We start from the raw sequence: 57,671 nt of genomic DNA, 5'->3' as shown, positions 1-57,671 counted from the left end.
AGTTCAACGGTTTTGGTATAAAGGTTTCCTGTATGATCAATTAACTCATTGATTCGATCGAATGTAGTGCTTGGGGTGTTCAAAGTGTAAATATTTTAGGTGTCCCAAGATAGGATAAAATTCCCATATTTTATTTCGTAAAAATGATTTGGATTTTTTTTAAAAACTTAATGAATCCAAGTTAATGCATTTTAATTTTACAATCGTTAGTTTATTTATAACATTCAATATATTACATATTATTAAAATATTATATATTTGCATTGATTTTTGTTTGAGTTTTAATGGTACCGAATAAAATATTGAAATTTGAATAATTTAGTTATAAAATATTAAATTATTGTTAATAAGCTCTGTCTAACCAAACATAATTTGTTTACTTTCGTTAACCTAATGCGATACAAAATATGAAAAAATCTACTTCAACTGTAATCATAAGCTTTGGTATTATTCAATGCCTTGCTGTAATTGGATGCATGACTTTCATGCAATGCAAGAAAACGGAGCCAAAGCCAATTAAAGATATAGGAAAGGCCCTTAATGCAAATGACAGTATTTATTTGCAAAAAACCGCATTGACTCCTGAAACTAAAGCCGCATTGGATTTATTAGCAAAACAACCCATGGCCGAAGGTAGTTTGGGAGAGCAATTGGTAACCTTTATAGGGGCTGGTATTTATGATTTTGGAGAAATGTTTAAATTCATGGATTTGAAATTTCATGAAAGGGATGCTGTAGTGATTGAAAAAACCAGACATGAAATCGATGATCTGGGAAGAATTATGTTAGCTTTTCCTCAGATGAAGATTAGATTGGAAGCTTACACTGACAATACTGGTTCGGCAAAAAAGAATGAACAAGTAACCATAGACAGGGTCAATTATATAAAAAGTCAATTATTGTCCTTTGGTATAACTGAAGATAGGGTAGAAGCCAAAGGTTTTGGACCCAAATATCCTGTTGGAGACAACAAAACTCCTGTTGGTCAAATGATCAACAATCGAATTGAACTCGTTCTAGTTAAGTTATTCTAGATAAAAAATATATTTACCTACTACTAAAAACATAAGCTGAGAATAAACGTATTCTCAGCTTATCGGAGATGATTTAGCTTAGGTCTCCTTTTTATCAAATGTATTTCTCTGTTGCATACCCAATCCAAAAAGTTATTCCCTCCTCCTTCCTTAAGTTCACTTTGATTATTCTAGACCATTCATTTATTCGTCACAAACGCATTTATTAGGCATCCGATCAACAATCAGCAAATCACATTAGTCAAGTTAGTTGTTTTTCAAGGCATTAAAGTGGCCATTCAAGAATCTATACATCGTTTTTTTACTATGTATTAAGACATAAATGCCTGAATAGGGTAGTAAATTTTCCAAGTTAATACTTTAAAAGAATCCATTTCAAATGAACCTATATAATTAAGGTGTTATGGTTCAATTTTTAAGAAGAGGGCTTAAATTAGCTTAAATTCAACAGAGCTTAAATAGTGTTGCTACTTTTACAATGATTTATAAAAGTAGCAACAAATATCAATTATTATATTAAATTTTACCTTGGATCAAAACGAAGTTTAAGAACCAAATTGGGTCATTTATTTACAACCCATATCCTTCTTAGATTGCGGGTCATTGTTTGGAAAGCAAAATCCTGATTGAGTAAAATACGGCTTGTATCGCACCAAATTATCATCATAAAGACCATTTTCAAGAAATTCTAACAAATCGTCTATTTCAGTATTTGTCAAATTAAGTGGTTTGAACTGTGGATCCAATCTCTCTGCAGGAACATCAGGATTCTCACCTTTGGCTTCATTGAAATATTCAATAACTTCTCTCAGTGAATTTTTGCTTGCACCATGGAAGTAAAATCCGATTCCTTTTAGATTATATAATTGAGGTACTTTGAACTTATATAAATCTTCATCGCGAAGCGTAAAGCCACCTCGACCTTTGTTTCTGGCATCATTAACATCTGTCCTGAATATTTCGTGTCCGCTTTGGAATAAATTCTTAACTCCAACTGCTGCAAATCTTTGATTGTTGAATGATGGACTGTTGTGACAATTGATACATGCTGCTTTTCCAAAAAATAATTCTGCACCACGTTTTTGTTGTAAGGTCATGGCCTTTTTATTACCCTTTAACCATTCTTGAAAAGGAGCTTCGTTGGTTAAAACAGTTCTAAAATAAGCTGCTATTGCATTGCTCGCCATTTGAGGGACATATCGCTCACTTTCAGGAACATCAGGAAATGCACTATCAAATTTATCTTTTAAGCCCAACTTAGTCATTAAATCCTTATTGATAACCTGACGATGTACAAATAATGCTCTGGTATTGTTTGCTTCTAGACCTTCAAAACCTTTGTGATTGATGCTTGTTAATGAATCTACGATACCCCACGCACTTTCAGTACCGACATTCATGCCTCTTGCACCAAATGCACCACTCCAAAGCGCATTACGAACGTAGGTTAAATTTATTGTTGGAAGTGGCCGAGCACCTTGAGCATCTACTTCTGACCCCTGATAATTTACATTTTTTGATCTTCCTTCGCCCAAAAATCCGAAACCAACTCCACCATCAGCTATACCTTGAAAACGACCTGCAGTAAAACTTTTCTCAGGTACATGGCATGAACTACAAGAATAGGTATTTAATGAAACGGACTGCTTAGCATCTTGTGCGAGTCCGGTTTCAAAAAATAGTAATTTACCTAATGCAACTTTTTCTGCAGTAACTGGATTATTTGGATCCTGATTGGGTAATGACTTATAATCAATACTTGAAGGCATTATATAATCACTTAAAGATCCGGTTTTACTATGTTTGATTATGGCACTTTCTAAATTGGAATCAATGGTTAGTTCAGTTACATCCTCCTTACAAGCTAGAAAATAAGCAATAGAACAAACGAGAATAATTAAATAAACCTTTTTCATAGGATATGAATTATTATTATGGAATTAGTTCAGCAAAAATAGACATTTTAAATTTTTAAGTCTTTTATAATTAATTAGAAATCTCTAATTAGTAAGTTCTTTTTAATTTATAAAATTGGCAAGACAAAAATAAGGTAAATTTAATAGTAAAAGACTAATTTGTCCATTATTTTTTAGTTGAAGTAAGTTTACCTAAATGTGGTTATTATACAAAAATAAATTTTTTAAATATAAAAAGCCGGAATATGGGTACTTTAAGATTCATTTGATCGCTTTAATTAAGAAACCCTAAAATACCATGTCAGATGTTAGCATTTAAGGATGAATAATAATTAAATCCAATCTACTAGCTATAATTCACTTTAAAAAAATGTTTGAATTACTTGCTGTATTTCTCATTCAAAGCCTGAACCATTATGGGTGTAATGTCTAATGCTGAATCGGCATAAAAGATATTGCCTTCTCGCGATACAGAAAATATAAATTTGTATCTATTGTCTGTATTAAGTTCTTTGAGATAGGAAGTAATTTTCTGATGTAGCTTTTCATTAAATTCTGCAGTTTCTTCTGCAAACTGGTTGGCCATATTCTCCTTTCGCGCCATTAATTCTTGTTCCATTTTAGCGAGCTTCATTTGACCATTTTCTAATTCATTCCGGGTCATATTCGGAGCACTTTCCTGAAGTTTTACAGCTTCTTTTTGTAATGATGTTTCTCGATTTTTTAATTCGTTCATCATGCTTTCTTGCTTCTTTTTAAAACCACTTTCGCTTTCTTTAAAAAAACCAAGTTGTGTTAATAGAGAATCAGAACTAAAGTAAGCAATTGGATATTGGGTTGATGTTGATTGATTTTCATTGCTAATGGAAGAAGAGGGATTATCATGTACCGCTAAACTCTTTTTTAATCCATTATTTTGCATCCACAGCAAAATGATTCCTATAATTGATAATCCGTGAAGCACCCAAGAAATATTTTTCATCATATATTTTTATTTAATTTATTAAAATTCAACGTTTCCTGGAAATCTAGGAAAAGGTATCACATCCCTAATATTTGTCATCCCAGTAATAAACAAAACCAACCGCTCGAATCCTAATCCAAATCCTGCATGTGGACATGAACCAAAACGACGTGTATCTAAATACCATGACATTTCTTCAGTAGGAATATGCATTTCCGTCATTCTTGATTCCAATTTAGTTAAACGTTCTTCTCGTTGAGACCCACCAATAATTTCACCTATACCCGGAAATAGAATATCCATCGCAGCGACTGTTTTGTCGTCATCATTCTGTCGCATATAGAATGCTTTAATGCCTTTTGGATAATTGGTTAGAATAACTGGTTTTTTAAAGTGCTTTTCGACCAGATATCGTTCATGCTCTGATTGTAAATCAATGCCCCATTCCTGAACTGGAAATTGAAATTTTCCTTTCTTGTTTGGTGTCGAATTCTTCAATATTTCAACTGCTTCAGTATAAGTAATTCGTTCGAAATCATGTTCAATACAAAACATCAATCGATCTTTCAACGGCATTTCATTTCGATCTGCCTGTGGTTTTGATTTATCTTCTTCTGCTTCTCTATCTTGAAGAAATTGTAAATCTTCGGAACATTTTTCAATAATCGCCCGAATAACATACTTTAATAAATCTTCTGCCAAATTCATATTATCAACCAAATCAGCAAAAGCTACTTCAGGCTCAATCATCCAAAATTCTGCCAGGTGTCTGGGTGTATTCGAATTTTCAGCTCTAAAAGTTGGGCCAAAGGTATAGACCTGACCCAAACCCATTGCTGCTAATTCAGCCTCTAACTGACCCGATACGGTCAAATTTGATGCACGCCCAAAAAAGTCCTCTTTAAAGTTAATTTCATGGGTTTCAGTTCTTGGTAAATGGTCCAGATCAAGAGTCGTTACTTTGAACATTTCTCCTGCTCCTTCAGCATCAGATGCGGTTATTATAGGAGTATGTATATAATAAAAACCACGATCATTAAAGAATTGATGTATGGAATACGCTATCTGATGGCGGATTCTAAATATAGCTCCAAATGTATTGGTTCTAAATCTTAAATGTGCGATTTGTCTTAAGAATTCGAGGCTGTGTTTTTTAGGTTGTAAAGGAAACACCCCAGGATCTGAATCCCCAAGGATACTTATTTCAGTAGCTATCAACTCAACCGCCTGTCCTGATCCTTGAGATGGTGTGAGTGTTCCAATTGCTTTAATTGATGCTCCTACCGTAATTCGTTTGAGCAATTCAGGATCCATAGCCTCAAAATCTACAACTACTTGGAGATTAGATAATCCGGAACCATCGTTTAGTGCAATAAACCTGTTGCTTCGAAATGTTCGAACCCAACCCATTACCAAAATGCTTTGATCTAATTTTGGTGATAATAATAAATCCTTGATTTTAATCCGATCCATGATTTCTAATTCTTCCCACAAAAGTAAGTTATATAAAAATATAATTCTATAAATTGTTTAATTATAAAGAAAGAATGAAAACCTAGCTTGATAATTCAAAAAGTCAAATTACTTGTAAATTTCAAATGAAGCTAAATGATGTCTTTGCAAAAAATGTCTTACCGATACCAATAAAACGCCAAATCCATATATCATGGATCGCCTGAAATTAATGGATGATGCCTCCGCAAAATATTTTGTAGGGCAACTCAATTCTGCAATATCAAATTTTTTGTAAATGATTTGTGATAACATTTGATTATCAAAAACAAAGTCATCAGAATTAGTTTCAAATGCTATGGATTCTAATACGGTTCTGTTAAACGCCCTATATCCAGTATGGTATTCAGATAATTTATAATTTACCAAAAGATTTTGAGTCATCGTTAATAAGCGATTAAAGACATATTTATAATAGGGCATTCCACCCTTCAATGCACCTTTTCCAAGAATTCTAGATGCTAAAACAACAGGATATAAATCATCTCCAATAAGATTAACCATCGCAGGTATTAATTTTGGAGTATATTGATAATCTGGATGCAGCATTATAATAATATCTGCTCCAATATCTAAAGCTTTTTTATATAATGTTTTTTGATTTCCTCCATAACCCTTATTCTCTTCGTGTCTCAAACAATGATGAATATTCAATTTTTTTGCCAATTCAAAAGTAGCATCGTGACTGGCATCATCGCAAAGAATTAGTTCATCTACAATATCAAATGGAATTTCATTGTAAGTCTGTTCTAAAGTTTTTTCTGCATTATAAGCCGGAAGTACTACTACAACTTTTTTCCCTTTATACATTCTTGACTATTCTTTTACTTCATTGAAATATCCCAACTGATTCAATTGGTGATACCATTTTAAGCATTTTTTCATATCCTTTACATGAACCTTATAGGGATCATATTGTGGTAATACCTGTTCAAAATAAGATTTAATTTCAGGGTCTGGTATATTGTGTAAAGGAATCGGATTTGTTTCGTTTTTAGAGATAAAAATTTCATACACTTCCTTTAATGGTATGGTGTCGGTTAAGGTATAAATTCCAATCGATTCCAAAGGAGAGAATTGGTAAATTCTAGACGAAAAAAAATTTTGTTTCTTATTGGAAAGATCTTCCAATATGAGTCCGTTTGATCTTGAAGCCACTAATGAAAACAAACTACTTTGAGTGCTAACGGCTATTATTTTATCTAAGTTTATCATATCAATTTTAATATTGGAGCAAATATCTAAGTTTTTCTTGTAATTTATCTTTGGCTAAATAAATATCTTCCAATCTCTTGGCAAATGGGATTGGGGTATTTTCCGAGGCACAGCGAACAACCGGTGCATCAAGATGGATGAATAAGTGTTCATTAATGTAAGCACTAAGCTCACCTCCCAATCCTCCAAATAAATTGTCTTCATGTAAAATACACACCCGACCAGTCTTCATTACAGTAGCATGAATAGCTTCATAATCTAATGGAGTTAATGTTCTTAGATCCAATACATCTGCATTGATTTGCATTAATTCACAAGCTTCCATGGCCCAATGGACACCTAGACCATAGGTAATAATACTCAAATCATCACCTGATCGAATCAATTGAGCCTTACCAAAAGGAATATTATAGTATTCTTCAGGTACAATACCTTCAATAGATCTGTATAAAGCTTTGTGTTCAAAAAACAATACTGGATTAGGATCTTCGAAGGCGGTTAATAAAAGACCTTTGGCATCATAAGGATTCGATGGATATACTATTTTTAAACCAGGAACATGCGTAAACCAAGCTTCATTCGTTTGGGAATGAAATGGACCTGCCTGAGTCCCTGCACCAGCAGGTAATCGTATGACCATATCTGCTTTTTCCCCCCAACGATAATGCAATTTGGCTAAATTATTAACTATTTGGTTAAAACCACAACTCACGAAATCGGCAAATTGCATTTCTACCATTGATTTAAATCCTCCTAAACTAAGACCTAAACCAGCTCCAATAATTGCTGATTCACAAATCGGTGTATTCCGTACGCGAGACGAGCCATATTTATCCATGAGTCCTTCCGTGATCTTAAATACACCACCATATTTAGCTATATCTTGACCAATTAATACTAAATTGTTATGCTTTTCCATGGCTTGATCCAGACCTTCTTTAATGGAATCAATAAAGCGGATCTGTCTCGTTGAATTTGGCTTAGCTTGTTGTTTAATGAATTGAAAAGGAGCAAAAACATCCGTTAATTCATTTTTTATAGAAGCATCTCCTTCTTCCCAATCAAAAACTTGTTCTACATCTTTTTGAATTTGCTCTTTAAAATGTGAACGAATTTCATGGCACTGATCTTGAGTCATTATTTCTTCATCAACTAACCATAATTCATAATTTTCAATGGGGTCTTTGGTGGCCCATTCAGATATTAATTCTTTTGGTACATACTTTATTCCAGATGCTTCCTCATGTCCACGCATTCTAAAGGTCATGCATTCTATTAAAACGGGTCTGGGATTTATTCTTATTTCTTCAGCTATTTCTTTTATCGTTGAATAAACTTCAAGAATATTGTTGCCATCTATTATCCGGGATTCCATGCCATATCCGATCGCCCTATCTGCTAAATGCTTACAGGCATATTGCTCGTTGGTAGGTGTTGATAATCCGTAACCGTTATTCTCAATAATAAATATAACAGGTAGTCGCCAAACAGAAGCCAAATTTAATGCTTCGTGAAAATCCCCTTCACTAGTGCCTCCTTCTCCAGTAAATGCAACAGAAACTTTTTTTTCTTTTTTTAAAACTGAAGCTAGTGCGGTGCCATTGGCCAAAGTTAATTGCGGTCCAAGATGGGAAATCATACCTACTATATGATAATCCATATTACCAAAATGAAAAGAACGGTCTCTACCTTTGCTATAGCCGGCTATCTTTCCTTGCCATTGGGCAAATAACCTATCCAATGGCATGTCCCTAGTTGTAAATACTCCTAAATTTCGGTGCAATGGAAAAATAAATTCATCAGAATGTAACGCAGCAGTAACACCTACGGAAATAGCTTCCTGACCAATACCTGAAAACCATTTTGTAATTCTTCCCTGTCTAAGTAAATTCAACATTTTTTCCTCTACTAGCCTTGGAAAGACTAAACGTTTATACAAGTTCTGTAATAGCGCTCCAGTATGGTCAGCTCGCTGGTAAGAAATGTTAGATTTTTTATTCATTTAAACATAAATGGGCGCACAAATATCGCAAGATAAAATTTGGGAAACATTCCTAGTTTAATATTTCTTTTTCCCGGATCAACAGATTGTTGAAATAAATATAAAATATTGTAAATGAGTGATATATATAGAAAATAAAAAAAATTATAAAAAAAATGATTCAATAAATGAATTAAATCTACAAATATTCCGTTCTTTGTGCTTTAGGGTGTTCTCATAGTGTTATTAAGAGGGGACGAAACCGCTCGGTTTCGGCCCCTTTTTTCTTTTTAACAGTTTGATTTAATGATTTATAAACATTTGAGACTCTGGATTTTTTTAAGAAAATAATCTTATTCTAAGTTTTGGTTTTTCTAACAAAGTAAAATTTTATCCATTAATGCTTTGCTTAAGCTGCTATTGTGTTTTTAATAAATTCTTGCGATTCTGAAATTATTTTTAAATGGACTGTTTGAAGTTTTATTTAGAACAACTGGAATGCATTATTCTATTGTTGTATAATCTGGTAATTCAATCTCTTCAATAAATTTTCATAAATATTAGATTGAAAACTTAAATTTATATTAAATGCTTATTCGTATTTTTCAGTAATTAAAATTTTTGTTCTTTTATAAAGTTGTTTGCGCCCTTCCTTGAGATTTACAATTTATTTTTTAAAGTGTAGCTAACAATAATGGTCATTCAATCATATCTGCTGATCTCTTCTAAAAAAATCTGCTGATTTAAAGTCTTAAATCTTGATTGGAAAGTTCTAATATTTTTGAACTAATAAATAGTAGAAGATTGAACCCAGTCCAATACAATGCATAAGTTAATTAAATAATTAATAACAAAATCAGATTATTATTCAAACTAAAATCTGGTGTCTGAATGAATCAACTAAAAATTAAATAAACACTGCTTAATTACATTTAGATTATTGCAACACCACTGCACCTTCTTCCATCATTTTTCGTATATTGATTAGGGCATAACGCATCCGACCGAGAGCTGTGTTGATACTAACCCGGGTTAAAGAAGCAATTTCCTTAAAACTCATATCTGCATAATGTCTAAGAATCACAACTTCTTTTTGTTCTGTAGGTAACATGTCCACGAGTTGTTTAAGTCGATCATGGGTCTCACTTATAATGAGTTGATCTTCTCGATTATCATCCGGTAAAACCAATACATCAAAGATATCAAAGTCATCTGTATTATTCACCTTGGTTCTTCTTTTGCCCCGACGAAAATGATCAACACACATATTGTATGCGATTCGGGCAGCCCATTGAGAGAATTTACCTTCATGATTGTAACCACCACGTCTTAATGTGTCAATAATTTTAATAAAGACCTCTTGAAATAAATCTTCAGCAAGATCACGATCTTTGACAAAAAGATAAATGGCTGTGTAAATTTTTTGCTGATGTCTAGAAAGTAATTCTTGAAAGGCTCTTTCACTACCGTCCAAATAAGCTGTGATCAATTCATGATCAGTTAGATTAATAACTTGCATACCCATTTAATTTAAGAAAATAATTAAAAATAAGTGTAGAAGTTAGAATCTATAGGCGAATTATATTTGGATTAAAAAAAGTTTGATGATATAAAGATACGTTAATAATAACTTTCGTTGCATCTAATGGGTCTTTTTAACATAATTTTAACCCAAAGACAAACTCGATATTAGTGTGGCAAATATAATACCATTCTTATTATTTTCAAATTATTTATTAAAATCTAGTACCTAGTATAGATAAAATATAAAGACTAGGCTTAATTCATCCAAGGGTTTATTTGTGATTGTCATAAAAATTGCGTCTTTTTGCGAGTTATTTTAAACTATGGCTAAGGCTAAAACTAAAACACCGACCAGACCAACTCAATATATTGAGATTAAAGGCGCACGCTCCAATAACTTAAGAAATATTGATGTTAGCATTCCCAAAAATCAACTGATAGTAGTAACTGGTGTCTCAGGTTCCGGAAAATCTTCTTTAATTGTTGATACCTTATATGCAGAAGGTCAACGCAGGTATGTGGAGAGTTTATCTGCATATGCAAGGCAATTTTTAAATCGAATGAAAAAGCCTGAAGTTGATTATATCAAAGGACTTTGTCCTGCAATTGCTATTGAACAAAAAGTAATTTCTACAAATGCACGATCTACAGTAGGGTCCTTGACGGAAATTTATGATTATTTGAGGTTGTTGTTTGCCAGGATAGGAAGAACCTATTCACCCATTTCTGGTCAAGAGGTTAAAAAAAATGAGGTTCATGATATTCTTCAATTTATTTTATCACTCAAGCCCAATGATAGAGTTTACTTAGTTTTTCCGATTCAAAAAGTGTATCCCGATCGTACACTTAAACAAGAATTTGAATTTTTAGGACAAAAAGGATACACCCGAGCTCTGATAGACCATCAATTTGTTGAGATCCAAGATCTTATTGAATCTGATAAAAAAATAGCTAAGATAAAAGTGATCGATCCGGCTTCAGAAAAATACAGAATAGTCGTTGATCGATTTATAATTCAAGAATTCGATGAAGAATTTAATAAACGGATTGCGGATTCCATACAAACGGTATTAGGTGAAGGATATGGACAATGTAGGATTATTGTCAATGATGACACAGAGAAAGTCTTTTCTGTTAGAATGGAATTGGATGGTATGACCTTTCATGAGCCCAGTGCAGCCTTATTTAATTATAATAATTCATTTGGTGCTTGCCCTAAATGTGAAGGTTATGGTCGAATTATTGGACTGGATGAGAATAAGGTTATCGTCAATCCAACAAAATCAGTTTATGAAGGTGTCATTTCATGTTGGCAGGGAGAACGATCGGATGAATGGTTGGGTCCATTACTAAAGATAGCACATAAAATAGATTTTCCACTGCACAAGCCATACAAAAATTTATCTCCTGAACAAGTTGATATACTTTGGAATGGACATGAACAGTATTTAGGTATCAACGCTTTTTTCAAAGAACTTGAATCCAAGACTTACAAAATTCAAAACCGTATTTTATTAGCCAGGTATCGGGGTCGTACACGCTGTACCAGTTGCTTGGGAGGACGCTTAAGACCGGAGGCTTTGTATATAAAAATTAATGATAAAAATTTTAGAGATTTAATGTTTGTTCCTGTTGAAGAACTCATTGAATTTTTTGAATCCATACAATTAACAGAAAATGAACAAATCATTTCTGTTCGTATTTTGACAGAAATAAAAAATAGACTTGGGGTTTTAAATAAAATTGGACTTGGGTATTTAACTTTAGATCGATTAGCGAATTCGCTCAGCGGAGGAGAATCTCAACGTATTCATCTCACCAGGACGCTAGGGTCTAATCTAACTTCTTCTTTATATATACTTGATGAACCCAGTATCGGACTTCACCCAAAAGACACAACTAAACTGATCGAAGTCTTATTTCACTTGCGTAATTTAGGAAACACAGTTATTGTTATTGAACACGAAGAAGAAATAATTCATCAAGCTGATACCATCATAGATATTGGACCAAAAGCAGGAATACATGGAGGCTTGTTAGAATTTATCGGACCTATTAAAGAATTTAAAAAACTGGGTTCAAAAAATCTAACAGCAAGTTATTTAACAGGTATCAACGAAATAGAAATTCCAAAAATAAGAAGGCAATCTATAGATTTTTTAACCTTAAGCAATGCACAATTACACAACTTAAAACAAATATCCGTTCGAATTCCGCTTAATAACTTGGTTTGTGTTACAGGTGTTTCAGGCTCTGGCAAAACGACTTTGATTAAACAATTACTATACCCACTCCTAAGATCAAAATTGGAAGATGCAGCACCTGAAGATGTATTACTTGGTGCAGAGTTGGAAGGATCATTTAAAAGATTGGCACAAGTTGAGATGGTCAATCAACAAGGAATTGGAAGATCATCAAGATCCAATCCGGCAACTTATGTCAAAGCCTATGATGAAATCAGAGATTTGTTTAGAAATCAACAATTGGCTAAAATGAGAGCATATCAAGCAAAACATTTTTCATTCAATGTAGAAGGTGGAAGATGTGAAGCTTGCAAAGGTGATGGTGAAATTGTTGTTGAAATGCAATTTTTAGCAGATGTAACATTGTTATGTGAAGATTGCCTTGGAAAACGATTCAAAAATGAAATACTGGAAGTATTATATAAAGGAAAGAACATTAATGATGTTTTAAATTTAAGTATAGAAGAGGCATTGGATTTTTTTAGAGACCGAAGAGAAATCGTAAAAAAATTAAAGCCATTGGATGATGTAGGTTTGGGATATCTTAAATTAGGACAATCATCTTCTACGCTTTCAGGAGGAGAAGCACAACGACTTAAACTTGCGTTTTATTTAGGTCAAGAAGACCAAACCAAACATATATTTTTTATTTTTGATGAACCCACAACGGGATTGCATTTTGATGATATTAAAAAACTATTATTTGCACTGCATGGGCTTGTTGAAAAAGGACATTCTGTATTGGTTATTGAACATAATATTGAAGTCATCAAAACAGCAGATTGGATTATCGATCTGGGTCCTGAAGGTGGAAAAAAAGGTGGTTTCTTACTTTATGAAGGACCACCGGAAGGGCTAGTTCATGTATCAAATTCAGTAACGGCTCCTTATCTCAAAAATAAATTAGTAGGAAATTCTTAATGGATGTGTCACATCACTACAAAGTGAATTGATTAGAGTAACAATGATGCTAAATACTACTGTTGTAGTATTCTCAAACCAATAATAAATCACATGCAAAAAGGTTTGGTTTGCAATTTATTTTTTATGAATAAAATGCAAACCAATGATAGGCAATTTAACTAATGATATTAGTCTCTAAAAAATGATTTACCAACGATGGTTGTATCATGAACTACATTAAGGAAATAGACCCCAGGCATAAATACTAAACCCTCATGAATGATATTCTCTTTGGTTGACCATTTATTAAAGTGTCCAGTGATTATTATTTTACCGGTTACATCAAAAACAGTGTATTGAGCTACTCCTTTCCAATCTGATTCAATTGTAAATTGTAATGTGTTGCATTGATTGGATGCCATAATCACTAGAGAATTATTTATTTCCAGGTCACGGTTTGGTACTGGAGCTCCAAACTCATGGCAACCTTTATCTGGTGAGTTATCCCTAATTCTATTCTCAATATCTAAGGACAAAACTTCTGCAGTTTTAATGCCTTTGTTAATACAAGGACTGCCAGATTTTAGGTGATAATCTTCTAAGCCTGCATTAACAAAAAGTGGATCTGTATTTATAATATCATTAGTACCTGAAATGGTTAAACTTTTGTCTGATGACAGGTTTCCACCTAAACTTAATATGACCTGAGGACCCGATTCTACTTGATAATTTGTGCCATCTGGTTGGTAAAGAATAGTATTTAATAATTCAATTTTTAATAAGTTTGCTGCATTTGTAAAAGTAGAAATTCCAAATCCGCTTTTAGCTTTATTTGTAGCAATGGTTGTGTTAATAAATTTTACTGCCACAGATGGACTCTTAGCTTGTACTATGGATAAACCACCACCAAATCCTTTTCCTTCTTCGCATGAATTATTTCCAATAATGCAATTATTCACATCTGTTTTGGTATTGTATAAATATAAACCACCACCATAATCTTTAGCTTGGTTAAATTCGATTTTTGAATTCAGGATTCTCAAACTTCCAACTAAGTCAATGGTGTCTTCAATAAAACTTATCGCACCACCATTTACAGCATCGTTACCTTCAAAATTGCATTTTTCTATATTAATTTTAGCACCATTGATAGCACTTAAGGCTCCACCATTTTTTAGGGCACTGTTGAGTTCAAATTGTGAGCGGAATATGCTAACTGAAGTAGAATCATTTTGACTAAAAATGGCACCGCCAAAACCACCACTACTTAAACCAGCCATGTTAACCTTGAATGAGCAATCATTAAATATAGTATTGGCTTTAAATCCGGATAAAGTTGCACCTCCTGAAAGGGATGCTGTATTATTTTCAAATTGACAAAAATTGAATGTTACTTTTAAGGCTTGAGCTGTGTTTTTACTACCATTAAACATGGCTACAGCTCCACCAAAACCCGATTCGTTATCTGTAAACATACAAGAATCAACAATGGATGGATATCCTTCTCCATTAATATTTATAGCTCCCCCTGAAGTTGTAGCCATATTTCCAGCGAATTCACAATTGGAATAATTGGATCCTGGAATACTTGAAAAAACAGCACCACCGCGTGCACCCGTACCTGAAGCTGTATTGAATAAAAATTTACAATTTCTAAAATTTGGTTTTGAGATTTGAACATTCAAAGCTCCGCCACTACCAGAGCTTTTATTTAATTCAAAGGTACAATTGGTAATGGTTCCTATACCATCTGGGCTAACAACATATAAAGCTCCTCCACCTCCAGCATCGGCAGTGTTATTAGTAAAAGTACAATTTTCTAAAGTATAATTCAACTTTTGTGCTCTTGGATAAAAGGCACCACCGAAATAGCCATAATTGTTTCTAAAAATACAATTTTTAATTTTGACCTCACCATAACATAAAAAACCACCTCCTCTACGTTCATCATTAGCACCTCCTGCACCTGCTGTATTACCTCCGGATATTACCAAGCCATCTAAAATAAAATTCAACACACTGGTATCTGCATATATTACATGTTGCGCATTATCACTTCTTCTTAGCGTATTATCAATAGGGTCATCATTATCTGCGTGATCACCACTCAATATCGCTAGATTGGTCTTAAAATCTCTTTGGGCAAACTGCGTTTCAGTACCTTTAAAACCACCAAAAATGGCAATATCACTTTTAGCAACAAAGGATTGGGTAATGCTACCAGAGCCTTTGCCTGGTTTATAAGTTCCTTTGGCTACCCAAAGTATGTTGTTCTTTTTTGCAGCATCAATAGCTACTTGTAAGTCTTTGTACGCATTTTGCCAAGAAGTTCCATTATTGGCTCCGGTAGCGGCTATATTAACAAAAATAATAGTTTGACTCCAGGAAGTATGGCTTAAGATAAATATACAAAGAGCAGTAAGTAGTGATGATTTCATGATAACATTGTTTAAAAGATAAATTTATGGAATTGCAAATTTACTCAATTTATTACAAGACCTCGAAGGGAATGACGCCAAGTACAATGAATACGCTGCTTGTCATGCCGGAAAATCAATTCAAATATTGGATTATCTCCTTGAATAATTTGGTGATTCTTTGGTAATGGTAATGTTATGAGGATGGGATTCTGTGATTCCGCTATTTGATATTCTAACCATTTTTGCTTTTTGAAGATCAGAAATGGTTTTTGCTCCTACATATCCCATACTAGCTCTTAATCCGCCGATATATTGTACCATGACTTCGGAAACTTTGCCTTTATAAGGTAATCGACCTTCAATGCCTTCTGGAACTAACTTTTTGATGTCGTCTTCAACATCCTGAAAATACCGATCTTTTGAACCTTGTTGCATAGCTCCGATGGAACCCATACCACGATACACCTTAAATTTTCGACCTTCAAAGATTATGGTTTCACCTGGAGCTTCTTCTGTACCGGCAAATAACGAACCTCCCATAACGGAATAGGCTCCTGCTGCGATAGCCTTCGGAATATCTCCGGTATACCTAATTCCGCCATCACCAATCACAGGAATTCCTTTTTTTGCCAAAGCATGAGCTGCTAGAGAAATAGCTGTTAGTTGAGGCACTCCAACTCCTGCAACTACCCGTGTAGTGCATATACTGCCAGGACCTACGCCAACTTTAACAGCATTAGCTCCTGCATTGGCTAGTGCTAATGCACCTTCACCAGTGGCCACATTTCCAGCAATTATTTGAATATGCTTGAAAGTCTTACGAACATTTTTTACCATATCTAAAACACCTTTGGAATGTCCATGAGCGGTATCAATACAAATTACATCGACATCCATATTTAAAAGGGCTTCCACACGATCCATGGTGTCTGAGGCAATACCTACAGCAGCCCCAACAACGAGTCTGCCTAAACTATCCTTGCATGAGAGTGGATAACTCTCTAGTTTCATTATATCTTTATAAGTGATTAAACCGGCCAGGGTTCCATCTTTTTTTGTTACCGGTAATTTTTCAATTTTATATCTTTGAAGAATTTCCTTAGCTTGTTCTAAAGTTGTACCGATAGGAGCTGTTATAAGGTTTTCGGTTGTCATAATCTCACTAATAGATCTTTTTGGATGCGCTTCGAATCTTAGATCTCTATTGGTAAGGATACCCACGAGTTTATTTTTTTTATCCACAACAGGAATGCCTCCAATTCGATGTAGGGTCATTAATTCAATGGCTTGTTTGACTTTTGCAGAAGCTTCTAAAGTTACTGGATCTATGATCATTCCGCTTTCAGATCTTTTGACACTCCTTACTTGATCTGCCTGGGCTTCAATTGGCATGTTTTTATGGATAATTCCTATGCCTCCTCCCCTGGCCATTGCAATAGCGAGATCTTTTTCTGTAACCGTATCCATGGCCGCAGAAATGATGGGAACATTAAGTCTTAAATCAGTTGTCAGTAAAGTGCTGATATCTGCATCCCGGGGTAAAACCTCTGAATAAGCGGGAACAAGAAGTACATCATCAAAGGTCAGGGCTTCCTGAGAAGGAAAGTAATGTGCAAAGAAGTTTGATTCCATGTGCAAAGATATATCTTTACGGATTCTTAAACACAAAAATCGATCCATATCGTGTTAAGTATTTTTAGTGATGCACATTTTATGAAATTGGCACTTGCTGAAGCTAAAATTGCAGCTTTAGCGGGGGAAATACCTATTGGGGCCGTTTTGGTTTATAAAAATCAAATTTTAGCCAAAACACATAATCAAACCGAATTGCTTAATGATGTAACGGCTCATGCAGAAATGCTGGCTATTACGGCTGGAGCGGAATTTCTAGGAAGTAAATATCTGAAAGGCTGTACTTTATATGTTACTTTAGAGCCTTGTGTAATGTGTGCAGGAGCACTTCGGTGGTCACAAATTGGCAAAGTGATATATGCTGCTGAAGATCAAAAACAAGGCTTCATGAGATATGGAAAAGATCTTCTACATCCAAAAACCAATATCCAATTTGGCTTGGAAAGTGAGCAAAGTGAAGCACTTTTAAGTCAATTTTTTACGACCTTAAGACAGAAATAGGCGATATTTATAATTTATAAAAAACTGACTCTAAAATCATCCACATATACGGGTGAACTTGACTCATTGAAAAGATAAATTTTGATGACATCTCCGGTAGAAATAAGTCCACTTACTAAAAAAGTTTGTTCAATATCTAACCATTTACAAGCTTCTGAAGACATAGTATTAATATCGACACCCGTCCAATAGGATTGCTTTCCATTTGAATCAATTTCTAAAATTAACTTTGGAGTAGAATTAATATTAGTCTTGTAAAGTTTAGTATTGAAGATTATAGATCTAATACTTGAATCAGAAACTTCTTCTATTTTTTGTTCCAGGGTTAAACTATACGGATGTATGGAATTTACTTTTGAAGAACGATTGGGGCTAAAAAACATTTCCTCAGAAAGTGTCTGAACCTGTGACCATTGAACATGCCCTTCACAATTAGATTTGAGTACTCGACCTTTAAGGATGTTTTTTTGATGATCTATAAATTGATTCGGATGATATTGTTGAAGTTCATAAGCTAAATTTCGAGCTATTATTTTTCTACCGGTCTCATTATAATGTTCAGTAGTCCATGTTTTATCTGTAAAATAAGCACTATCTACCATTTGCAACTGGTCCACAACCAAAACCCCTTTTGATTCATACCTCTGCACTAACATGTTTCGATTTTGTTTAATCATACTTGCTAATTCATCATTTACCAGTGTTTTTGCGGTTTGAATATTTTCTGCTAAAAGATTGAAAACTAAATTCCAATGTTTTGCCTTTACATAAGCTACTATTTCATCAAAATCTTTAATTCTTGGATTGGTCATTGTATCAATAACAAAAGCATATCCTTTGATGTAATGGCATGCTAAATCGGTCAATTTTTGATTTAAGGTACCGTCCTGATTTTTAACCCCAATTAGAGACATTGCATCATTCCAATCGTAAGTCGTTCTGTAAGGAATATTGGATCCAAGAACAAAACTGTCCATTTTCCAACTTTCTAATACCTGAGCTTCTCTTTGCTTTTTAGTTTTGATATCATAAACCTTAAAAGATAAAAGAAATCGATTAATAAGTGGGGGATATTTTTTTAGAAGAACAAGACTTTTTTGCAAGGGAGTTTCTAGATTTGAAAAACGACAATCAGCATTAAATGTTCTTAAATTTAAAGTAACAATTACGGTCTTTATATTTGGTTTTCCACCGAGTTGTTGAATCAGCGTTTTATATATGCTTCCATGTGAAGCAACTTTAGTAACATGACCAAATGTGATGCTTGGAAAATAGTCAGCACACATTTTACTTATGGATCGTTGGTCACAATCCATGGAATCAAATGAAGTATTAGAAGATTCTCCAAAGTAAACAATTTCTGCTTTGGGATCAATTGCTCTTATTTTATTAATAATTTCAGAATGTTCTTGCAAGTCTTTTTGATAAAATAATGCTACATAAACAAAATTCAAAAGGACAAGAAGTAAGATCAATAGAATTATTTTATAAATAATTTTTTTTAAGATTGACATAATCAAAATTGAAAATAAATGAATGGAAAATTTTCGGTACCCGTAAAAGCAATTACCGATAATATTAAGATTCCATAAATAAACCATCTTACAAAAGAGGGCTTGGTCTCTATCCAAATATCAAATCTAGTGTTATATAAAATATAATCCAATAATAAGAATATTGAAAATAAAATAACTATTTGCCATTCCAAAATAATAGCATCCCCTATTTTATTTGGGTTAATTAATCCTAAAAAAACAGTCTTGGCCTGACTTAAATTTTGTGATCTAAACAAAACCCAAATTAAACTCACCAATAAAAAATTCTTTAAAACTAAAAATCCATTGATTAAATTAGAGGTATGTTGTTTGGAGTTCCAATGAATTATGGTGTTGATTTTTTTTTCTACTATATATAAAATTCCATACAGACATCCCCAAATAACAAAGGTCCAATTCGCGCCATGCCACAAACCACTTACTGCAAAAACAATAAATATATTAAATGCCCATCTCGAATATCGAACCTTGTTTCCACCTAAGGGGAGATATAAATAATCTCTAAACCAGGTAGATAAAGATATATGCCACCGTTGCCAAAATTCTCCTATACTTTTGGATAAATAGGGTGTTCTAAAATTATCCATTAGATGAACACCCATCATCAAAGCGCTTCCAATGGCAACAGTAGAATATCCATGAAAATCAGAATAAATTTGGAATGAATAAAGTATCATTATTTTCCAAGCAGTAAGACTATTGAACAGAGCAGGATCTTTGTAAAACCGATCTACATATAAACATAAATTATCAGCAATCACCATTTTAATGAATAAACCAAATAGTACCAATCTTAAACCATTTGCTAAATTCTTATATTCAAGTGTATGTTTGGTTTGTAATTGTGGCGCTAGACTGGTATATCGTTCTATAGGGCCAGCTACAAGTTGAGGAAAATAGGTTACGTATAATGCGAAATATCCAAAATGTTTTTCCGCTTTTTGGTTTCCTTGATATACATCAACTACATAACTGAAAGTTTGGAAAATATAAAAGGAGATACCAACAGGTAATAATACTTCAATAAATGGAATGGGACTTCCTATAGAAAAAAAATTTAGACTATAATTAATACTATCAATAAAAAAGTTGTAATATTTGAATGTAAATAGCATTCCAAAATTAGAAAAAGCACTAATCCATAAAAACAATAGTTTCTTTCTCTTATTATGATATAGATCCATCATTATCGCACACACATAATCTATTATTGTTGAGCTTAATAACAATACGATGTAATTGACATTCCAACATAAATAGAAATAATAACTAGCCGCTAAAAGTAGTATCCATCTATACTTGAAAGGAAGTAAATAATAAAGGATAACAACAATAGGTAAAAAAATAATAAATTGAATGGAATTAAAGATCATTAATTATATGTTCTCGTTTTAAGGATCAAAGATAAACAATATATAACATAATCATGAAGCACCGGAATAGATCATAAACATTTACGATGCTAAAAGGAGGCATAAAATTTTTATTTTATGATACTTAAAATTATTTCCAATATGTTCTGAAGTTGAAAATCGGACAGCGTATTTGAATTATTTAACTTCAATTTTTGTAGAATTACATTCACATCTCAAGTGCATTTATAAAATCGACAATCACTTTTTAAAATAATCAACTCAATTAAATATAATTGAACGTCAATCAATCTCCTTTTCCCTTTTTACGTATAGGTGGTTTGGTTTTTGAATTTTTGATGGAATCAATTCTATGTTGATCATACTCATGATTCTTAGATGATTCTTCTGAAGTTTTAATTTTCACAGTATCCTTGCCATGTGTTGGTTGGTGATGCATTGGATTTTTATCTCCTGTATCTGACACTACGGTAGTGTTTTTATTGTGCTTATTACAAGATATAAGAAGAGACAAGCAACTAATGAGCAATAAGTATTTTTTCAGTTTTAATAAGTTCATTTTTTGTAGATGTTATTCTTAAATAATAAGTACCATTCGTTAGTTCATTTGTTGAAAATGAAAATTTATTTTCTCCAGGCAATAATGTGCCTTCAAATACATTACTTATTGTGTGTCCGGTCTCATCTATTAAAGTAAAAATGGCTGTCGTTTTTTTACTTAATTCTATGGTATAATTTAGCCTATTCGTAACTGGAAGTGGATTTATACTAGTGTTTACTTTAATCTGAGGAGAAGAAGTAGCATCGGGTGATGAATATAGTTCAGCTATGTAACTCACCCACTTATAGCTTACTGTGCTACCCAAACTGCCCGCTATCCATACGGTCGGGGTTGATGAATTATATACTTTAGCAATGCCACTATAATCACCCCATCTTGAAACCCCATTAGTTGCGCATGTTTGATTTGGACCATAAGTATGCACTCTGATCGAACTTGCAGAAGTAAAATCATTGAAATATAATTTAGCGCGCATATCTGGATAATAATCTATGCCTGATGATGCAAAATGTATGATTGAAGTATGATCTCCGGTTGCATTTGAAAAAGGTGCAATGGATGGATAGCAAAAATCTCTTTCATCTGAAGCAGAAAATATTTGGAAATTATTTATATTCAATAATGTTGGATCAAGTCTATGATAACGAATTCCACTATAACCTTGATCATCAGCTGAAAAAACAAAGTGAATTATTCCATTTAAATAATATCCATCCTGCATTCTGCAATCACCAATATCTAATCTTACTGAAGTACCGTATTGGTATGCATTCCCGGAGGGTTCATAAGATGTGGTGGTTAATTTTTGATATAGTAATTTTGCATTTGGATCTCCAAGTTTGCCAGTAATATCATAATAGTTTATGAAATCAGAACCACCAGCAGTACTTTGTACCAAATATATTCCGGGGCCATATTGATTAGAGGATCCTGAACGAATAGGAAGTAGTGTTCCATTTTTAAAACCGCTCCAGATTTTATAGTGTATAGAATTACCATTATAACCTTCTGTTTTATTTAATTGATAAACGATGGATTGTTTATATTTTCCATTGCTTACATCTTCAAATAAATTCATGGATACAAATACTTCGTCTCTATTAATTGCAACCTTGGGATAATCAGACCATGAATTGTCACCAAAGGCGTCAGAATCAAATTCATAAATATGCCAACTTCCATTAGGATCATTAGTATTTGAAAATGCAAAACCAATGTGATCATGAACCGAACCACACGCCTGGATATATGCAAAAAAGCGATCTGCCACAGGATCATACTCCACTTTAGGATCACACAAACTTCCTGAAAAATTGAAGAACTCATTTAAAGTATAGAAATTCAATTTTGCACCATTTCTGTTATAAATTCCTACATATTCATTCATCATACTTATAATTCTTCCACCATTTGATATGGCAATGGTATTATCATTAGGGCAAGCCCCATCTATATCTGCATAAAAAGATCTTCCAATTGTAATTTTTGGGGCTAAAGGACTGTCATCATTTTGACCTCTATTTTTTATTCCAAATTCAGATTGTTTTAAAAAATCCCTTTTTTCTTTAATTTTTTGTAATTCTTCATCATTTTCTGATAAATTCTGACTTATAGGATGGATAAGCAAAGGTTCAAACCGCATATCTGCTTGTTTTGCTTGGATCGTCCGGCTTTTTTCTTTGACTTTTATCGAGGGACTTTCAATTATTGTAAATTGGTTCAATTCGGATGCGCTGTAGGTGTATTTATTAGTAAGGTCTTGTGCAGAAGTTAGTTGAAACATCAAGGACAATATCAAACATAAATATTTCATATTTCGTAAATTTTTTGAACTAATAAAATCAGTCTATAGTTTCCGTTCATTTTTTTGAAATCACAAATTCAATGAATAACTATAGGTACAATATGATAAAAACTTTTCAAAAATAATGTAAAATTCCAAAAATATCTAATTTTATTGTGAAGGAATGGCAAACCTTTAAAAAATAGTAGGCGGAGAATGGTACTTTATAAGCTAAGTGTTTTTCAAGCAGTAATTTTTAGGTGTTTAACTCAATGATCGTTTCTAATATGGTTTGACAGGTTTTTTCCAAAATTGGAATTGGAATATTAAGCGGAGGAGCTATTCTTAATGCACCGGGGCAGAATAAAAAGCTTTCTACCAGAATGTTTTTATGGTATAAACGATTGATTAATGTCCAAACTAATGATTCATTCTTGAAGTCAATGGCCATCAATAATCCAGCGCATCTTACTTCAATAATAGCTGGCGCATGCAATATTTTAATCATAAGTTCTTTCCGCAATTCAACTTCTTCCAAAATTTTTTCCTCGAAGAGGACTTTGAGACTTGCATACCCTGCTGCACATGAGACCGGATGTCCCCCAAAAGTTGAAATGTATGACAATGCTGGCTGCCTCATAAAATGCACTAATAATTGTTTAGAGGTGATCAAAGCTGCAAGAGGCATTCCTCCACCGAGCGCTTTGCCACTTAATAAAATGTCAGGACAAACACTGGTTTTTTGGAACGCAAATAAACTTCCAGTTCGGCCTAGGCCTGTTTGAATTTCATCAAAAATGAGTAAACTTCCAGTCTTATTACATTTAAATCTTAATTCTTTGAGATAAGAATCTTCTAGATGAACTACACCGGCCTCCGCTTGAACCACTTCTGTAATAACTCCTGCAGTTTTGGAATTAATGAATTCCAAATCAGAGATCTTATTGGCATCAATAAATCTGATGCCTGGAATTAAAGGTCTGAATGCCTGATTATGATCATGATCACTGCGTAATGATTCAGCAGCCAATGTGCTACCATGATAAGCCTTTCTGCACACAACAATTTCAAATCTTCCTGTAGCCTTACGACATAACTTGATTGCTGCATCTATCGTCTCGCTTCCAGTAGTTAAGAAGTACACCTGGTTTAAAGTTGGGGGTAGACATGAAGTAAGCAGTTCAGCGAGTTTAATTTGTGGGCTTTGAATATGTTCGCCATAGACCGTAGAATGTAGGTACAAATCAGCTTGATTTTTAATGGCTTCAATTACTTTTGGATGTTGGTGCCCTATATTACTTACACTAAAGCCAGAAATCATATCCACATAAGTATTGCCTTTTTGATCAATTAAAAAGCATGAAGAAGCCTTTGATATTTCAAAAGCCTGAGGAATTTCACTGGTTTGACCTATTCGATTTAAAAATTGAGATCTTGCATACATATGGAATGATTTATATATAATCCAAACATTTCAATTGAATTACAACAATAAACTCTTAAAGAAATACGATCTTTGTTGTGTATTCAATAATACAAAAATTGGAAAACATGCAAAAATCGTTACTACAACTCTTATTTTCACTTCTTTTCATGATTTCTTCGAAATCTTATGCCCAGGAAACTAAAAGTGGAGGTATAGAATTCTTCCATGGTAGTTTCAAAGAAGCATTGGCCTTGGCTGAAAAAGAAGGGAAACTTATATTTATGGACGCATTTACGGTATGGTGCGGACCCTGCAAGAGAATGGCAGCCAACACTTTTCCAGACCCAACTGTTGGTAGCTTTTTTAATGCTAATTTCATCAATATGAAAGTTGATATGGAAAAAGATGAGGGTCCCGATTTATCCATCAAATATGAAGTTAACGCCTATCCTACCTTATTATTTATAGATAAAACAGGAAAGTTAGTACATAAAGGTACTGGGGCAAGACCTCCAGATGGTCTCATAGACTTAGGAAGAGATGCATTAAAAAAGAATGACCGATCAGGTGATTATGAAAAAATGTATAATGCTGGAAAACGAGATCCTGAAACCGTTTTATTATACCTCAAAGCTTTAAATCAGGTAGGTAAACCGAGTCTAAAAATTGCCAATGAATACCTTCAGGGTCAAAAGGATCTAAGCACAAAGGAAAATTTGGAAATCATAATTGAAGGAACCACAGAAGCAGATTCTAAAATTTTTGATCAATTTATTCAATATAAAAGTGAAATCATCAAATTGAAATCAAAGGAAACTTTTGAATCCAGAGTCAATGGTGCATGTATTAGGACCTTCAAAAAAGCATTGGAATATCGCAATGAAGATTTATTGAAGGAAGCTCAGGAAAAGATGAAACACTATCCAGAAAAATCAAATGAATTTCTGTACTCCACCAATTTAGAATATTATGGTAAAACCGGAGATTCAAAAAAATATTTAGTAGCTGCCAAATCATATGCTTCCAAGGTGGTAAAAAAAGATGCTTCTAAATTAACTCAACTTGCAAGCACCAGTATAAATTATTTTCGAACAGACCATAACATTAGCGCTTTTGCTGAAAAATTAGCTAAAAAAGCCATGCAAAACGGAGGTCTTAGCGAACAATATTTATTATATGGCAATATTTTAAAAATGAATGGTAAACATAAAGAAGCTATAGCTATCTTAAAAAAAGGTAGAGACCGTGCCAAAGAAAAATCAGAGAATACGATGCATTTCGACCAATTACTACAATCATTGGAGAATAAATAATAAGCACCGATATTGAAGGGCTAAGGTTGATCTAGATCATAACTTCAAAAATAAAACGGCTTGGATAAAGGTAAAATGTTATATACATATTGGATGTAATTAATGATAAAACATAAAGTGTTTTGTTCTTCAATGTTTAAAAAAATCTAATGTACTTGCCAGCACATATACCATTTCATAAGTTTTAATAATCTGCTAATTCATGTCTGGAATTAAACTAAATTGGAAGATCTAATTGCTTGATTAGCCTAATTTCTTTACAGTAATTTTCAAAGGCGAATTAGGTATAATGGAATTACAATAAAAAATTATACCGACAATAAGAATATGTGAACAAGTATAAATTGATATAAAAAAAACTGCCAATAATTTATTGTATAAACTATTGGCAGTTTTTAAATATTTTAAATTATTCTATCTCCAAATTGGATTAAATTCAGTACGTCTATTTTGTTGACGACCTTCTTTAGTTTTATTATCACCGATAGGGTTATTCTCTCCATTTCCTTTTGAAGATAAACGGTTTGCAGCTATCTTTTTAGAAATTAAATAATCCATACATGCTTTTGCTCTTCTTTCAGAAAGTTTTTGGTTGCGTTCAGGTTCACCAACATTGTCCGTATTGCCTTCAATGCTTACCATCATTTCAGGATATTTGTTAAGTACAGAAACTACGGCATCTAAGTTTTTATAAGAAGCCTTAGTTATAGTGGAAGTTGCAGTTTCAAATTGAACAGCGCGCATAGCTACATCCAACACTTTTTTGTCTTCAACTTTAATTTCAGGACAGCCTTTATTAGCAGCTACTCCTGGGGTATTAGGGCATTTATCTAAATTATCAGCGATTCCATCGCCATCGGTATCCGGACATCCGTTAAATTTACCAGCTACAGTTGGACAAGGGTCATTTGCATCTTCTACACCATCTTTATCTTGATCCTTAATTTCAGGACAACCGCTATTGGAAGCAGGGCCAGGTTGGTTTGGACATTTATCATCCTTATCTGCAACGCCATCCTTATCTGAATCCGGACAACCCATAACGATTCCTGCTACCGTTGGACATTTGTCATCTTTGTCGGCAACTCCATCTTTATCTGAATCCGGACAACCTTTTAATGTTCCTGCTACATCAGGACATTTATCATCAACATCATAAACGCCATCATGATCTTTATCAGAAGGGCAGCCCATATTGTCAGCTACTCCGGCTAAAGTCGGACATTTATCATCTTTATCAGGAATTCCATCCGCATCTGTATCCGGACAGCCATTTAATGTACCAGGAACATCAGGACACATATCATCTTTATCTGCTAAACCATCGCGATCAGAATCTTTTGGTTTGCCCAATATAGATGCTCTGATACCAATAGCGTGCTGCCAATTATCATAGCCATCTTCGAATGCAAATCGATAATCAGATTGGGCTACAATACTGAACAACTCATTAATTCTGAAATCTACACCTAAACCGACAGGCGCTTGAACGAACCCATTATCAAAGTTTTGAGAAACACCTCCAATACCAGCGTAAACAAAAGGAGATACCAATTTTCCACGGAAAAAGTGAAGATTTAGTAAGGCATCCAATCCAGCATAATATTGGCTGCGGGTATAGGAATCCACTGTTTTTGTAGATTCATTATATATTGGAAAATTAGCAGCACCCATTCTTAAAGGAATGCTAAGTGATAATAGTTTTCCAAAATGACGACTATAACCAATTTCAAAGGCATGATTCAGATCTGTAAAAAGGTCTTTGTTGTCATTGTTTGGTGAGTGGAAATTAATCCAAACTGGTTTTACAGTTAGGGTATTCACAGGAAGATCCTGCCCGTAAACAGTACTTAATACCGCTAAACACAGGATAAAGTTCAATAATAATTGTTTCATGAAAGGGGAATTAAAAAATGAATTAATAAAATAGAGTATCAACATTAATACTCAAATAACTTTAAAAGTGAGTCAAAATTAGTACTTTTTAGGTAAATATTAAAAAATATACTATATAAAGGGACTGATTTTACTTAATAATGATTTAAATTCAAAAATAAAAAAAAGATTTAATTATAAAAAAGCAAAGGAATTACAAATTATGCACATTAATAATTTGCTTTTATTTATTTCTTGTCTAATTTTTGTAGAGATTCCTTACAACCATTTTATATCTTTCAAGGGTAGGATTATCCTTTATTTAAAACTTTTAAAATGTATTATTAATGGAACTCTATACGCTTATCTGTGGTTTCATGACTACCTTTGCCGATCATATGATAAAGGAAATAAGCTAATATGTCGTTTAATTATTCTGCACTTTTTCAAAATCGTGAATTAAAATATTACGAATTAGTAAATAAGCATCAAGTTTCCGTTATTATCTCTAATTATGGGGCTAGAATATTAAAGATCAAATGTCCCAATAAAAATGGCAATATGGATGATATTGTAGGGGGGTTCGATAGCATCCAAGAATACCTCAATAGAAATCAATATTACGGCGCTATTTGTGGGAGATATGCCAATAGAATTGCTTATGGTAGATTTACTTTAGATCATACTGATTTTCAATTAGACATTAATCATCCACCACATCATCTACATGGAGGTACTCATGGGATTCATACTAAAATATGGGAGATCCAAGTAGAAGATAATTCATCATTAAAAGCAACACTTAAATGTGATTCGGGAGAGATGGGTTATCCAGGAAATTTAAATATAAGTTTGTATTTTAAATTGAACGATGACAACCAATTAGTGCTTAAGTATGAAGCCACTTCAGATTTAGACACCATCATTAATCTTGCACCACATTCGTATTTTAATCTTGGAGGAACAGAAAATATACTAGATCATAGATTGCAAATTCATGCCCATCAAATTACCGAGATTGATACCGATTGTATTCCAACCGGTCATTTTTTGAATATTGAAAATACAGATTTGGATTTTAATTTACCGAAGTGCATTGGTGAGGACATTCAATCAACAATGAACCAAATGCAAATTTGTAAGGGGTACGATCACAACTATGTCTTACTTAAAGATCGTGATCTTAATAAGCCAGTAGCCATATTATCCGAGTATAATTCAGGCAGAACATTATCCATTTATACCTCACAACCCGGATTGCAATTATATACTTGTAATTGGGGAGATAAAACTGAAATAGGAAAGGGAAACAAAATTTACAGAACAAGATCATTTGTTTGTTTGGAACCACAACATTTTCCGGATAGTCCCAATCACAATCATTTCCCGACTACAGTGTTAAAAGTAAATGAAACGTATTCACATTATACTATTTATGAATTTGGAACTCTATAAATGCAACTACATAAAGTATTAATCAAATCTGTGTTTATCTTGCTAAAGCAAATTTTAGCAGAACAACAATATGCCGATAAAGCTATTGAAAAATTATTTAAGGCCAACCCCATATTTGGTGCACGTGATCGTGCGTTTATAGCAGAAACGGTATATGATATCATTCGATATTTTAGACTGTATAAATACTGTAGTCAAACCGATGATGATTTTTGGAAAATGACGGCATGTTATTTTTTAATTAAAGGAATTGATCTGCCGCCCTGGATGGACTTAAGTCAGCAAGAACGAGAGACTATGTTAAGTCGATATGCAGAGGGAATAAAAATTAGAGTAATCCGCGAATCTATTCCGGATTGGATGGATTCAATGGGGGAGCGAGAAATACCCGAACTGTGGGATGAAGAAATTAAAGCGCTGAACACACAAGCACAGGTTGTACTTAGAGTCAATACGCTGAAAACCACAAGAGAAAAACTAAAAAAATTACTTGAGCTGGAAGGCATTTTTTGTAATATTTCTGATGATCATCCTGATGCTTTGATATTAACAAAAAGAAAAAATGTTTTTTCATCGCCCTTATTTAAATCTGGTCACTTTGAAATTCAGGATGCATCTTCACAACAAGTTGCACCATTTTTGGAGGTACAACCTGGCATGCGCGTTATTGATGCTTGTGCAGGCGGTGGAGGCAAAGCTTTACATTTAGCATCTATGATGAACAATAAAGGAAGTTTAATCTGTCTGGATACTGAATTATGGAAACTGGATGAATTAAAGAAAAGATCTAAACGCAATGGAGTCAATATTATTGAAACACGACTCATTGAGAATAATAAAACCATAAAGAGACTTTACAATTCAGCTGACAGATTATTACTGGATGTCCCATGTAGCGGCATGGGTGTATTGAGACGCAATCCGGATGCTAAGTGGAAATTGAATAAAGAATTTATGGATCGGGTTAAACTAATGCAGAGAGAAATACTCTCACAATATTCGAAAATGATTAAACAGGATGGAAAATTAGTTTATGCCACATGCAGTATATTTCCTTCTGAAAATCAACAGCAGGTCCAATTATTTTTGGAAACAAATCAACAATTTAAATTGGATGCTGAACAAATTATTCTTCCAAGTCAATCAGGATTTGATGGTTTTTATATGGCGCGTTTGAAAAAAATAACTGAGAACAATGAGTTCATAATAGACGATTCAAATCCATAAATATTTTAATAAAAATTGATCTATTGTCTTGCATTTTATTTTATTTCTATTTAAAAATCATTTCAATTCGAGTTAAATCTTTTTGAACCATTTTTATAGGGGTAAATCATTCAAAGTAAAGCAAGAAAACTAAACCTTGAATAAGTATGTAATTGCGCGTACAGACCAATTTCATATGAGATTCTTAGCCTTTATGTTTGATAAAAGGCTCATTTATGCTTAACTTGCCTCCATTCAGGAAATGCAACTAACTATTAAAAGAACTGCAATATTATTAACCTCGATATTAATGCTTTATATCGTAGGAATTTTTTTTATATATATCTTTATTAATTTTATTGCCTTTACCCCAGTAAGACATACATCATCCACTAAATATAATCTATCTGGTTCTTTTAAAGAATTCAAATTGAAACATCCGAATGAAGAACAAATAAATGTATTGTACTTCAAATCTTCTATTCCAGCTAAAGCCACTGTACTTTTTTTGCATGGTGCCAGACAAAGTGCTGACGCTTGGGCTGCTTATGTACCGGCTTTTACAGAAAGAGGTTTGAATGTAGTTATTCCAGATTATAGAGGATATGGTAAATCTTATGGAAATCCTTCTGAAATAAATTGGTATGAAGATGGTCAATTGACCTATTCATGGTTAAAAACCAGGATGCATGAAGATAGTATTATTATTTATGGCGCAGGACTTGGAACTGCTGTTGCAAGTTATTTAGCTACCTTAAATCCAGCTCGATTTGTTATTTTAGAAAATCCAATTTATGGTTTGAGAAACTGGATTCGAAGTCATTATCCGGCATTACTGTTGCCTTATGAATTGAAGTATGATTTTAATGTTTATGAATATCTTCCCAATAGTATAAGCCCTACTTATATCCTGCAAAGTAACCGATCCAGAGAATGTACACCAGAGGAAGCTATTCAATTGCAACAGTTGTTAACTGATCCAAATAACATGATACCCATTGATCAGGAACAAAATGTAGATATTTTCGAAACAACTGATTACACAAAATTTTTAGACCAATTAGCAAAGGTGTTATAATAAATGAGTCAGCGATCTAAATTAGAAAAGTTTGCCGAAAATCTTACTTTTCCAAATGTATTTGAGAATTTGAGTTACAAGGAGCCAAAATTAATGGTTCATTATAACCAATTCGTGGATTATAAAGGTTCCTGGAATGCTTCGTATTTTAAGAACAATCAAGAACTTATATTAGAGCTTGCCTGTGGAGGTGGAGAATATTGTGTAGGCATGGCGCAGTTGATTCCAAATCGGAACTATATAGGTATTGATATTAAGGGAGCTCGAATGTGGAAGGGCGCATCTCAATCGTTAAATCTGAAACTTAATCAAGTCGCTTTTGTAAGAACCCGAATTGAATTGCTTACTGCTTTTTTTGATCAGCGAGAAGTTGATCAAATCTGGATAACTTTTCCGGACCCATTTTTGAATCATGGTAAAGCTATAAAAAGATTAACATCGAATTATTTTTTAGACATTTATTCCCAAGTATTAAAATCAGAAGCCTTATTACATCTTAAAACGGATGACCCAACATTATATCAATTTAGTCTACAGTCAATAGATGCACATCCAAAATATAAAATTATTTATACGGATGATGATATATACGACAAGCCTTTATATTGTCCGGAATTAGCCATCAAAACCCATTACGAAAAAAAACATCTTGCTAAAGGTTTAAAAATTAAATATATTTGTTTTAAATACGTGGAATAATTATAAGATCCAATTTTGCTCATTACTTTTAATTCAGGGTTATGTTGAGTTTTAAAAATGAATATGAATCATGCAAGAGTTTAGTTTACGGTCAATTATTTTTTATTGTTGCATTGATCATAGGAAAGGAAATTTTTAATTTAATCGGATATTCCCTTCAGGATATAGGTCCTAAAATTTTTGTTTTATTGGCTAGTGGACTGTATGGACTGGTACTCTACAATATGATTCGAATTTCCACAGAACATCGATTGATTAAAAAGTTGGTGCTCTATGCCATATTATTCATTTTTATTACTACTTTAATATTGGAGAATCCATTTTATGATTTAGAATTTTTAAAACGAACCGGATTGATATTAGTGCATATTACCTTATTTATTCTTGAAATGTCTGTGCTGATATTTTTTATCCAGGATTTATTAAGTGATAAAAAAACAATGCAAGCTAAATTATGGGCATCTGTAGCAACTTATTTAACCATTATCATTTCTTGGGGTGGATTTTATGATCTCATGTCACTGATCATCCCTGGTGCTATGGGACTTACTTTTCCACTTGGGATGGAAAATTATGCGGAATGCATTGGTTATAGTCTAGGCATCGTTTCATTCAATGATGGAATTATGCATCCTATTCCACTGATTACTCAGTTGAGTAAAATTCAATCGATTTGGTGTAGTATGTTTTTGATCTTTCTAATCAGTCAATTCAAATCTAAAGTCAAGCAGGAACAATAATTCCCAATATTTATTTTTGATTCAAATATACATCAATTACTTCCTGAATAGCTTTATGAATTACAGCTTGCGGATTGGTACTAAACTGATTTGAAATGCGATTGGCTAAAATGCAATTCACTGAAATGGCTTGATGGCCTAATACTTTTGCCATGCCATAAATGGAAGCTGTCTCCATTTCAAAATTCGTAATAATTTGTTGATGAATGAATAAGGTATTTAATTTACTAATCAATTGGGTTGAGACTGTTTGTCCACGTAACATTCTTCCTTGAGGAGCATAAAAACCGGGACAGGATGCAGTTATTCCGGTTCTAAAATGATTTGAAAATAAATTTAATAATGGATCTGAAGCTTTAACGAAATAAGGATCTATAAATGGTAAATCCAAATGTTCTTTAATTTTTTTTGCAATTACAATATCGCGCTCTAATGCATAAAAGTGAAGTAAATGATCTAATCCAAGACCATATTCAGATACCAAAATAGAATTGATTTCAATGTCATTCTGTAAACTACCTGATGTTCCAATTCGGATTAATTGTAATGATTGTTTTTCTGCTTTAATTTCCCGAAGTCCAAAATCTATGTTAACCAAAGCATCTAATTCGTTCAATACAATATCTATATTATCTGAACCTATACCTGTACTTAATACAGTAAGTCTTTTATTGCCTATGTAGCCGGTATGTGCTATGAATTCTCTATTGGATTTTTTTAATTCTATGAAGTCAAAGTGTTTTGAAACTTCTGGTACTCTATTTTGATCGCCCACTAAAAATATAGTAGGAGCTATATCTTCTGGCAACAAATTCAAATGGTAAATGGATCCATCTGGATTGAGTATGAGTTCTGATGCTTTTAGGGAGTTATTCATTATTTTGTGAGCACGAATTATTTTGAGTGCTCTACCAATTTTTTTATTTCGATAAGAATCGGTTCCCAACCTTTGCCATCATTGTATACATCTTTATACCTTTTTTGTCCATCAGCTGCATGTTCAAAACCATCCTGAGATACTGTTAATTCAGTATGTTCATCTATAGATCTAAGATCATAAGTAACCCTTAAATAGTTTTGTGGAATATCTTCCATTTTTGCAAAAGGGTCAATCACAGAATAAATTAATTTATTGGGATATTGCAGGTCTAAAATATATCCTTTGACAAAGACCATTTTATTTCCTTCATGTTCGCCCTCCCAAAGTAAAGCGCTACCAATGTTCCAATCAGAAATAGTCTCACAACCAAACATATATATTTTAGTTTTTTGAGGATTCACCAAAGTATCCCATACGGATTCAATTGGTGCATGAATAAATATTTGATTTGTTACAACTAATGGATTCATAGTTTTTATGATTATATAACTTGTATTTGGTTGCGCAATAAATCATCAATGGTATCCCGATTGCGAACGAGATGATGTGCTCCATTATGTACCAAAACTTCTGCGGGTTTAAATCTGGAATTATAATTGGAACTCATCGTAAAGCAGTAGGCTCCGGCATTTTCAAAACATAATATATCGCCCGGATGAATTTCCGGAATAACCCGATTACTGGCGAAGGTATCTGTTTCACAGATATAACCGACCACATTATAAACTCGTGGTTTTCCAGCCGGATTGGATATATTAAGGATATGGTGATAAGATCCATAAAACATCGGTCTTATCAAATGATTCAAACCTGAATCAACACCCGCAAAAACCGTGGATGGAGTTTGTTTGATGACATTCGTTTTGACTAAAAAAAAGCCGGATTCAGAAACCAAATATTTGCCGGGCTCAAAAAATAATTTCAATTTACGGCCGTATTCACTACAAAATTGATTAAATTTCAGAGATAACATTTCACCGATTTCTTCAACATCTGTGCATACATCATCTTCTTTATAAGGTACTTTTAAACCACTACCAAAATCAATAAACTCCAGATCTGAAAATTTTCGGGCAACATCAAACAAAATATCTGACGCCAATCCAAACACACCAGGGTCTAAAATATCTGATCCGGTATGCATATGAAGCCCATTAATATTTAATTTTAAAGCCTTGACCAGTCGTTCTACTAAAGGCATTTGATAAATAGAAATTCCAAACTTAGAGTCAATGTGCCCCACACTAATTTTATCATTTCCACCGGCCATAACATGGGGATTAATCCGAATACAAATTTTAGTATCCGGATAATGCTGACCAATGTATTCAAGGGTTTCTATATGATCAATGTTGATTTGGACCCCAAGACTGATGGCCATTTCGATCTCGTCAGGACCTACACAATTGGGTGTATAAATAATTTCACTGGGATCAAAACCTGCATGAATTCCGGTCCAAATCTCTTGGATAGATACAGTATCTAAACCTGCGCCCCAGGATTTCAATAATCTCAAAATATTAATATTATTCAATGCTTTGCAAGCGAAGTGTATGCCAAGTTCAGGTACATTAAAAGCATGCTTCAAGCGATCCAATTGTCGTTTAATAATTTCACTATCGTATACATAAAGGGGTGTTTGATATGTTTTGACTAATTCTAAAACATCTATTCCCTGAACCCTAAAAACACCATTTTCTAATTTCATTAATCCTTAAAATTTTAATCTATAAAATAAATATATTGTCATGCTAGGTTTTAGGTTACGGACTCCATGCCAACAATAATTGTATTTGCTGTCAATTGAGTTGTAAACATTAGAATTCTAAAATTTAAGAATTGCCTTTCAAAATTTATAAATCGCAACAAGTTTGATGTTGGTTATAAGGTCAATTCCTATTCAATTGCTAGCTTCTAATTTCATGTAAAAGTAAATAATTTTTTCGCCTTCGAGCTAGGCATTTTTGTTTTGAGTTATATCGCAATCCTACTAAAGTGATTTGACAAAATATAATTTGGTAAACGAGGGGACAATAATTATGTTCGGTTAATTATACTAAATGAATTCCATCATCAATTACAGCTTCAAAAATATCGGGTAAGAAACCAAATTGATCATAATAAGCTTTTCCAATTTCATTTGAATATTTTTGAACATCACTGGATTGGAGCAAATGTAATGTACTACCCCCAAATCCTCCTCCCATCATTCTGGCACCATGATTTATGGGATTGGATTTTGCAAAATCTATCAAAAAATCCAGTTCTGGACAACTGACGCTATATTTATATCGTAACCCCTCGTGGCCTGAAAAAAGTAAGCTGGATAAATCGTGGATATTATGGTCTTTTAAGCCTAGCGCGAATGATTTAACACGCTCATTTTCTTCTAGAACATAAGACAAATAATCCAGTTCGGTGGGAGTTAAGTGTGGCAAAGAGGTATTTAATTGACCAATATTAAGCCCACTGATAGCCTTAAGATTAGGTATATATTTCTGAAGTTTTGAAGTTATTGTAGCACAGGCTGAACTTCTGGAATTATAATCGGTATCGACTAATTTGTGTTTCACTTTAGTGTCGACTATAAGCCACACCATATCATTAAGTTGTGCATTAATGTATTCGAATTCCCAAGTGTCACAATGAATGAGTAGGGCATGATCTTTTTGCCATTGAAAATTGAAATCTGGTCCATCATTCCGCCCATTAGTCCTGAAGCTTGTTCAGCCCTAACAGACATTTGAGTCATTTCTGCAGTTGAAAAGTTCCAATTGAACAGTTCGTTTAACCCAAATAAAAAACCACAACAAATGGCAGATGAAGAAGACAAACCTGCTCCCGAAGGTAAAGTTGAGGTAAAATCGAGGCTAAATGGAGGTATTTGAATCCCTCTTTGTTTCAACAAGTCTATGACACCCTTAAAATAAACCAGCCAATCCAGCTTAACTGAACTGGACTCAGTCCACGAGTTGTGAACATCCAGAGCATTAATCTGAGTCGTTTCAGACTTTGAAAGGCCAATAAAAACGGCCCTGTCTATTGCTGCAGGCAGGCAAAGGCCCTGGTTATAGTCCGTATGTTCCCCAATTAAATTAATCCTACCGGGTGATTTAACGACTATTTCATGATGTCCAACAGCCTCAATACATTGTTTTTCAGTCATATTATAAGTGCAAAATGCAACTCAAAGCTATGAAACCGACAAAAACTTTTAAGGATTTAGTGATGAATACCTACATATTTCTATATTTGCACTCCAATTCAGGGTCGGGTGGCCGAGTGGCTAGGCTCAGCTCTGCAAAAGCTGCTACAGCGGTTCGAATCCGCTCTCGACCTCAAAAAGTATTTCCCTTTATCAATTATGGTAAAGGGATTTTTTATTTTAGTCTCATTATCAATGCTTTATGAAAATATAGGCATTTTACTTTATCACCCTTTATAAAGGATAATAAACTAATTTGTACACCTAAAACTACACCTGAATGGATATTTATATTATATTTGAGTATAAATTCTATTCATGAAACAAAATCATTTCTTTGAATTAAAATCTAATGGTGATCCTTCTAAAGAAACTTCAATCCGATACAGAAGCCATTTTAATGGTGGGAGGTTTATATACGGAACAGGTGTCAAAATATACCCAGAATTGTGGGACAAAATCAATCAGAAACCAATTAAAGACAAAGGTATAATCAGGGAATATAAAACCCAGATCCCTAATTTGGATTCATTGCTTACCAATATTGAAATCAGATTGAACAATATTACCAACGAAGTTGATGGATATTTAAGTAATTGTAAATTCAATAGTCAGGCTATAAATGAACGAGATCTTAAAAACCGACTAAATGCTAATATTAAGCAATCTGAGAACACAATAAAAGAAAGTCCTAAAAAACTTAAAAAAGAAATTAATGGTGAAAAAATTGATAAAAATTTCATTTGTGACTATTTAATTGCATTTATTTATGAAATTAGGAATGGCTCTAGGACAATTGCAACTGGAAAAAGTAAAGGTAATAGATACACTTTGGGTACAATTAAAAATTATTCTGGACTTCTTGTACAGTTAAAAAGTTTTGAATATTCAAAAAATCAAAAATTAAAATGGACAGATCTCTCCATTACGTTTTATAACGATTTTCTGCTTTTTGGCAATACCAATAAACTTAGTAAAAATTTTATTGGCAGACTAATTAAGCAATTAAAAGTTATTTCCCAAGCGTCAATGGACGAAAATATTCACACAAACAATATATTCAGGGATAGAAGATTTGAAACACTTTCTGAAAGAGTTATGAATATCGCATTGACTGAACAAGAGCTTGAAAGCCTTTATAATTTGGACCTACCAATAGATTCCAACTTGAACTTAATCCGTGATCTCTTTTTGGTGGGGTGTTATACAGCTCAAAGATGGAGTGATTATAGTAAATTAACCGAAACAAACATTCATGACAACAAAATAATCCTTATTCAACAAAAAGGCAAAGAAAAAATAATTATCCCTATAAAACCAAATTTAAAAACAATTCTGAATAAATATCCAAATGGATTTCCAAAGATAGCAGAACAAACCTTTAACATTAAAATTAAAGAGATAGGAGAAAAAGCAGGATTCACAAATTTAGTTCAAATTAAAAAAACAAAAGGAGGAATAACAGAGGTTAATGAATATCCTAAGTATGAACTTATTTCATCCCATACAGCACGAAGGACAGGAGCTACATTAATGTTTAAAGATAATATCCCTGCACTTGCAATTATGAAATTTACAGGACATAAAACTGAATCCAGTTTTATGAAATACATAATGATAGATGAAGAAGAAAATGCGAAATTACTTGAGAATCATCATTATTTTAATTCATAATCAATAATTATTCAAATGAAAATACAGGATATATATAAACAATTGACTAAACTTCCACTAGAAGATGTATATTCTACAAATTTTGCGAACAAAATCATTACAAGCGAACTCCTTAATTTAAAAATGCAATCATTTCAGCTTTATTATTCCGACTGTAATGAATTTAATAAAAGAAAGATAAAAGATTTTACAGAAACTATTGAAGATATAATTGAAAATGAGAATTTAAAAGTTTTTCCATCTTACTTAGAAATTTATTTAGATAAGCTATACAGGCCAAATGGTTTAAAAAATTACGGATATAATTCTGTACTTCAATTGATAATTTCTAGTGAACTAGAAATTAATCAAAATCGCTATGAGTTGGTCAGTAAATTTGAAGAAAAATTAATACAAAAACCTTGGTTAACTTCAAATGATAAAAAACTGTGGACCGACTTTAAAGAGAAAAGAAATAGAGTACTTATAATTGAAGAATATATCTATTCACTTGAACAAGATTTACGAAATGACTTTTCAATAAATAGCTATGATCCTTTAGAAGAATCCAAATACCTTGAAATTCATACAAAGCACATAAATGCATTAAAATTAGAAATTGCAGAGATTAATTTGTTTGAAAACAGTAAAGATAAGATACCATATTTAGAAATGTTAATTGCATACTTCTTTGAATTGTCAAAAATACCTGTAAACTATTGGAATAGATCTAATGAAAAATTATCAGGAAAAAGTTTAGAAAAAATTCAACAAACATTTAAATTGAATTTACTACATCAATTCGGCATAATTGAATTTTTAAAGCAAGTTTGGACAAAAAATAATGTTTCTATGGGATTGGAATTTCTACTTGAAAAACTAATAAATGAACCTCATGGTTCAATACAACCAAGATTATCGTCCAAACAAGACCCTAAACTTAGGACTAAATCTGCTGATAAAAAATTACAAGAATTCTTAGATAATTTTAAATTGGAAATAGACAAAATCAAATTGCCATAACAATTAATTTTCAATCTTAGGGAATCCTCATGTTTTCCCTACTCACATTCGCCATAAATTTGATTCAAATATTAAATTATGGAAATTACTCTAATAACGAATGATCAACTCCAGTATCTGATTAATGAAGTAGTTAAGAGGCTTGAAACTATTATAGTTGATTCCAAAAGGAACGACGGTACCACTAAAGAATGGTTAAGTGCAAAAGAGGTCTGCTCGATTTTGCAAATTAGCAACACAACTCTGCATGCATGGTCCAATCAAGGAATATTAAAAAAATATAAGATTAATAGACGTATCATGTTTAAAAATGATCAGATTGATAGTTCAATGATAAGGATTGTCTCTAAAAGATTGCAACAAAAATGAATCAAGGGTCTATTATTAATATATTAAAATTTTAAACAGTGCATTTTACAAAATTCAAAGCAGTATAAAATTAGGAATAGAATATTATGAAAAAATGCAAATACTCGTTATCATAATTACGAATAGTTCTGAGGGCAAAATTTATTTCTAGTTATAAATTATTAAAATAGATTTTTATTGTGCTCAATTTTTAACTTATTGAATCTACCAAAATTAAAGGGTCCACCAACTGTCTCAATGTAAAAGTTTCCATTTCTAGATCCTTTGGGTTTCTTCAATTTTGAGTAATTTGTCATCCGTAACTATATCTTCAGATGTTGAATTCAAATGCATACTCCAAGTTTTACCTTCCTTAATTTCATCCGTTCCTATAAATTATATTAATTACTATAATGAAGAAAAACCTATATAGTTGTTTACTTAATATCCTTTACAATTTTTTACCACTCACCATTTCCTGAATCCATAATTTTGCAACATAAGTTAACGGTGCATTTATCCACCTAGTAACGGTGATCTGTGCATTTTGTATATTTTTAGTGATATCAACACCTTCGGAATTATCTATAATGCCATACTTATTACCAAACACGCTAAACAACATTCCCATTTGGCTGCTATGTCGATGCCATTTGATGACGGCAATATCTTCTGGAATACTTTGTGCTGCATTAGCAGTGTTCCATTTCAAAGTAGTTTCCAAATTAGTGTTGACAAATATCACATACTGATCATAACCAACTTCCTTTAATTGTGTATAATGTTTCTTGATTGTTGATATATCAGAGGCAGTCCCAGATATTATTAAACCCATTCTGCCTTCAATATATCTATCCAAAGATCTACAGGTGATATCCTTTACCTTTTTACTGACTGGACCTATAATGCCAACTGCATCGTTGATATGTGCTAAATTCAATGTGTCTGTTATCTTTTTTAACACATCAATAAAAGCTGCATCAGTTTCCACTAATTTTAGCCCATATGAAGTTAATGCCAGTTTGTCAATCATATATGATTTACTTGCTTCTGATCCACCGACTATAAATATGGCTTTAAATATATTTGGATCATACTGACCGGCGGCAAATACTTCATGAATTAATTCATTCAGTTTCATTATCATTATTTAATTTTGGAAATATATATTTAAGATTATCAGATATTTGCAATTTATCAACGAATTGAGTTTTAAGTTGAAGTATTTCATCGTAGTAATTAATTTTTTTCTGAGTCCAGTGAGACCATAAAGCCATATTAAAAGATGGTTTATATTTCGTTTTTATATATTGAAGTTCATCTTCCAGTTCTTGGATTTTTAATAAAAAGTAACTTTCTGTATTATTATTTATGAGATCAACAAATTGATTATATCGAAATTTCATATCATCTAAATTATCTTTATGAGATTTTATAGCCATTTTAAAATAATCACTTTGTTCATTAACATGATCCAATTTATGTTGCAGGACAATCATATCCCATACAAATTCAAAATGGGTTCCATTCTTTAAAATACTCATTTTAGCTATTTAAAAACATTGATATTAAAATTAGATCGTCTTTATTCATAGGAAACTTATTGTTGGGTTAGATATTTTCAAGAATTTTAATAATAGTCTTATCCAATTTTTCCCAAGGAAATTGATTTCTTCCAAAGTGTCCATAGGCTGCCGTTTCTTTATAAATTGGTCTCTTTAAATCCAATGCACTTATAATTCCATCTGGACGTAAATCAAAAACTTTGGAGATTTGTTGTGCAATGAATTCATCAGCTTTACTACCAGTACCATGTGTATTCAAATATATCGAAGTAGGTTCTGCTAGTCCAATAGCATATGATATTTGAACTGTACATCGTTCAGCAAGTCCAGATGACACAATATGCTTGGCTACATATCGGGCAGCATAAGCAGCACTGCGGTCCACTTTGCTTGGATCTTTACCACTGAATGCACCGCCTCCATGAGGGCAACTACCACCATACGTATCTACGATAATCTTTCTACCAGTTAGTCCAGTATCTCCATGTGGACCACCTATTGTAAAACTTCCAGAAGGATTGATTAATATTTTAAGATTTGAATCATTGAAATACTGATGAATGAGAGGAAGAATTAGCTCGCTTTTTAGGATGCGTGTAATTTCATCTTGACTGATTTCCTCTATATGTTGAGTAGACAACACAATGGTTTCAATTCCAATTGGTATATCATTTTTATATGCCACAGTAACCTGACATTTGGCATCTGGACGAATCCAGCTATAATTGCCACTTTTACGCATCTCTGTTAATCGCCTCATCAATTGATGAGATAAAGTAATTGGCAAAGGCATTAGTTCTTTGGTCTCTTTGCATGCATATCCAAACATGAGTCCTTGATCTCCAGCACCACCATCTAATACACTGTTATTTATCTCAGAAGACTGTTCATGTAGCAAATTGATGTAAGCTGCAGTGGCATAATCAAATCCTACAACGGGATCATCATAACCAATTTGTCTAATAACATCTCTAGCGACTGCTACAACATCTACATGGGCTGTACTACATATTTCTCCTGCTATCACCAATTGTCCAGTAGTAATAAGACATTCGCAAGCGACTTTGGCATTCGGATCTAATTCGAGATAGGCATCAAGAATGGCATCTGAAATTTGGTCGGCCACTTTATCTGGATGGCCTTCGGAAACTGATTCACTAGTAAAAAGAAAATTATTCATAACACTAAAAATTTTTAACTTTTTAGCATCAAAACATGAAACGAGACAAACAGGTGGATTGGAATCCTTTTGACCTATTACAGCCCGCATCGCTTTACCACCGTAGTATTCCAAACGCGGTTGGTACCTATTTAAAGGTTCTTGATGCTTATAGAACTTATTCTATCTAACTTATTTCATAACAATAATTATTTAGATGAAGTTTTATTTAATAATATATTTGTATTTTAATTAACATTTAGAACAATTTGATTAGAAATTCTACCTAGGAAAATTTTTCCGCATAATGAGAATATCAGCTTGATTGGAATATTTAACAATGTATACCTTAACATCAGATTGACTAGAATACTTTACTAAGACACCACCTTGAATTATCTGTTGATTTCTTTCTTCACTTTGATAATTGCAAAAGAATACTTTATAGTTTGCCTGACTTTCATAATCAACAATAAATACTTTTGCCCCCATTTATATTAATTTAATACTCTTGATTTTAATACATCTTTAAGTTCTTGAATCGTCTTTTTTGGATCGTCAGCAGCCATTTATCATTAATCCCAGTTTGCTTTGTAACCCTGATATTTACTAGGTTGCTCCAAGAACCCGGGCTTACAGATTTCATCATCTGGATAATCGTCACAATACTTTTTAATTGATGCTGCTAGTTTATCACTATTAGCTTTCATTTGCTGTAATGTGGACTTGACTTCCTTATCATCCATTTCATTAATTTTTCTTTTCAAAACACTACTAATAAATAGGAATGAAAGCATTCTTAATAAGTAACTAAATATTTTTCCCATATGTTAAAATTATTTATTTATTGGACAAATTTAATTATACAATTTTTCAAAATTTATATTTTAATTCATATACGGCACATTTTTGCATTTAACGGTCGATTTTGAAACTTAATCTGATAAAATACAAATCTTTTAGGTTGAAACATATTTACTTATCTGTAAAAGGATTTGTATTTTTGGGAGACAAAAGAAATGAAATACCTTAAATTCATATTGATTCTATTAATAATGCTCTGGCGTTTAGCTCCAAGCAATTCACAATCTGGATATTTTTCATATCCTTATAAACAGCTAACAGTAGCGCAAGGTCTTCATGACATGCAGATTAGAGATATATTGATTGATGATGATAACTATGTGTGGATTTTAACTCAGGGCGGATTAAATGGTTATGATGGAAAAAATATTCATACCTACCAATTAGGCAGTATTGCTGAAAGCTATATGATTAAAATCATTAAGGGTAGAAATGGAATATATGGTCAAACCTCAAGCTGTATATTCCATTTCGATGGAATTAGAACAGAAAATCTAACATCTAAGCTAAATGCCAATATCACTAACATGAATTTGCTGTTGGAGGACAAAGATGGATTCATATGGGTTAAATCAGGAAACAGTCTATTTGTAGTGATGAACAATAAACTGGAACCTATAGAATGTATATATCCTGTATTGGATAACTTAAAAATTGAATATGCTTGGGGAAATTCGTCATGGGACCACGTATATATCCTAACATCTCAAAATGCACTGATTTCCTTTTCTAGTGATAAAGGCATTATTTATAATGACTCACTTACTTTTTCAGCTGCCGAAAAAATATCCTATACTAAATCTATCAAGAATACTAGTCCTTCTTCAATTAATTTTTATGTGCATGGAAAAGAAAACTTTGATAGAATTTATACGATCAAAAATGAACATTTTATAAAAGTTGCACATAGGAATCCTAATACTCCGTACCTAGTAGCAATTGATCAAAACGCGCCTCTAACTTATGTCGATAATTATAATAATGTTTCAAGTCTGTATACACTTAAAGATAGCATATACATACCTGCTGATTGGCTTCCAGTGAATCATGTCAGATTTTCTTGTACTCTAGGAAGAAATATATTTATCGGAACTGATGATGGGTTTTTGGTGATTAATTTAAACGGCTTAGAAACCTATCAAAATACAACCATTAAATATCCTTGGTCCATAATTCCATTTAGCGATTCGAGTGTTTTGATTACAACATACAAATCAGGAGCTTTTGAGGTAAATAAGAAGGGAAAGATATTGAATAATGTAAGTTTTCCAAAGAATTTTCACTATCCCTATTTTGAGACACAAATTCTATCTAACTATCAAATATTAGATTCTAAGATTTTATTTGGATCAGGTATGGGATTATATTATCTTGATAAAGAAAATGGCCAATCAAGCCAATTACTGCTCAACAAAGCTGTTGAAGCATTTAGTTTTGACAAATACAGGAATACTCCAATCATTGGAACTGACAAAATCTATTGGATTACCCAAGATTATAAAGGAATAATGGATTCAATGGATTTAAGTCAAGCTGAAAGACAACCGATAAATGAATTAATTGTCTATCCTGATTCTATACTATGGTCAGCAACTAATTCGGGAATTCAAAAAACATCTATATATCCATCAAGAAAACACCTGAAGTTCTATTCAAGCACTGTGAAAAATCTTCCATGTCAAGGGGCAGTAAGTTTTGCAGTGGATTCTAATAAAAGGTTGTGGGTGGGCGGTACTTGCGGACTGCTGCTATATCATCCAGAACAGGATACCTTTGAATTGGTTTATGATAATATAATTCATGAGAGGATCAACCAACTTTGTATTGGTCCCTCTAATATATTAATCGCAGTTTCCAACAAGAATATTTATTGCTTAAATATTTCCACAGAGCATCCAGAAATAGTAAGAATATTCAACTCGGACAATGGCTTTAATCTATACGAACCTTCAGAGAACGGAATATGCATTACGGATAATCACTTTGTTTGGATGCCATCTGAAAATGGAATACAGCGATTAGATATCAACCAAATTATCCAAAGTTCTATTAAACCTTCCATTAAACTTTTGTCAATAGACAATAAATCCATAAATCTTGATCCGAATAAAATGGACCAATTTGAAGTTAATGGGTCATCCGTACTAATTAATTTCTCGATCATAAGTCATGACTCAGAGAAATGGCAATTTAAATTCAAATTAAATAATCAGGAAAGCCCTATATGGCAACAAGGCACTGAAATATTAATTCAAAATTTAAAACATGGGATAAATGCCATTGAGATTATTGCTTGTTCTATTAATCAGAACGCAAATAGTTGTATTAAATTCAAAACCAATATTAAAGCAAGCCTACCTTTTGTTCAAAGGCAGTCTAGTTATATTACGATTGGATTGCTTTTTGTACTTTTAGTTTGCATAATTATATGGTACTATATAACAACTTTAAAGACTAAACAAAAACTATCTCAATTAAATTCAGATCTTCTTAAAAATAGATTGCGTACTATACAAAGCTATCTAAATCCGCATTTCTTATTTAATACACTTACCACGCTTCAAGACTATATCTTGCACAAGGATAGACATGAAGGTAGCGATTTGATTGTTCGACTTTCTAGAATATTTAGACATGTATTAAAATTGGGATACTTGGAAAAGAAAAACAATAGCCTCCAAATAGACCTAATTAATGTATCAGAAGAATTATCATTAATAAATGATATAGTATTTCTTCAAAATCTTCAACAAGTAAGACCGGTACTTTTCAAAATAGAATTACCAGAAAATATCAATGTTGAACATATTTATATACCACCCCTTTTAATTCAACCTTTCATAGAAAATGCTTTTAAGCATGCGTTCACTGGCAAAGAAACTGCACCTGAAATCAATTTAATTTTTACAATGAATGAAAACTACTTATTTATAAAAATCCAAGATAACGGAAAAGGATTTGATAATAATTCGATATCAACAAATGGGACTAATATTGGAATTAAATTAGCAAATGAAAGAATGAGTATTCTTAATTCATTAAATATCAAAAACAATATTACTATAGAAAACAGAAGTCCTACTGGAACTGAAATAAGTATAACCATAAAACGAATACAATGAAAGCAATAATTGTTGAAGACAATCCATCTGCTGTAAGTTTATTAACTTCCTTTTTAAAAGAATATCCATTACCCATTGAAGTTTGTTTTGTAACTGCCGATGTAGATGAGGCAGCTAGAGCAATTCAATCACATCGTCCTGAACTTTGGTTTTTAGATATTCAATTGTCAAATCAATTGGTATTTAGTTTGTTAAATGCGTTAGATCCTGAAATTGTAAAGACGTCTTCAATAATATTTATTACGGCATACTTCAATCCTGAATATATTCATCAAGCACTTAAAACATCTGCTGTCGATTATATACAAAAACCTATTGACAAAGATCAACTGTTTAAAGCCATCGATAAAGCTATAGTCAAATCTCATAGCACCGATTTATTGTCTAGAATTACAAATTTGGAACATTTGGTTAATAATATGGCAAATAAAGATAACAAATTACCACTTTTTAGGGTAAATGGCAAAATTGACTATGTGGCACTTGATGAGGTTATTTATTTCAATTCAGATGATACCATTACTAGATTTCACTTAAAAACATCTGAAATCATACCTTCATCTAAATCATTAAAATATTACACTGATTATGTTGAAGATTTAAAGCAATTCTTCAAAATCTCAAAACAGACGGTTATAAACTTAAATCATTTACTGACATTTGATAAGAAAACGTCGACAGTGCATTTAGATGGACCAACAACGCTAGAAGTGTCTCGTCGCTGTTCATCTGAACTTGCAGATCGCTTTAAAATAAAATCAGAAAAATCTTAAAATATAAAATTAGATATTAAAAAAATCGCGAGAAGTATTCAAAATTATCTTATTTTTGGCTATTAATTTGTAATTCAATTTTGTTTACATATTTCTAATTGTTGAAGCTCTCTATATATCAAATAAAAACAAAGATTTCAAATAAAACCTGATTCCCATTTTGAAAATAGTCATAATTTAGTAAATTTAACTTATTTTTTGGGTTCATAAATTTTTCCTCTACAATTATCTTTAAAAGACAATTTTAAAAATGATTCTAAATGACTGAAGTTTTTATAGGCTAATTCGTCCTTACATTTATAGAGATAATCTAGATCATCTTTATCTAAAATATACCTTCCTGCCTCTCTAATATTCTTATTTCCGTATTTGTCTACGCAATTGACAATGAATATTATTTCGAATTCATTAATGGATTGTTTATACAATTCTCCTCTATAATTCCATATTTTTTCTACCAAATTCATAAACTGAAATTCTCCAACTTTTCCAGAAGAAGTAAATTCCTTTACTTCAAAAGCAACTTCAACATGACTTCCAAGTTTATAGATATTTTCAAATGGAGGCTCGTCAAGCATATGACCATTATAACAACATTTATCAACAATTGTAAGCAAAACACTAACAAATATTAACCAAAACCAACCTGTTGATGATAAACCCAAACAACCATTATTAGAATTTTGTACTTTACTCATTTACATAAAAATTAATATGCTATTTAATGTAATTGCAAGAATATATATAAAAGATAAATTTATTTTTCAAATGAGATATTAAGTAGATTCGAATGCTATACATAATAGAAATTTTAATTTGTCATGATTTATTAACATACTGAATATGTACCTATTGATATCGTTCCCAAAATTACGTTGAACATATTTCTATATACAAGTAGATTAAATCAACGGTCAGATTATCAATTCAACGGTTCAATTCATCAATTTAATGGTCATTTATTGTTGTATTAGTATATCCTTTAACTATAACTTCTCTAAATTTCAAAAACTTCAGAAAGATCATTTGAATAATCACCTTGAATAAACGATACATAATAACCATTTAGGTTTTGACCATTTAGCCGCTTTCGGTCTTTTACAAAAGTTTGGTCCAATTTGCCTAATTCTCTAGAGATTGCTTTAGGTTTTAGATCTGAAGTTGAAAAACTTGATAAATAGCTAATTATTTCGTTGATAGTTTTGAATGCGTCTTTTTCTTTTGGTGCAGGTTGCAAATAACGAATAATCAAATCTTTTTCCATATTTATTTCTGTATAATCCTCCGACATATTTTTTAACACTTTCACTTCATCAGGTGTAAGTCGCAAATGATCGGCACCTTTTTCTTTATAAAGTTTTGCAAGAAATCCAAATAATTGTCGTCTATCAATTGCATTTAGTGCTTCCTGATCGATAAATTCCAATTCCAATGGTAATAATCTTGTATTTCCAGTTGAGTGGTCTTTAATTATATCCATATTGTTGGATGTTCCACATAAAATAGCTTTTCTTTGCATGCATTCATTTCTAAGTCCAAATGGAACTCTGGTATTAAAATTCTCGACACTTACTAACGATTTAAATTTTTCATATCCTTTAGTAGTACTGGTTATTCCAGACAGTTCATCAATATTAATTAAAATATTTTCAGTCATTAATATGTCTGAATCTTTTTCTCTATCTAATCCAGATTCTGCATAGTATTTTTTAAAATCATTTGGAAGTAACCTTCTCAGTACTTCAGTTTTTCCGATGTATGATTCACCGATTAAAACCAAAACTAAACGTGGTGTCTTATTATCATATATCACGGCTGGAAATTGTAGTAGCCACTTAATTAATAGATGTCTAAGTGCTGTAGCGGATTCAGGCTTACTTGTTTTTAACTTAAAACAATTTATAAAATCATCTAATGTTTTTTCATTCCCATCTAATTCTACAGATTCTAACCATTCTACTAATGGATTATAACTCTGAATTCTATTGCTACCAATGATCGAGTTTATTGTCCTTACTGAAGTTCGATAACCTTGTATACTTAAATCTACATATATGCTATTTACATCAACGTCCTTTACAGGAATACCTTCTTGATTTTCAACATTATTTGTAAAGAGGTTTCGCTTAAATCCTTTAGTCATTATATAACTTAAAATATATTTGGTATCTAATGTGACTTTATTTTCATCTATACTATTAACTTGATCCTTCAGAATTTCTCTAAGTATCTGTTTTAATCTTCTTATTTTCAATCTCCTTTTAGAGTCATTCTGCTGTATTGATTTTAAAATTGAATTATACTGTTGATCTGATCCATTGATTTCATACTCGGGATGATTTTCACCTAAGGAGTGAAAATAATCACGTCCATCTTCTCCCAATTCATTTCCCAAGGCATAACCAATTTCAATCCATTGATTATAATCAGTAGTCACATTCAGATTTTTGCTAACAATTTCATTAACCAATTTTTGGATTTCTTTCTTTACTCCCTCAGTTTGGATCTGCTTTGAAATTAAATCAATATCCAAGTCTGGATTGATTTTTATTTCATTTTCATTTACAGAGTATGTATCCATTTTTTTAAAATATCCTATCAATGAATTATGCTCATCAACTGAAATTTCATGAATATCATCTAAACTTCCACTAACAATTTTGTAATTTGGACTTGGTTCAATTAGTATATAGTTCTTAGCTCCAATTGTTTCTACAACGGTTTTTTTTGATTCTGGATTGATTAATATCTTTTCGTGAATTGCAGGTATTTTGCATCTATAAATCATGTGCAAACCATTGTTTCTAGTTTTTTGAACCGTAATTTTTAATTTCAAATCATTGGGAATATAACTCCAAACTGTTTCAAATAGGGAATTTGCTTGATCTATACTTGCATTTTTAAGATCAATATCAATAACCTGATAATTACCATACCCCATAAATAAACCAAACCCTTGATAACTGCCTGAAATCCACTTAGTTAATTCTTCTTTTGTTGGTGGAGTTGTCTGATATTTATTCCAACCTGCAAAAGATTTTTTATCTTCAACAATTGGGACCAAGGATCCGCTGTTTTCTAATAATTTAAATAAATGTGTCATAATTTAATAACCTTTTGTTTAATATTTAATTATTTGAACTTACTTGTTCAATTAAATATTTAAATAAATTCTTTAATAATTCATGTTCATCTAATGAAAGAAACTCAAGAAGGGTAAGTCTATTATTTATTTCATCGCATTCATTGCTAACTATAGTTGAGACAATACCAATACTACTTCCAGTACTAACGATAGGTTTAAATGTCCATGGATTATAAAGAATAGTTTCATTTTTAAATGGCATATTACTTTTGTAAATTATTAACTTCCATTTATAATCCAAATCAATACATATTATTTTTGATTTAAGCTGTGGAGAAGTTAGTTCATTTATAAAGTTTTCAATCTGACTAATATATTCAATTGGTGCCAATCTTAGATTAATCCTTATTAAATGGTGATTCTTTTCCATTTTCAAGATTCCTATTCCAAAATCCCTTCTAAAAATTAAATCTAATTCTTCTTTCAGATCATTTACCCATCCAACGCTCTCTTTGATTGTAGGATTGGACAGTTCTTTAGTGTTTAAATTTTTAATATTTATTTCCATTTTTGTATACTTTATTTTGATTTAAAATTATTTGTTATCAGCTCGAGCAATTGTTGTCTCAGGTAGTAACATTTATTGCTTATAAAATACGCTTTCAATTTTTTCTCCTTAGTTAGTTTTGTTAGAGTTGGTAGAGATATATCTAGTATTTCTGCGGCTTTAATTCTAGTAACATATTCAGTCAAATTGGTATATTCTTCCTCTGTTAGTTTTTCAATACTATATATAACTCTAGTCAAAAGATGATCCATTTCTGACCTAATTTCACTAAGTATTCTATTTTTAATATTTTCTGGGTTCATATAATTCTTTGCTCCTTTAATATAATTAGTATATTTTTTGACAAAAACTTATCAAAAGGGAGGAAAAGCAATATATATTCTTTATTTATATATTATATATATGTATAAATAGCTGATAAATAGCTGTTATATAGATAAATAAACTGAAAATTTAATTTTAAAAATAATTTAATTTTCGAACAATTTAACAATGGAAACCTTAATTTATCCTCCTATGATAAACATTGACAAAATTAAGATGAATTCAAATTATTACATATCTGTACTGATGCACCGATCTATCAATTGCAGAATCAGTACATCTAAAACTCCAACTGTATATAGATTTCCTACCATATTGAACTGATCTTTCCACCCCTTTCTTAATATATTTTACTTTATGAGAGAGATTATTAAGAGAGAGTAGGTAGTAATGTGGTATAATAAAAATATGATTATTGTAAATACAATTTCAGTAAAAATTAGTGTATAATCGGTGCATCGGTGCATTTGAATAAAATATCTAGTGTGAATATAATTCAATGAATCTATTTCAATAAAATGTAAAATGACTTGAAATCTAATAAATTCAATGGATTCAGGTATAAATTAATAACAATTGAACCTGAATAATATTGATTTATTCAATTGTTGTATATAGATTGTGGATTATTACAGACTATTGATAAAATCAATATCCACAGCTACTTGTGTCCATATTCCAGAAATTCTTTTGTTAAAATTTCAAAATCAAACAGAGAAAATCCTTAATTTTCATGAATTTTGACCAATGGGTAGATTTTAAATTCATCGGTACAATTCATCACTTTAATGGTCATGTACTGTTCAAAATTCAGCTAATTATCAAGTTCTTTTATAAATAATTAACATTTTTTCTGAAATGATCTTTGAACGAAAAATCTCAAATTGTTCTTGGTTTATAAGAAAATGAATAAAAAGTATAAATTATGAATAAAAAATTACTCAATTTAGAAGATGTAGCTACTTATCTGAATTGTAGCAAAAGCACAATGTATAGGTACGTTAGAGAAAACAGAATTTCCTATATAAGAAGAGGTCGTCGATTGCTGTTTAGAGAAACTGATATCGAAGCATTTTTAGATAATCATCGGATATCTATACATTGATTGCTTATAAGGCAATTATGAGAGTTATAAGGGGTCTTTTGGGATGAATGCACCAAATGCTTGGTATTAATATTGCTGCTCACAAATCGAAGCAAATCAAGCATCAAAGGGTCTTACTGATATTTTTCAAATTATTAAATACGGATATACTCTTTCAAATCGCACTCATTAAGTTGTAAAAACATATATATAGTTAATAGAAGGTTTATCTGATTAACCATGATAGGCTATGGCATTAAATAAATGGAAATATTATTAATTAACAATCAAAGCAAATAATTATGATGAAAATTACAGTTACATTAGACTCTGAACCAACTTATCAAAAACCAAAAAAGGGAGATGAAGTAAGAAAATGGAGTGTTAGATTAGGAAGTACTAGCCCTAGTCAAATGACAATATCAGATTTTGTCGAATTCGTTGGAAATCAATGTTATTCTTTCAATCCTGCAATATGCAATTATAATTGGATTATAGAAGAAAATTTCAATTCTTCACAACTTATAATTATTGATGTTGATAAGAAACTATCTCTTGGAAATGCAATTAATAGACTAATTGAACTTGAACTACCAATGCCTAATGGTATATACAGAACTTTGAGTGATCCAACTGATAATAACTTACCAATAGAAGAAAAGTTAAAATTAGCTATAAAATATCGGCTTATTTTTGTTTTAGATCGAGTTATTACAAATTTTGATGAATATAATAATCTAGTTAGAGAAAGGATGCAGAAGATCTTCCCAGAAGCTGACAAACTTAGTTGTGTTCAAAAATTTTATGGTGGAAAAGATCTGCTCTACAAGCAAGACACTACTCTTCTATCATCACTGCTTCTAATATCCGTAAGTGACCTTTATCAAACCAAACATATAGAATCTACACAAGGTGTAAGAAAAGCCTTAAAAAATAAGAAAAATGCTGCCCCCAACAAACACCAGGAGGCTAAAAATTTGCTAGCCATGCCATATCTAAGTGATTCAACAACCACAAATTCCTATAACTATACAAAGGAATTAGTGATAAATGAACCACCAATTAGAAATTTTGATTGGGAAAAAGCTAGATTGGAATTCAAGTTATTAGATGATTTCCTTTCAATGAATATAAAAATATATCATTCAGAGCTGTTAGGATTATACAGTGGGATGAGAAGAATTGAAGGTGGGGCTAAAAAATGGAAGGAAGCTATTCAAAATAATAAATCAATTGATGAGAGAAAAGAATATATCTCAGATTGGTTTGATATTAACTATACTAAAGGAACCTATATTTTTGAACAGAAGATATCAAATTATGCAACAAATGATCCTGCTTCATTAATATATGAAAGACTTACAGATTTACATTTTAAGAAAAGGATGGAGGCTCAAAAACTTCTTGGACATCCTGAAATTAGTCTAAAGCAAGCGGAGATGGAAATGGATTCATTTTTAAAACAAGCAATTGAAACCCCAGGTAATGGAAAATATATACTGAAAGCTATTACTGGCATAGGAAAAACCGAAAAGTTATTATCACTAAATCTGGATGGGTGTATAATTGCAGCACCAACCCATAAGTTAAAAGAAGAAATTGCCAAGAGGTATAGAAATTTAGGAAGAACTGTCCTTGTTACACCTGAAATACCAAAATTACCTGAAGCAATTCAACAAGAATATGATAAATTGCAAGCTATTGGTGACTATGAAGGTGCGGCAAGTTATCTAAAGGAGTGCAGTTCAAGTGATATAGCAAACACTCATTTTGTAGGTAGTGAAATTATGGAATTCAGAAAAAAAATGAATAATTACTTTAAAGAATTAGATACATGTCTCAATTCTGATCAATTGGTTATAACTACACATAAAAGAATCCTGTTTTCAGATTTTCCTAATCACCATACAATAATTTTTGATGAAGATCCAACCCAGTATATTTTAGAAACAAATTCATTTACTACCAAGGATTTAAGAATAATACAAGATGAATTAAATGATACTGATCAAAAAGCCGTGCAACAACTACTTGATTTAGCAAATTCAAATGACAATTTAAATATGGTCCATCAAGGAAATCCACTAAAAATAACCGATATGGCCGAATTTAGAAAAAAAATTAATAGCAATAAAGTTTTTGTAAAAGGGGCTATATTACCTTCCTTCAAATGTGATTATTGGATGGCAACTCCTGAGAATCTAAAAGACACCAATGGGGATAAGAAAATTCATTATATTCAAAAACACAAATTATATCCCGATAAAAAGCTAATTATATTATCAGCTACAACCAATGAAACTTTTTGCAAAGCATTATATGGTAAAATTATATGGAAAGATCTATCAAGTGTTAAACATACGGGTTCCCGTATCCAATATTCTAATTTAAGCCTAAGTCGCTCGACATTGGGAAACCGAAATAATGCATCCAATCTTAATTCAATTAGAAATCTTATTGTTAATAAACCAATAATTACTTATATAAAACATCGCAACTTATTTCCAGATAGTAATACAAAAATTCATTTTGGGAATTGCTCTGGATATGATGAATTTAAAGGTGAAGATATTGCTGTCATAGGCACACCACACATACCTTCATTTATTTACTTATTAGTAGCTTCAGAGTTAAATATTCAATTCAATCAGAATGATATTGAAATGGGTGAACAAACAGTTTGTCACAACGGATTTCAATTTAAAATAATGACATTTCCTCATGAAGAACTTAGGAGCATCCAATTCCACTTTATAGAATCAGAATTACTTCAAGCATGTGGACGGAATCGTACATTAAGAGAAGTTGCAACAACGTACTTGTTTTCCAATTATCCATTACCCGGATTTGAACAACACAATATAAGAGAATTACCACAACTATTAGATGAAAACAATATTAAGGAGGAGGTTACTACTGAATCTCAAAGTCAAAATACATTTCAATACGGTATAGTTTCAGGTAGTTTGTAAAACCAAACAAATTTAGCTAAAGTCTAATAGATGATTTGGATATATGTAAAGTGAGGTTTATATTTGTAAGTATTTACGAAGTTTTACGGCATAAGTACTAGTTAACAGCATTTAAGAATAATCTAAGTTCACATGATGCATTACACTAATCAAAATTTAAAATTTACGATGGACAAAGTGCAAAATAAAATAGCTGTACTCAATCCTACCGACCAGAAACTGTGGATTAGCTATTTTGCAATTTTAGTGTTCGTCCATTTGCTTCCTTTAGCTATCAATGTACAAAGCTGTGTGAATAAACTAGTCGAAGTGCGAATTGACCTAGATAATTATAATCGAATAATCAGTTATTTGCCCAACGAATGTGACAATAACAACGCTACAATCTGTTAGCTTTGGAAATTATATCATCTAATTAAATTCAATTAAAATGAAAAAAATCATTATTTGCCTCCAATTATTAACTGTTTACAACACAACATTAGTTTATGGCCAAATCGACCTTAGTACTAGGAAGGAATGCAGTCTTTTGGGATTGAATCTTGGTGACTTAGAAAGTTTAATCATTGAGAAAGAAGAATTCTCCAGTTCACACACCTATGACGATGGCACTGTCATTAGAGAAGTATCTCATAATCTATCAAAAGAACAAGATTTGCTTGATTATTTTAATTTAGAAGTGAATATCAAGTGGTACGATGATAGAAAAGCCCCAAATGCTTTAGCTACAAATAGAATCACTAATTCAAGTAAAAACGATGGAACTATTCTTCTTGGTCTAGAGCTTTCAGAACAAACTGAGCAAGATGTTTTTGATTATATAATATACCATGAAGCGGCACACATTTTTGATTTCAAAAACAATCTTGATTTGAGCGGTAAAGAAAGGGAATTATTTGCTGATTTTGTTGCAGGTTTTATGTTAGGATGGCTTCATTCTCGTGAAAACCATTACTCACAAATGATGACAAAATTTGAGCCAAATAAAGATTGGAGTTTAGACTTGAAAAGGAGAGAAGATCACATTGTAAGAGTTTTTAGAAAATTTTATAATATTGGTGATTATAATTTCAACTCACCCTCTCATCATGGTACACCATCTGAAAGACTCAATATTGTAAAGAAAGGCTACCGATTAGGATTCAACGAAGGTACTACAATGAATAAAGAAGAATGGAATGCCTATAAAAAGGTTGCTAAAAAGGTGAATAAACCATATGAAAATTGGGAAAATGCATCCAAATATTTGTCTTTATCAGAAAACGACAAAGGAGGACTATACACAAAACCTAATTTACATAATATCTATGAAAAGTTCAAAACTTTCTGACACCAAAGAAAATTGATGAAAATGTTAGATTATAGGAGATTGGAGAGGTAATTGTCGCTTTGCCTAATTGGTGGTCTGAAACAAAAAGTTACTCAACTAAAGAGAGCGATGGGAAATTTACCGTCGGCAGATAAAGTCATTTCGAATGCTAAAAGATGACTACAGGTGTTCATCATTCAGTTTCAAAAGAACACTTACAAAACTATTTGAAGGAATTTTGTCGGAAAATAAACCGCAGTAACTTCAATTCAGATCCATTTGAGAGGGCAATGTGCATGGCAGTTGATGCATATTGGAATTAATATACTATTTATAAGAAACTAGGAGTCTTAATATGAAACGTTCTGAAATATATGTGACTGGATCTGATGGTAAACCAGAACGAGACGAGAATGGAATTTGTACGCGTAGAATTAGATCAGATATACCTGGAAAAATTACTGGAGAATATATAGGAAGCGATGGTATAAAATATTACATGTGGCAATCAATTGGTATCGACAATGAATGATTTAAGTCGGCTTTTTAATTCACCTGGTTCTGACCTCGCTGATTCTTGTGTTGTTGTGGCAGGATATGAGAAATTATTTTCAATATACCAATAACATAAAACAAACGGTGTGTCAATATTATTCGCCATAAATACTTTCAACTCTTGATTCGCATATTTTATTTTTTCCGTTAAGAGTAACTCTTCATTTTCTATACAAAATTTTAAATCGCAATAATGTGCGGCTATTCGTACTTTCAATATACAATCCGGAAATTCATTTCCAAATTTATCCTTAATTAGATTTTCGGCCTC

Annotated in this window: 49 protein-coding genes, 1 tRNA gene and 1 riboswitch (2 of these 51 running past the window's edge); of the genes, 19 read left to right on the top strand and 31 right to left on the bottom strand. The window is 32.1% G+C overall.

Annotation, left to right across the window (positions count from 1 at the left end; genetic code table 11):
* A protein-coding gene (locus IPK88_04510; GenBank protein MBK8242666.1) for an AAA family ATPase crosses the window boundary here: on the bottom strand, window positions 1-83 show its 5' end (the start). 3,232 nt of this gene lie to the left of the window's left edge; only the first 83 of its 3,315 coding nucleotides appear in the window; its start codon is at window positions 81-83; its stop codon lies off the left edge, out of view.
* A 324-nt stretch (window positions 84-407) separates the two neighbouring features.
* Here IPK88_04510 and IPK88_04505 point away from each other — a divergent pair, with 324 nt between their 5' ends.
* Window positions 408-1,034 (top strand): OmpA family protein, encoded by a 627-nt coding sequence (locus tag IPK88_04505; protein ID MBK8242665.1) that lies wholly within the window; start codon window positions 408-410, stop codon window positions 1,032-1,034.
* Between the two features lie 566 nt (window positions 1,035-1,600).
* Here the strand turns inward: IPK88_04505 and IPK88_04500 are convergent.
* The 7 genes from IPK88_04500 to IPK88_04470 form a co-directional block, all read right to left on the bottom strand.
* Window positions 1,601-2,950, bottom strand: coding sequence for a hypothetical protein (locus IPK88_04500; GenBank protein ID MBK8242664.1), 1,350 nt, complete (start codon window positions 2,948-2,950; stop codon window positions 1,601-1,603).
* 379 nt (window positions 2,951-3,329) lie between these two features.
* The gene (locus IPK88_04495) at window positions 3,330-3,935 is read right to left on the bottom strand and encodes an OmpH family outer membrane protein (GenBank protein ID MBK8242663.1); all 606 of its coding nucleotides are present in this window, start codon (window positions 3,933-3,935) and stop codon (window positions 3,330-3,332) included.
* Window positions 3,936-3,953: 18 nt separating this feature from the next.
* Window positions 3,954-5,387: an asparagine--tRNA ligase gene (gene asnS / locus IPK88_04490; protein MBK8242662.1), complete on the bottom strand. Its 1,434-nt coding sequence runs from the start codon at window positions 5,385-5,387 to the stop codon at window positions 3,954-3,956.
* 108 nt (window positions 5,388-5,495) lie between these two features.
* The gene (locus tag IPK88_04485) at window positions 5,496-6,236 is read right to left on the bottom strand and encodes a glycosyltransferase family 2 protein (GenBank protein ID MBK8242661.1); all 741 of its coding nucleotides are present in this window, start codon (window positions 6,234-6,236) and stop codon (window positions 5,496-5,498) included.
* Window positions 6,237-6,242: 6 nt separating this feature from the next.
* Entirely contained in the window at window positions 6,243-6,641 is a 399-nt protein-coding gene (locus tag IPK88_04480; protein MBK8242660.1) for a DUF5606 domain-containing protein, read from the bottom strand.
* Window positions 6,642-6,648: 7 nt separating this feature from the next.
* The gene (locus IPK88_04475; protein MBK8242659.1) at window positions 6,649-8,643 is read right to left on the bottom strand and encodes a dehydrogenase E1 component subunit alpha/beta; all 1,995 of its coding nucleotides are present in this window, start codon (window positions 8,641-8,643) and stop codon (window positions 6,649-6,651) included.
* 916 nt (window positions 8,644-9,559) lie between these two features.
* Entirely contained in the window at window positions 9,560-10,141 is a 582-nt protein-coding gene (locus IPK88_04470) for a sigma-70 family RNA polymerase sigma factor (protein MBK8242658.1), read from the bottom strand.
* Window positions 10,142-10,469: 328 nt separating this feature from the next.
* Here IPK88_04470 and uvrA point away from each other — a divergent pair, with 328 nt between their 5' ends.
* Window positions 10,470-13,310 (top strand): excinuclease ABC subunit UvrA, encoded by a 2,841-nt coding sequence (uvrA, locus tag IPK88_04465; GenBank protein MBK8242657.1) that lies wholly within the window; start codon window positions 10,470-10,472, stop codon window positions 13,308-13,310.
* Between the two features lie 170 nt (window positions 13,311-13,480).
* On the opposite strand, the gene IPK88_04460 is transcribed toward uvrA, so the two are convergent.
* Both IPK88_04460 and guaB read right to left on the bottom strand, forming a co-directional pair.
* A complete protein-coding gene (locus IPK88_04460; GenBank protein ID MBK8242656.1) occupies window positions 13,481-15,730 on the bottom strand; it encodes a hypothetical protein in 2,250 nt (749 codons plus the stop codon).
* A 132-nt stretch (window positions 15,731-15,862) separates the two neighbouring features.
* Window positions 15,863-17,344: an IMP dehydrogenase gene (gene guaB / locus IPK88_04455; protein MBK8242655.1), complete on the bottom strand. Its 1,482-nt coding sequence runs from the start codon at window positions 17,342-17,344 to the stop codon at window positions 15,863-15,865.
* Window positions 17,345-17,425: 81 nt separating this feature from the next.
* Between guaB and IPK88_04450 the strand changes: the two genes are divergently transcribed.
* Window positions 17,426-17,845, top strand: coding sequence for a nucleoside deaminase (locus tag IPK88_04450; protein ID MBK8242654.1), 420 nt, complete (start codon window positions 17,426-17,428; stop codon window positions 17,843-17,845).
* Between the two features lie 14 nt (window positions 17,846-17,859).
* Here IPK88_04450 and IPK88_04445 read toward each other — a convergent pair whose 3' ends face one another.
* From IPK88_04445 to IPK88_04425, 5 genes are all read right to left on the bottom strand, one after another.
* Complete coding sequence (locus IPK88_04445; protein MBK8242653.1) at window positions 17,860-19,359, bottom strand: DUF4843 domain-containing protein; 1,500 nt, start codon at window positions 19,357-19,359, stop codon at window positions 17,860-17,862.
* Between the two features lie 2 nt (window positions 19,360-19,361).
* Window positions 19,362-20,774 (bottom strand): MBOAT family protein, encoded by a 1,413-nt coding sequence (locus IPK88_04440; protein MBK8242652.1) that lies wholly within the window; start codon window positions 20,772-20,774, stop codon window positions 19,362-19,364.
* Window positions 20,775-21,060: 286 nt separating this feature from the next.
* The gene (locus IPK88_04435) at window positions 21,061-21,240 is read right to left on the bottom strand and encodes a hypothetical protein (GenBank protein ID MBK8242651.1); all 180 of its coding nucleotides are present in this window, start codon (window positions 21,238-21,240) and stop codon (window positions 21,061-21,063) included.
* 52 nt (window positions 21,241-21,292) lie between these two features.
* Window positions 21,293-23,149, bottom strand: a complete 1,857-nt coding sequence (locus tag IPK88_04430; GenBank protein ID MBK8242650.1) for a hypothetical protein — start codon at window positions 23,147-23,149, stop codon at window positions 21,293-21,295.
* Between the two features lie 226 nt (window positions 23,150-23,375).
* Window positions 23,376-24,563, bottom strand: coding sequence for an aspartate aminotransferase family protein (locus tag IPK88_04425; protein ID MBK8242649.1), 1,188 nt, complete (start codon window positions 24,561-24,563; stop codon window positions 23,376-23,378).
* A 107-nt stretch (window positions 24,564-24,670) separates the two neighbouring features.
* On the opposite strand from IPK88_04425, the gene IPK88_04420 reads away from it, so the two are divergent.
* Window positions 24,671-25,858, top strand: a complete 1,188-nt coding sequence (locus IPK88_04420) for a DUF255 domain-containing protein (protein MBK8242648.1) — start codon at window positions 24,671-24,673, stop codon at window positions 25,856-25,858.
* Between the two features lie 414 nt (window positions 25,859-26,272).
* On the opposite strand, the gene IPK88_04415 is transcribed toward IPK88_04420, so the two are convergent.
* Window positions 26,273-27,754 carry an OmpA family protein gene (locus tag IPK88_04415; protein MBK8242647.1) on the bottom strand — a complete coding sequence of 494 codons (1,482 nt, stop codon included), beginning with the start codon at window positions 27,752-27,754 and terminating at the stop codon, window positions 26,273-26,275.
* Window positions 27,755-28,153: 399 nt separating this feature from the next.
* Between IPK88_04415 and IPK88_04410 the strand changes: the two genes are divergently transcribed.
* From IPK88_04410 to IPK88_04390, 5 genes are all read left to right on the top strand, one after another.
* Complete coding sequence (locus IPK88_04410; GenBank protein ID MBK8242646.1) at window positions 28,154-29,188, top strand: galactose mutarotase; 1,035 nt, start codon at window positions 28,154-28,156, stop codon at window positions 29,186-29,188.
* Entirely contained in the window at window positions 29,189-30,415 is a 1,227-nt protein-coding gene (locus IPK88_04405; protein MBK8242645.1) for an RNA methyltransferase, read from the top strand.
* Window positions 30,416-30,704: 289 nt separating this feature from the next.
* Entirely contained in the window at window positions 30,705-31,472 is a 768-nt protein-coding gene (locus IPK88_04400; protein ID MBK8242644.1) for an alpha/beta fold hydrolase, read from the top strand.
* A 3-nt stretch (window positions 31,473-31,475) separates the two neighbouring features.
* Window positions 31,476-32,171: a tRNA (guanosine(46)-N7)-methyltransferase TrmB gene (gene trmB / locus IPK88_04395; GenBank protein MBK8242643.1), complete on the top strand. Its 696-nt coding sequence runs from the start codon at window positions 31,476-31,478 to the stop codon at window positions 32,169-32,171.
* A gap of 41 nt (window positions 32,172-32,212) precedes the next feature.
* Entirely contained in the window at window positions 32,213-32,911 is a 699-nt protein-coding gene (locus IPK88_04390; protein ID MBK8242642.1) for a hypothetical protein, read from the top strand.
* A gap of 10 nt (window positions 32,912-32,921) precedes the next feature.
* On the opposite strand, the gene IPK88_04385 is transcribed toward IPK88_04390, so the two are convergent.
* The 5 genes from IPK88_04385 to IPK88_04365 form a co-directional block, all read right to left on the bottom strand.
* Complete coding sequence (locus IPK88_04385; GenBank protein MBK8242641.1) at window positions 32,922-33,788, bottom strand: nucleoside phosphorylase; 867 nt, start codon at window positions 33,786-33,788, stop codon at window positions 32,922-32,924.
* A gap of 17 nt (window positions 33,789-33,805) precedes the next feature.
* Window positions 33,806-34,261 (bottom strand): SRPBCC domain-containing protein, encoded by a 456-nt coding sequence (locus tag IPK88_04380; GenBank protein ID MBK8242640.1) that lies wholly within the window; start codon window positions 34,259-34,261, stop codon window positions 33,806-33,808.
* Between the two features lie 11 nt (window positions 34,262-34,272).
* Window positions 34,273-35,499: a diaminopimelate decarboxylase gene (gene lysA / locus IPK88_04375; protein ID MBK8242639.1), complete on the bottom strand. Its 1,227-nt coding sequence runs from the start codon at window positions 35,497-35,499 to the stop codon at window positions 34,273-34,275.
* A 343-nt stretch (window positions 35,500-35,842) separates the two neighbouring features.
* A complete protein-coding gene (locus IPK88_04370) occupies window positions 35,843-36,391 on the bottom strand; it encodes a hypothetical protein (GenBank protein ID MBK8242638.1) in 549 nt (182 codons plus the stop codon).
* Complete coding sequence (locus IPK88_04365; GenBank protein ID MBK8242637.1) at window positions 36,376-36,957, bottom strand: hypothetical protein; 582 nt, start codon at window positions 36,955-36,957, stop codon at window positions 36,376-36,378. Before IPK88_04365 ends, IPK88_04370 begins: the two co-directional genes overlap by 16 nt.
* Before the next feature lie 102 nt (window positions 36,958-37,059).
* Between IPK88_04365 and IPK88_04360 the strand changes: the two genes are divergently transcribed.
* The 4 genes from IPK88_04360 (at window position 37,060) to IPK88_04345 (ending at window position 40,041) form a co-directional block, all read left to right on the top strand.
* Window positions 37,060-37,130 (top strand) — tRNA-Cys (locus IPK88_04360).
* A 184-nt stretch (window positions 37,131-37,314) separates the two neighbouring features.
* Window positions 37,315-38,670 (top strand): integrase catalytic domain-containing protein, encoded by a 1,356-nt coding sequence (locus IPK88_04355; protein ID MBK8242636.1) that lies wholly within the window; start codon window positions 37,315-37,317, stop codon window positions 38,668-38,670.
* A 15-nt stretch (window positions 38,671-38,685) separates the two neighbouring features.
* A complete protein-coding gene (locus IPK88_04350; GenBank protein ID MBK8242635.1) occupies window positions 38,686-39,672 on the top strand; it encodes a hypothetical protein in 987 nt (328 codons plus the stop codon).
* Between the two features lie 78 nt (window positions 39,673-39,750).
* Complete coding sequence (locus IPK88_04345; GenBank protein MBK8242634.1) at window positions 39,751-40,041, top strand: helix-turn-helix domain-containing protein; 291 nt, start codon at window positions 39,751-39,753, stop codon at window positions 40,039-40,041.
* Between the two features lie 430 nt (window positions 40,042-40,471).
* On the opposite strand, the gene IPK88_04340 is transcribed toward IPK88_04345, so the two are convergent.
* The 5 genes from IPK88_04340 to IPK88_04320 all read right to left on the bottom strand — a co-directional run bounded on the left by IPK88_04340 (window position 40,472) and on the right by IPK88_04320 (window position 43,571).
* Window positions 40,472-41,161, bottom strand: coding sequence for a hypothetical protein (locus IPK88_04340; GenBank protein MBK8242633.1), 690 nt, complete (start codon window positions 41,159-41,161; stop codon window positions 40,472-40,474).
* Window positions 41,148-41,564: a hypothetical protein gene (locus tag IPK88_04335; protein MBK8242632.1), complete on the bottom strand. Its 417-nt coding sequence runs from the start codon at window positions 41,562-41,564 to the stop codon at window positions 41,148-41,150. The genes IPK88_04340 and IPK88_04335 overlap by 14 nt, the downstream gene beginning before the upstream one ends.
* Window positions 41,565-41,631: 67 nt before the next feature.
* On the bottom strand, window positions 41,632-42,765 hold the full coding sequence (locus tag IPK88_04330; protein MBK8242631.1) for a methionine adenosyltransferase: 1,134 nt from the start codon (window positions 42,763-42,765) through the stop codon (window positions 41,632-41,634).
* Window positions 42,766-42,820: 55 nt separating this feature from the next.
* A riboswitch (SAM riboswitch) is annotated at window positions 42,821-42,918 on the bottom strand.
* A 108-nt stretch (window positions 42,919-43,026) separates the two neighbouring features.
* Window positions 43,027-43,236 carry a hypothetical protein gene (locus IPK88_04325; protein MBK8242630.1) on the bottom strand — a complete coding sequence of 70 codons (210 nt, stop codon included), beginning with the start codon at window positions 43,234-43,236 and terminating at the stop codon, window positions 43,027-43,029.
* Window positions 43,237-43,319: 83 nt separating this feature from the next.
* Window positions 43,320-43,571, bottom strand: coding sequence for a hypothetical protein (locus IPK88_04320; protein ID MBK8242629.1), 252 nt, complete (start codon window positions 43,569-43,571; stop codon window positions 43,320-43,322).
* A gap of 228 nt (window positions 43,572-43,799) precedes the next feature.
* Here IPK88_04320 and IPK88_04315 point away from each other — a divergent pair, with 228 nt between their 5' ends.
* Window positions 43,800-46,730 (top strand): histidine kinase, encoded by a 2,931-nt coding sequence (locus tag IPK88_04315; GenBank protein MBK8242628.1) that lies wholly within the window; start codon window positions 43,800-43,802, stop codon window positions 46,728-46,730.
* Window positions 46,727-47,503 carry a response regulator transcription factor gene (locus tag IPK88_04310; GenBank protein MBK8242627.1) on the top strand — a complete coding sequence of 259 codons (777 nt, stop codon included), beginning with the start codon at window positions 46,727-46,729 and terminating at the stop codon, window positions 47,501-47,503. Before IPK88_04315 ends, IPK88_04310 begins: the two co-directional genes overlap by 4 nt.
* Before the next feature lie 191 nt (window positions 47,504-47,694).
* Here the strand turns inward: IPK88_04310 and IPK88_04305 are convergent, their stop codons facing one another.
* The 4 genes from IPK88_04305 to IPK88_04290 form a co-directional block, all read right to left on the bottom strand.
* Window positions 47,695-48,201: a hypothetical protein gene (locus tag IPK88_04305; GenBank protein ID MBK8242626.1), complete on the bottom strand. Its 507-nt coding sequence runs from the start codon at window positions 48,199-48,201 to the stop codon at window positions 47,695-47,697.
* A 299-nt stretch (window positions 48,202-48,500) separates the two neighbouring features.
* Window positions 48,501-50,606, bottom strand: coding sequence for a bifunctional DNA primase/polymerase (locus IPK88_04300; protein ID MBK8242625.1), 2,106 nt, complete (start codon window positions 50,604-50,606; stop codon window positions 48,501-48,503).
* A 25-nt stretch (window positions 50,607-50,631) separates the two neighbouring features.
* Window positions 50,632-51,156, bottom strand: a complete 525-nt coding sequence (locus tag IPK88_04295) for a hypothetical protein (GenBank protein ID MBK8242624.1) — start codon at window positions 51,154-51,156, stop codon at window positions 50,632-50,634.
* Window positions 51,157-51,167: 11 nt separating this feature from the next.
* Window positions 51,168-51,407: a helix-turn-helix domain-containing protein gene (locus IPK88_04290; GenBank protein ID MBK8242623.1), complete on the bottom strand. Its 240-nt coding sequence runs from the start codon at window positions 51,405-51,407 to the stop codon at window positions 51,168-51,170.
* Between the two features lie 998 nt (window positions 51,408-52,405).
* Here IPK88_04290 and IPK88_04285 point away from each other — a divergent pair.
* The 4 genes from IPK88_04285 to IPK88_04270 all read left to right on the top strand — a co-directional run bounded on the left by IPK88_04285 (window position 52,406) and on the right by IPK88_04270 (window position 57,377).
* Window positions 52,406-52,585 (top strand): helix-turn-helix domain-containing protein, encoded by a 180-nt coding sequence (locus IPK88_04285; GenBank protein MBK8242622.1) that lies wholly within the window; start codon window positions 52,406-52,408, stop codon window positions 52,583-52,585.
* Between the two features lie 281 nt (window positions 52,586-52,866).
* Entirely contained in the window at window positions 52,867-55,536 is a 2,670-nt protein-coding gene (locus tag IPK88_04280) for a hypothetical protein (GenBank protein ID MBK8242621.1), read from the top strand.
* Window positions 55,537-55,966: 430 nt separating this feature from the next.
* A complete protein-coding gene (locus IPK88_04275) occupies window positions 55,967-56,866 on the top strand; it encodes a hypothetical protein (protein ID MBK8242620.1) in 900 nt (299 codons plus the stop codon).
* A gap of 334 nt (window positions 56,867-57,200) precedes the next feature.
* On the top strand, window positions 57,201-57,377 hold the full coding sequence (locus IPK88_04270) for a hypothetical protein (protein ID MBK8242619.1): 177 nt from the start codon (window positions 57,201-57,203) through the stop codon (window positions 57,375-57,377).
* Here IPK88_04270 and IPK88_04265 read toward each other — a convergent pair.
* Window positions 57,354-57,671, bottom strand: partial view of a hypothetical protein gene (locus IPK88_04265; GenBank protein MBK8242618.1) — the 3' portion only. 105 nt of this gene lie beyond the right edge of the window; 318 of the gene's 423 nt are visible here — the last part of the coding sequence; its start codon lies beyond the right edge, outside the window; the stop codon is at window positions 57,354-57,356. The two genes, IPK88_04270 and IPK88_04265, sit on opposite strands and share 24 nt — an antisense overlap.

Source organism: Candidatus Defluviibacterium haderslevense (genome assembly GCA_016712225.1).
Classification (GTDB): domain Bacteria; phylum Bacteroidota; class Bacteroidia; order Chitinophagales; family Saprospiraceae; genus Vicinibacter; species Vicinibacter haderslevensis.
This window is presented reverse-complemented; position numbering and strand designations above follow the sequence as displayed.

Coding starts and splice junctions, on each gene's coding strand:
- IPK88_04460 (MBK8242656.1), bottom strand. CDS start 15,730: ATGAAATCATCACTACTTACTGCTCTTTGTATATTTATCTTAAGCCAT.
- IPK88_04445 (MBK8242653.1), bottom strand. CDS start 19,359: ATGTCAATCTTAAAAAAAATTATTTATAAAATAATTCTATTGATCTTA.
- IPK88_04290 (MBK8242623.1), bottom strand. CDS start 51,407: ATGGATCATCTTTTGACTAGAGTTATATATAGTATTGAAAAACTAACA.
- IPK88_04325 (MBK8242630.1), bottom strand. CDS start 43,236: ATGGGGGCAAAAGTATTTATTGTTGATTATGAAAGTCAGGCAAACTAT.
- IPK88_04440 (MBK8242652.1), bottom strand. CDS start 20,774: ATGATCTTTAATTCCATTCAATTTATTATTTTTTTACCTATTGTTGTT.
- IPK88_04475 (MBK8242659.1), bottom strand. CDS start 8,643: ATGAATAAAAAATCTAACATTTCTTACCAGCGAGCTGACCATACTGGA.
- IPK88_04390 (MBK8242642.1), top strand. CDS start 32,213: ATGTTGAGTTTTAAAAATGAATATGAATCATGCAAGAGTTTAGTTTAC.
- IPK88_04320 (MBK8242629.1), bottom strand. CDS start 43,571: ATGGGAAAAATATTTAGTTACTTATTAAGAATGCTTTCATTCCTATTT.
- IPK88_04405 (MBK8242645.1), top strand. CDS start 29,189: ATGCAACTACATAAAGTATTAATCAAATCTGTGTTTATCTTGCTAAAG.
- IPK88_04410 (MBK8242646.1), top strand. CDS start 28,154: ATGTCGTTTAATTATTCTGCACTTTTTCAAAATCGTGAATTAAAATAT.
- IPK88_04425 (MBK8242649.1), bottom strand. CDS start 24,563: ATGTATGCAAGATCTCAATTTTTAAATCGAATAGGTCAAACCAGTGAA.
- IPK88_04305 (MBK8242626.1), bottom strand. CDS start 48,201: ATGAGTAAAGTACAAAATTCTAATAATGGTTGTTTGGGTTTATCATCA.
- uvrA (MBK8242657.1), top strand. CDS start 10,470: ATGGCTAAGGCTAAAACTAAAACACCGACCAGACCAACTCAATATATT.
- IPK88_04300 (MBK8242625.1), bottom strand. CDS start 50,606: ATGACACATTTATTTAAATTATTAGAAAACAGCGGATCCTTGGTCCCA.
- IPK88_04275 (MBK8242620.1), top strand. CDS start 55,967: ATGAAAAAAATCATTATTTGCCTCCAATTATTAACTGTTTACAACACA.
- IPK88_04495 (MBK8242663.1), bottom strand. CDS start 3,935: ATGATGAAAAATATTTCTTGGGTGCTTCACGGATTATCAATTATAGGA.
- IPK88_04280 (MBK8242621.1), top strand. CDS start 52,867: ATGATGAAAATTACAGTTACATTAGACTCTGAACCAACTTATCAAAAA.
- IPK88_04270 (MBK8242619.1), top strand. CDS start 57,201: ATGAAACGTTCTGAAATATATGTGACTGGATCTGATGGTAAACCAGAA.
- guaB (MBK8242655.1), bottom strand. CDS start 17,344: ATGGAATCAAACTTCTTTGCACATTACTTTCCTTCTCAGGAAGCCCTG.
- IPK88_04380 (MBK8242640.1), bottom strand. CDS start 34,261: ATGAATCCATTAGTTGTAACAAATCAAATATTTATTCATGCACCAATT.
- IPK88_04485 (MBK8242661.1), bottom strand. CDS start 6,236: ATGTATAAAGGGAAAAAAGTTGTAGTAGTACTTCCGGCTTATAATGCA.
- IPK88_04500 (MBK8242664.1), bottom strand. CDS start 2,950: ATGAAAAAGGTTTATTTAATTATTCTCGTTTGTTCTATTGCTTATTTT.
- IPK88_04340 (MBK8242633.1), bottom strand. CDS start 41,161: ATGAAACTGAATGAATTAATTCATGAAGTATTTGCCGCCGGTCAGTAT.
- IPK88_04315 (MBK8242628.1), top strand. CDS start 43,800: ATGCTCTGGCGTTTAGCTCCAAGCAATTCACAATCTGGATATTTTTCA.
- IPK88_04430 (MBK8242650.1), bottom strand. CDS start 23,149: ATGAAATATTTATGTTTGATATTGTCCTTGATGTTTCAACTAACTTCT.
- IPK88_04450 (MBK8242654.1), top strand. CDS start 17,426: ATGAAATTGGCACTTGCTGAAGCTAAAATTGCAGCTTTAGCGGGGGAA.
- IPK88_04480 (MBK8242660.1), bottom strand. CDS start 6,641: ATGATAAACTTAGATAAAATAATAGCCGTTAGCACTCAAAGTAGTTTG.
- IPK88_04400 (MBK8242644.1), top strand. CDS start 30,705: ATGCTTTATATCGTAGGAATTTTTTTTATATATATCTTTATTAATTTT.
- IPK88_04385 (MBK8242641.1), bottom strand. CDS start 33,788: ATGAATAACTCCCTAAAAGCATCAGAACTCATACTCAATCCAGATGGA.
- IPK88_04420 (MBK8242648.1), top strand. CDS start 24,671: ATGCAAAAATCGTTACTACAACTCTTATTTTCACTTCTTTTCATGATT.
- IPK88_04330 (MBK8242631.1), bottom strand. CDS start 42,765: ATGAATAATTTTCTTTTTACTAGTGAATCAGTTTCCGAAGGCCATCCA.
- IPK88_04415 (MBK8242647.1), bottom strand. CDS start 27,754: ATGAAACAATTATTATTGAACTTTATCCTGTGTTTAGCGGTATTAAGT.
- IPK88_04355 (MBK8242636.1), top strand. CDS start 37,315: ATGAAACAAAATCATTTCTTTGAATTAAAATCTAATGGTGATCCTTCT.
- IPK88_04370 (MBK8242638.1), bottom strand. CDS start 36,391: ATGGTGTGGCTTATAGTCGACACTAAAGTGAAACACAAATTAGTCGAT.
- IPK88_04295 (MBK8242624.1), bottom strand. CDS start 51,156: ATGGAAATAAATATTAAAAATTTAAACACTAAAGAACTGTCCAATCCT.
- trmB (MBK8242643.1), top strand. CDS start 31,476: ATGAGTCAGCGATCTAAATTAGAAAAGTTTGCCGAAAATCTTACTTTT.
- IPK88_04505 (MBK8242665.1), top strand. CDS start 408: ATGAAAAAATCTACTTCAACTGTAATCATAAGCTTTGGTATTATTCAA.
- IPK88_04365 (MBK8242637.1), bottom strand. CDS start 36,957: ATGACTGAAAAACAATGTATTGAGGCTGTTGGACATCATGAAATAGTC.
- IPK88_04470 (MBK8242658.1), bottom strand. CDS start 10,141: ATGCAAGTTATTAATCTAACTGATCATGAATTGATCACAGCTTATTTG.
- IPK88_04310 (MBK8242627.1), top strand. CDS start 46,727: ATGAAAGCAATAATTGTTGAAGACAATCCATCTGCTGTAAGTTTATTA.
- asnS (MBK8242662.1), bottom strand. CDS start 5,387: ATGGATCGGATTAAAATCAAGGATTTATTATTATCACCAAAATTAGAT.
- lysA (MBK8242639.1), bottom strand. CDS start 35,499: ATGAAATTAGAAAATGGTGTTTTTAGGGTTCAGGGAATAGATGTTTTA.
- IPK88_04335 (MBK8242632.1), bottom strand. CDS start 41,564: ATGAGTATTTTAAAGAATGGAACCCATTTTGAATTTGTATGGGATATG.
- IPK88_04285 (MBK8242622.1), top strand. CDS start 52,406: ATGAATAAAAAATTACTCAATTTAGAAGATGTAGCTACTTATCTGAAT.
- IPK88_04350 (MBK8242635.1), top strand. CDS start 38,686: ATGAAAATACAGGATATATATAAACAATTGACTAAACTTCCACTAGAA.
- IPK88_04345 (MBK8242634.1), top strand. CDS start 39,751: ATGGAAATTACTCTAATAACGAATGATCAACTCCAGTATCTGATTAAT.